A 43,695-nucleotide genomic window follows, 5' to 3' on the forward strand; every position below is an offset into this window, starting at 1 on the left:
AACCCGGACAGCTTTGAATACTGTGTCATCGAGGTAAACCCGCGTGTGAGCCGTTCCTCCGCGCTGGCTTCCAAGGCCACCGGATATCCCATTGCCAAGGTTGCAGCCAAGATCGCGCTTGGTTATACCCTGGACGAGATTAAGAACGCGGTTACGAAGAAGACGTACGCCAGCTTCGAGCCGATGCTGGATTACTGCGTGGTCAAGATGCCGCGTCTCCCGTTTGACAAGTTCATCAGCGCAAAGAGAACGCTGGGAACCCAGATGAAGGCGACCGGAGAGGTCATGAGCATCTGTACGAACTTTGAAGGCGGCTTAATGAAGGCGATCCGTTCCTTAGAGCAGCATGTGGACAGCCTGATGTCCTATGATTTCACGGAGCTTTCCGACGAGGAATTAAAGGACACGCTGGCCCTCGTGGACGACAGGAGAATCTGGGTGATCGCGGAGGCATTAAGACGCGGCTTCACCTATGAGACGATCCATGGGATCACGAAGATCGACGTCTGGTTTATCGATAAGCTGGCGATCATTGTGGAGATGGAAGAGGCGCTTAAGAAGGGACCGCTGACGGTGGATCTGCTGAGAGAAGCCAAGAGAATCGAGTTCCCGGACAACGTCATCGCCAGACTGACAGGAAGCTCCGAACAGGAGATTCATCAGATTCGTAAGGACAACAACATTGTGGCCGCGTTTAAGATGGTGGATACGTGCGCGGCTGAATTTGCGGCGGAGACGCCTTACTACTATTCCTGCTTTGGCAGCGAGAATGAAGCCGCATATACCAGCGGGCGGAAGAAGGTGCTTGTCCTCGGTTCCGGCCCGATCCGTATCGGCCAGGGGATCGAGTTTGACTTCTGTTCGGTTCACAGCACCTGGGCGTTCAGCAAAGAGGGCTATGAGACGATTATTGTAAATAATAACCCGGAGACGGTAAGTACCGACTTCGATATTGCGGATAAGCTGTATTTCGAGCCGCTGACACCGGAGGATGTGGAGAGCATCGTGGACATCGAAAAGCCGGATGGGGCAGTGGTTCAGTTTGGCGGCCAGACGGCCATCAAGCTGACGGAAAGTCTGATGAAGATGGGTGTGACCATTCTCGGTACGGCCGCAGAAGATGTGGATGCGGCGGAGGACCGGGAGCTGTTCGACAAGATTCTGGAGGAATGCAGTATTCCGAGACCTGCGGGCCATACGGTTTACACTGCCGAAGAGGCTAAAGAAGCGGCCCATAAGCTGGGATATCCGGTGCTGGTCCGTCCATCCTATGTTTTGGGCGGCCAGGGCATGCAGATCGCCATCAGCGACCAGGATGTGGACGAATTTATCGGAATCATCAACCAGATTGCCCAGGAGCATCCGATACTCGTAGATAAGTATATCATGGGAAAAGAGATCGAGGTTGATGCCATCTGTGACGGCACCGACATTCTGATCCCGGGAATCATGCAGCATATCGAGAGGACCGGTATTCATTCCGGCGACAGTATTTCCGTCTATCCGGCTCAGGATCTGACAGAGAAGAACATCGAGACTTTAGTAGACTATACGGAGAAGCTGGCGAGAGCCCTTCACGTGAAAGGCATGATCAACATTCAGTTTATTGTGGACGGAGACGACGTGTACATCATCGAGGTGAATCCGCGTTCTTCCCGTACCGTGCCGTATATCAGCAAAGTTACCGGAATCCCCATCGTGCCGCTGGCGACGCAGATCATCTGCGGACGGACCATCCGGGAGCTGGGCTATACGCCGGGACTTCAGCCTTCCGCGGACTATATCGCCATCAAGATGCCGGTATTCTCCTTTGAAAAAATCCGCGGCGCCGATATCAGCCTCGGGCCGGAGATGAAGTCTACCGGAGAGTGTCTGGGAATTGCGAAGACCTTCAATGAGGCGCTTTATAAGGCATTTGAGGGAGCAGGCGTGCGTCTTCCGAAGTATAAAAATATGATTATCACGGTCCGCGATTCCGAGAAGGAAGAGGCCGTGGACATAGCAAGAAGATTCCAGGCACAGGGATACCGGATTTTCTCCACCGCGGGAACTGCGAAGTTCTTAAACAGCCATGGAGTAAAGGCGCTGGCAGTAAGAAAGCTGGAACAGGAGTCCCCGAACCTGCTGGATCTGATTCTGGGACATGAGATCGATCTGGTTATCGATATCCCGCCGCAGGGGGCGGATAAGAGCCGTGACGGTTTCATAATCAGAAGAAATGCCATCGAGACAGGCGTAAACGTGCTGACCTCACTCGATACGGCGGCGGCCCTTGTGACCAGTATGGAAAACAGGGCGAATGAATTGACGTTGATTGATATTGCAACGGTTTAAAGGGCAGACGGGCGGCAGTTACAGGTTTAAATATCTGTGGCTGCCGTTTTTAGATCTCTGATTTGTGGTATTTAAAAAAGTCCAGTGTCTCGGCAATGTCGGCCTCGTCTGAAAACAGGCCGATGGCCTTTCCCACTTCAACCGCAAAATCCACATATCCCTCTGGTCTGGCTGTGATGAGACGTCCGTCGCTCACAGCCAGATTTTTGCTTGTCCGAATGGAGTTCTTTCCTTCCAGAAAACCGTATTCTTCCAGAAGATCGACGCCGGCGCAGATGGCGCAGATACAGGATTTGTCCCGGCCCAGGCTGTGAAGGAAGGCACTCAGTTCGTCTCCTCTGACATGGGCGATATCGCCGCCCGGAATGATGAAGGAGGTGACTTCGTCCGGATCGATATCCTTTAAAAATGTGTCTGCCTGAACGCAGAAGCCTTCCGATGTGCGGATCGTTCCGCTGCCTGTGTCGTCAGCGGAGCCAGCCATGCAGTAAGCACAGGGCTGTTCACCAAGAGAGGAGTATTTCATGAAATATCCCAGCAGGACGATCTCAAAGAAACAGCAGTCTTCATAAATAAGAAAGTAGTTACGCATAGTTCTGCCTCCGTAATAAAATTGATACCTTTATTATAGGTGACGCCACGTTATTTGTATAGATAAATTGACATTCTATTTATTTGATGGTAAGATTACCCTAGCTTTATAAAGAAAGGGTGAGAACGATGTAATGGTTTGTTTATAAGTAAATCAATGGAACCTGGGATGGAACGCAGCGTGCGGGCCGTCTTGTTTTGATACCCTTATAAACGATACTATTACACCGTACACACGCCCGAAAAAGAATTTCTTTTTCGTCTGTTTTCGTGAGCGGCTGGTCGGGAGGATACGTATGGATCTTTCGGAAGCTGCCGCGGGACTTAATTTGTGTTGTGGTGATGTATGGGCCACAGCTTTTTTATTTCACAGAAAAGTTCGTCCTATGAAATAAAAGCCCTCCGGGGGATGCACACTCCGCGCTAAAGAAATATGGCCGCTGAAGCGACCGCGCTCCGGCGCGAGAGTCCGGCTTGCCGGACTCTTTATTTGTAATGGGAAAGGACTCCTGCTGCGTAAAATGGAAACGTGCGCTTTGGTGGATGGCTGAAAGGTCTGTGGCATATAACGGGAACATGAAGAGAGAAAGAAGTGAAATGAATATGGAAATGATTTATAAATATCCGAGAACCCGCCATATCGAAGGCTCCAGAATCCAGGCGGGCGACGAGGATTTGAAAAATGTGAGATTCGAGGAGATCAGGGGAAAATTCGTGGTTCTGGAGGAAAAGGTGGATGGCGCCAACTGCGGCGTCAGCTTTGGGGAGAACGGCAAACTGATGCTCCAGAGCAGGGGCCATTTCTTAAACGGCGGCTATGGAGAGCGCCAGTTTGATCTGTTTAAGACGTGGGCCAGCTGCCATCAGGCGAATTTATATGAGATGCTGGGGACGCGCTATGTGATGTATGGAGAATGGCTGTATGCCAAACACACGGTGTACTATGACAGGCTTACCCATTATTTTATGGAATTTGACATTTTTGATAAGGAAACGAAATGCTTTTTAAGTACGGCTGCGCGAAGGAAGCTGCTCTTACAGTGCCCGTTTATTGTGTCGGTCCTCGTTCTGTTTGAGGGCAGGCTGGATTCTCTGGAAGAGCTGGTTTCCTGGCTTGGCAGGTCACATTTTAAGTCGGAGCGGTATGAGCAGTCCCTGCGGGAGCAGTGTGAAGGACAGGGGCTTTATTGGGAACTGGTAAAAAGGCAGACAGATATGTCCGATCTGATGGAGGGGCTCTACATCAAGGCAGAGGAGGACGGTCTGGTGAAGGACCGGTTTAAATATGTGAGAAGCACATTTTTAAACACAATTCTCGATTCGGAGACGCATTGGCTCAACCGGCCCGTCATTCCGAACCAGCTGGCGCCGGGGACGGATTTATTCTCGGATATTCCTATTCGGGAGGAGGTGTGAGTATGGCAGATCAGCAGAGACTTGAAGATTTCTTAGAGCAGAAGGGATACTGCTTTGACGCACTCCTCGCGGAATTTCGATGGCTGGAGGAGCTGGAAGACGTCATGCAGGACAGCACATGGCACCGTGAGGGAAATGTGCTGGAGCATACGAGGCGCGTCTGCCGTGCGGTCGTGTCAGGTGAAGCGTGGAAGGATTTAAACAGAGAGGAACGGGCGGTCCTTTATATGGCCGCCATGTTCCACGATATTGGAAAGAAGAGCTGTACAATGCCCTCGGCCGAAGAAGAGGGCAGAATCATTTCACCCGGGCACAGCATTGCGGGGATGAAGCGGTTTCGGGAACTGTGCTATAAGGAATTAGAGGAATGTTTTTCGATTCCGTTTACGGTCAGGGAGGAGATAGCCTGGCTGATCCGTTACCATGGGCTGCCGCTTTTGTTTATGGAGAAGGAGTCGCCTTCCATTAGCCTTGTGAGAGCAAGGGAGAGCGTCAGGCTGAAGCTGCTCTATCTTCTTGGGCGGGCAGATGTGCTGGGACGGGAGTGCAGCGACAAGACGGCGGCTCTGGAGACGGTGGAATATTTCAGGGCTTATGCCGGGGAAACAGGCTGTTATGATGAGCGGATTCATTTTGCCAATGAGTATACGCGTTTCTGTTACTTTGAGAAACAGAACATATGGCCGGAGGAATGCCTCTACGATACGACGAAGTTTGATGTCTATGTGATGGCGGGGCTTCCTCTGGCAGGTAAGGATACGTATATTCAGGAGAATTTTTCACATCTCCCGGTGATATCCCTGGATGACATCCGGGAGGAGATGGGAGTGCGGCCGAGTGAGCCTTCCGGGCCTGTTGCGGCCGTTGCGAGAGAGCGGGCAAAGGGATTTCTGCGCACGCAGACCCCATTTGTGTGGAATGCAACCAATCTGGTGCTGGACAACAGACAGAAGATATGCCGGCTGTGCAGCAATTATGGTGCAAGAGTGAATATCAGATATTTGGAGGTGCCTTACCGGGAAGTGCTGCGGCGCAATACGATTCGGGAGCGGAGTGTACCGGTGGATGTGATTAACCGGATGATCCGCCGCCTGGATATGGTAGAGCGTACCGAGGGCTTCCGGGTAAGCTTCCAGCAAAATGACGGCCGCCTGATAAAATAGAGCCGGCCGGCCGATCTGAGAAAAAGGAGTGGAGAGAGATGGTGTTTTACATTAACAAACAGGCAGTAGAGATCAAGACGAGATTCGAAAACGCACCTTTGACCTCGCCGAATGAAGCGTGTGCGGCGATCGGCATGCTGTGCAAGATATACGGGCTTCCCATACCGGAAAAGCGGGAGATGGTCAGCGAGATGAAGCAGGATCTCCACACAGCCATCGATGGGAAGCCGATCCCGTCGGAATTCGCGGAGAAAGTCTTAAGCCTTTTAGAAGGATATTTTAAAGATGATCCGGTGACAGATGAGATTTATGAGCTGCTGAAGTACAGTTATGATGAGCAGAAATAGGGTGAATGGAGCAGGATATTATTCTCATGCGATTAGAAGTTGACTGATTAACCGGGGGAAGGAAATCGTAATTCCCCTAATAAGGCAATGTTGCTTCTGCAGAGAAAGCTTTTATAACAAAAAAATGCTGACCTCCCATTCAGGAAATCAGCAATTTCTTCTAATGGAGATGACAGGGCTCGAACCTGCGACTTCTTGCGTGTGATGCAAGCGCTCTCCCAGCTGAGCTACACCTCCATAGCAACTATTTTACCACGTTGACGGGAAAATGCAAGAAAAAAATGGAAAATTAATCATAATTTATCCTGTAAAAACACAATTGAGCGGCGGAATCGTTCCCGCCGCTCTGTGCTATTGCGCAGTCTTTATTTCTTTACAAACTGCTTATCAAATTCCGGATTGAAGTAGTAGAAATTCTTGGAATCCAGATTGGACTTAATCTTTTCCAGTGCTTCGCCGAATCTCTGGAAATGAACCACTTCACGTTCACGCAGGAATTTGAGCGGTTCTCTGACTTCCGGATTGTCGATGATACGGATCAGGTTATCGTAGGTGGTTCTGGCCTTCTGCTCGGCTGCCAGGTCTTCCGTTAAATCGGTGATGGCGTCGCCTTTGGACTGGAACTCACAGGCATTAAACGGGACGCCTGCTGCGGCGGTCGGCCACAGAGCTGTGGTGTGATCGACGTAGTAGGCGTCAAAGCCTGCAGTCTTTGCCTGCTCCGGCGTTAAATTTTTCGTCAGCTGGTAAACGATGGCGCAGATCATCTCCAGATGGGCCAGCTCTTCCGTGCCGATATCCGTTAAAAGTCCGCCAACTTCCTTGCATGGCATGGAGTAACGTTGGGAAAGATATCTCATGGAAGCAGCCAGCTCTCCATCAGGACCACCAAACTGGGTGATGATGAGAGATGCCGTCTTCGGGCATGGCGTCGAAATTTTTACTGGAAACTGAAGCCGTTTTTCATAATTCCACATTAGACAGTACCTCCTTCCCACGGAAGCGGACCGTCAGACCAGGTAAAATGCTTCTGTCCCGGATACTTCGTATGGGTTTCTGATTTGTTGTTGGTATCGGGGCAGACACAGTCAACCGTCAGCGGTTCAAAATTCTCTGCGTACGTCTGCATCAGCTGTTTTCTCTGCTTCATGGCGTCGCTGAATGCCTTTAAAGCGTTGTCGTCAAGAGGATGGGTGTCAAGGAACAGGGTCAGATCATTGACTGTGAAGCTGATTTCATTAATCTGTTTTAACATTGTTTCGCGGTCTGCCATTATTTACCACCTCCAGTCACATAAAACGGTAAGTCGAGACAAGGGAAGATCGTTCCGTGCTGTAAAGCGGCAGCAGGCTCATATGGCTGTTCCCAGGGCTGCATCGGTACTGTCGCGATAGCCAGTGTTAAAGCGGCGGCAGGTGTACTCTTGTCACTGTCGGATTTTCCGCAGCCACATGAACTGTTTGAATTCAAATTCATAAGAACACTCCTTTCATGTTGCGTTGTAAAGTATCTTCTTTTCTAGTATCTGCACGGAAGATAAAAATACGATGCAAAAAATATGCCAGAATAACCATTTGCCTTATTGTATAATGGACCAGAATAAAATATAATGGTAGATATCACTAGGATAACAGGAGATCAGAACATTGAATGACAAGAAATTTGCAGTATTAATCGATTCGGATAACATTTCAGCAAAGTACATCAGCTATATTCTGGCTGAGATGACAAAGTATGGTGTCATTACATACAAAAGGATATATGGAGACTGGACAAGCTCTCAGATGGGAAAGTGGAAACAGGAACTCCTGGAAAATTCAATTACACCGATTCAGCAGTTTTCCAATACCGTGGGAAAGAATGCCACCGACTCTGCGCTGATTATCGATGCCATGGATTTGCTGTATACCGATAACGTGGATGGATTCTGTATTGTTTCGAGTGACAGCGATTTTACGAAGCTGGCCAGCCGGCTGAGGGAATCGGGAAAGGAAGTCATCGGCATGGGTGAGGAGAAGACTCCGAAATCATTCCGCGCCGCATGTACTGTGTTTACCAATTTAGAGATCCTGCTTGACCAGGATGAGGAGAGCGTCAGCGGAGTAACGGTAGGACGGGAAGTCATCGAACAGGATATCGCTTCTATTATACTGGAGAACGACGATATGAATAAGGCTACTGGTCTGGGAGAAATTGGGAATCGTCTTGTAAAAAAATATTCTGATTTCGACGTCAGAAGCTATGGTTACAGCTCTCTTTCGAAATTTCTGGAGGAAATGGATAGTTTTGAACTGAAGAAATCAAATAATGTAGTAACGGTTCGCATAAAGGACAACCGAACCAGGAAACAGGAGCTGGATGATTACGCCATAAAGCTGGTGAGAAACAGCGGAAGGAACGGCCTGGAGCTGGCCGCTCTGGGCAACGGCATGCACAGGAAGTATGGGGATTTCAAGGTCAAGGATTATGGCTACTCCACATTTTCCAAGTTTGTGCAGAGTATCAGCCAGTTAGAGGTCCGGGAGAATAAGACAAACAACAAAGTCGTCTTCATCAGACAGGAGTAATACGGAAGGAAAGAGGGAATAACGATGGTAAGTTACAGCTTTGGTACAAGGCTGACCAGACTTTCCGATGGAGAGAGACGAGAGGGTGATGACGCCTGTATTACAGTCATGACGCTGGAGGAGTTCCGGGAGGCGAAGGAGACGTACCTTCACCGGAAGGTACTGCTGCATTCCATGGAGAATATCCATTACTGCAAGGCGGAGGCGTACGGCGGCTGCACGATGGGGACTTTTATGATTCCCAATAAAAATGATCTTTTGGGCGAGAAGTTCTCCTTTGGCTTCTATGTGACGGACAGTGAACTGATTCTGATCGACGAAGGAGATATGCTGACTGAGATCATCAAACGGATGGAGGACATTGCGTCGAAAGAAGGGACTGCCCATTCCCATGCTGGAGAGGAGAGGGCGAAGGAAAAAGGGACGCCTGCCGCTCCCGCGGAGTTTCTGATCCTCTTAATGGATTATCTGATCCGCAACGATGTGCTTTTCCTGCAGAAGTATGAGGCGAAGCTGGAGGACATGGAGGACGAGCTGCTGGATCATCAGCCGAAGAATTTTTATGAGACGGTGATTGTGAGCAGAAAGGAACTGCTTGCACTGCACACCTACTATGAACAGCTGATCTCTCTGGGAGAGGAACTGGAGTCCAATGACAACCACCTGTTTTCCGAAGGGGAATGCGCCGGTTTCGGCATGTTCGCCAGCCGGGCCAGCCGCCTTCACGATCATGTGGAGATGCTGCGGGAGTATGTATTTCAGATTCGGGAGATGTACCAGTCTCAGATTGCCTCCAATCAGAACCAGATCATGAGCTGGCTGACCGTGGTGACGACGATCTTTCTGCCCCTCAGCCTGTTGGTAGGCTGGTACGGAATGAATTTTGCCAATATGCCGGAGCTTCGATGGAAATACGGCTACGCAGGGATGATTCTCCTGAGCGTCGTAATTGTAGCGGTCGAGATTTGGTTTTTTAAGAAAAAGAAGATACTATAGGAGAACGCGATGGAAAACAAGGAAAAAGGCTCGTTTGTCGGCAGTGTGCTTCTGTCTTCCCCGGTGTGGGATGCAGAAAAGTTAAAAAAGGATTTGCTGGATGAGTGGAATATCAGCGTACCGGATGAGGAGGAGGCGGATAACGACACCATCGTATTCGAGGCAGATAATTATATGGTAGCCATCAGTCTGATGCCGGCACCTGTGCCTGCGGGAGAGGCGGAGTATTACGCTAAGTCCAATTATTTCTGGAAAGGCGCTGTGGACGCGGCCAGTGAGCACCAGGCCCATATTCTGGCTGCCGTGGTCGGAGGAAGGGAAAATGATCCGTTTGAAGCCGGTAAGCTTTACGTAAAGATTTCTTCGGCCTGCTTAAAGCAGGAGAATGCGCTGGGAATTTATACCAGCGGAACCGTGTTTGCGCCGGAGATGTACTGCGCCGTGGCGGAAGATATGAAGGAGGAAGAAGAGACGTATCCGATTTTAGACTGGATTTATTTTGGCCTGTATCAGACGGAAAAAGGGATGAACGGGTATACATACGGCATGACTGCTTTTGGGAAGGATGAGATCGAGGTGTTGGAAAGCGCGGCTGCGCCAGCCGAGCTTCACGAATTCCTCTTTGATATTGCGAGCTATGTGCTCCGTGATGATGTGCTTTTAAAGGATGGGGAGACCATCGGCTTCACGGAAGACGAGAAGCTTCCGATTACCAGGTCGAAAGGTGAGGCGGTGGAAGGCGACAGTATAAAGATCGCCTTCATGCCTGCTTAAGAAATCAGGAACCGCTTACCAGATGCCCAGAAAATTCTGCATGGACAGGCTGACCAGGGAAATTCCGATCCAGCAGCACAGGCCCAGAAGAATCGGTTTCATTCCTGTTTTTACGAGGGTGACCAGGTTGGTATTGGTCCCGATGGCGGCCATGGCCATGATGATGAAGAACTTGCTTAAATCTTTCAACGGTCCCGTAACCGTGGCGGGAAGATGAAATACGGTGGTCAGTACGGATGCGAGAAGGAAGAACAGAACGAAAAACGGAAATATTTTTGCGATTTGAAAGGTATTTCCGGAGCCGCTCTGTTCTTTTTTTGTGCGGTAAAATGCCAGAAACAGGGTGATGGGTATAATCGCCAGGGTTCTGGTTAGTTTAACAATGGCGGCGGCCTCCAGCGTATTGCTTCCGTAGATTCCGTCCCATGCAGCAGCGGCGGCCGTGACGGAGGAGGTATCATTGATGGCGGTGCCGGCAAACAGCCCGAATCCCTCGTTGGAAAGCCCTAAAGCGGCGCCGAGCGCGGGGAAAATTAATGCGGCGGCAATGTTGAACAGGAAGATAACGGAGATAGACTGTGCGATCTCCTCGTCGTCCGCCTCGATGACCGGCGCAGTTGCCGCTATGGCAGAACCGCCGCAGATGGAAGAACCGACGCCGATTAAGATGGCGCTCTTCGTCGGGATCTTCAAGAGCCGGAAGAGCAGAACCGCTATGAGAATCGATGTGGTGATGGTGGCCAGGATGATGGGGAGAGACTGCCTTCCCTTTTCCAGAACCACGGATAAGTTCATGCCGAAGCCGAGTAAAACGACGGCGTACTGGAGAATCTTCTTAGATGTAAATGCGATCCCGGGGCGGAAAAGCTCCTTTCCCTTTATAAACGGGGCAATAGCCATTCCGATTAAGATGGCACAGACGGGGCCGCCCACTACTGGAAAGAGTCTGCCTAAAAACCAGGCCGGTATGGAGATGGCGAGACAGATCAGAAGCCCTGCGGTATATTTTTTCATAGTTAAAAATTCCTTTCTTGTTCGATATTATTATGAGATCATGGGGATAAATTTATTCCAGCGGGCAACGGGTCAAGTGTATGCCTGCTTGAAAATTTGACTGACCATGGAAACTGTTACCATTATACAGAAGGATAACCATAAAATAAAATTCTAAATATTTATTTATTGATAAATATATGTTATGATATAGAGAAAGGAACGTATTTTACAAAAGGAGGAAAGTTCAGATGCTGGATTTTCGGATGGATACATTTCTCGCCGTATGCAGATGCATGAATTTTACAAAGGCGGCGGAGGAATTGAACATTACACAGCCTGCTGTGTCGCACCATATTCACTATCTGGAGGAACACTATCAGGTAAAGCTGTTTGAGTACAGCGGTAAAAAGATCGGACTTACGGAGGCGGGGAAGATGCTTTTGTCGGCGGCAACGACGATGCAGCACGATGAGCTTCATTTAAAGCAGGCGCTCAAGATGTCGGATGGCGGCGGGCGGCGTCTCGTGTTCGGGGCGACTATGACTGTGGGAGAGTACGTTCTCCCGGAAGCGCTGATGCGGCTTATGGACGCCCAGCCGGATATTTCTGTGAAAATGGTGGTGGCCGACACCCAGGATCTGCTGCGGAGCCTTGACGAGGGGGAGATCGAATTTGCAGTGGTAGAGGGCTTTTTTCAAAAAAAGGAATACGATTTTCTCGTCTACGACAGAGGGAAATTTGTGATCGTGGCTTCGCCGGAATATCAGTTTCACAGCGAGGGTAAGGTGATCGAGGATCTGACGCAGGAAAGGTTCTTTATCCGGGAGCCGGGATCCGGTACAAGATATGTGTTCGAGCGGTATCTGGAAGGCAAGAACCTTCTGATTCACGATTTTGAGGACCTGATGGAGATCAGCAACATTGGCGCTATCAAGAGCCTGGTGGCAGATGGACGGGGAATCACATTTTTATATGAGGCCGCTGTGAAGAAGGAACTGGAAGATGGCCGGTTGAGACGCGTGGTGCTGGAAGACTTTGAGCTCAGCCACGATTTTACTTTTATATGGAGAAAAGACAGCATTTACTCCGAATATTACCGTGAACTGTACCGTCTGCTCCGGGGAGAATGACGGATAGAATGACGGAGGGAATGACGGAGGGAATGACGGAGGGAATAACAGCGGGAATAACGAGGATATGGAAGAACGGCGTGGAGCTGGGCCGGTTTGTCTCTGCTTTATCGAAAACACTCTTGACAGAATTAACTGTATCTGTTATTGTTACAGTGTAAACTGAAATGATAAAAGTTACAGTTTGCTGCGAAATGCAGTAAAGTGTGTGAAATGGAGTGATAAAGATGAAGAGGGGAAGATCGAGGAGACGCCGCCGTCAGGCCAGGCTGGTGATGTACGGTGGAACGGTCATTTTACTGGCTGCGGTTCTTGGAACGGCAGGTCTGGCTTTTGGACGGAGATCCGGCGGCAGAAGGCCGGAATCCGCAGTGGAAGAGAGCAGCACGGCCTCTGTGGCGGAACATCTGGCAGGGACGGTAACGGCTTACGAAGGCACAGTCGTCGAAGGGATTGATATTACCGGAAAGAGCCGGAGCGACACCGAGAAGCTTCTTTTGGAGAAGACGAAGGGGCTGTCTGTGGTCTGGCAGGATGAGACCGTGACGGCGGAGGAGGAAACCGGAGGAGCAGTCAGGAGAATTCTGGATGAGATTTACGGAAACGGGCAGATGAAAACTGGAACATTCGGTTTCGATATGGATGCTCTGGAGGAGTCCTTCCGTGCGCTGGCTAAGGAGCTTGCCGGTAAATGGAACCGCGCGGCGGCCGATTCCCAGCTTGTCTCCTTTGATAAGGAAACAGGCGTCTATACCTATTCGGAGGCGAAAGCTGGAAGAACGCTGAATGAAGATGCGCTGGTACAGGGCCTGATGGAGGCGGTAAAAGCTGGAAATTATGCTGCGGTGGAACCGGAATTTTCGGAGAGCTCCCCGAAACGCAGCGCGGCGCAGGCAAAGGAACAGTATCAGGTTATCGGAAGTTTTACGACGAAGACGACAAGCAACAAAAACCGGAATGAGAATATTCGTCTGGCGGTGGAAGCGATCGACGGCAGGATTCTGAAGCCGGGTGAGGAATTTTCCTTTAATCTCGCCACTGGAAACAGGACGAAGGAGAAGGGATACCAGCCTGCCGGAGCATACCGGAACGGCGTGCTGATTGAAGAACCGGGCGGCGGTGTGTGCCAGGTATCTACCACGCTTTATAATGCCATTGTGAGTTCGGGGCTTTCGGCGACGGAACGCCATTCCCACAGCTTTACTCCGAGTTACATACAGCCGGGAGAGGATGCCATGGTAAGCTTTGACGGCTATGCCGGGCCGGACCTTAAGTTTGTAAATTCAGAGCCGACAACGGTGGCAGTCCGTGCCTCTCTGAAGGATAACACACTGAAGATATCCATAGTGGGCCTTCCGATTCTGGAAGATGGCGTGAAGGTGACCATGCGTTCCGAAAAGGTAAGGGACGTAGAACCACCGGCTCCGGTGTACGAGGCCAATGACGGGCTTCCGGCAGGTACGGAGAAGATTGTGGATCAGGGGCAGAAAGGCGGAGTCTGGAAGACCTTCCGCGTAGTGACCAAAGACGGCAATGTCTTGGAAGAGACTCCGCTTCACAATACGACATACCGTGGTAAGGCATCGGTAATTCAAAAGAACGAGAACGCAGCAGAAACCGGTGAGTCTTCGGCGGAGGCGGGAGCAAACGAGAGTGCGGCCGACGGACAGACGCAGGAGAGTGCAGGGCAGGAGAGTGCTGGACAGGGAAATGCAGGGGAGGAAAGTGCCGGGCAGGGAAAAGCTGGACAGGAAAATGCCGGGCAGGGAAACGCAGGCCGGACGAGTGGCGCCGGAGATGCAGCAGGTGGAAACGCAGGACAGCAGGAAACGGCGCAGCAGCAGGCAGTTCCCCAGCAGGAACCGGCGGCGGGCGCAGATGCAGACGCAGTCGTGGTACCGGCTTTTCCGGGACGTAGCGAATAGAGGAAGATTAGTAGGCTGGATAGGTGAGATAGGATATATGAAATTAAAAGCAATAAGAGCCAAAGTGAATTTATAAGAAAGTAGACTGAGTTTGACAAATTTCTGAGCAACAATTAGACTATAAGGAGAGTTTCCATTAGGCACATAAGGCATGCTGGAGATTATTTATACTGGAGGTATTTATGAACAATAAAATAATTATTGTCGAGGGTTATCTTGCTTCTGGAAAATCCACATTCGCATTAAAATTATCAGAATCATTGAAAATACCGTATTTTATTAAAGATACATTTAAAATTGCACTGTGTGAAAATATATCAGTGAATGATAGGAATGAAAGTAGTCGTTTTTCTACAGTTACTTTTGATGCAATGATGTATGCAATAGAAAGATTATTTGAAGTTGGATATCCAGTTATTATTGAGGGGAATTTTGTACCTGAAGGCGTAAAAAGAATAGACGAGTCCAAGATTATAAGAGGAATAATAAACAAATACTCCTGCAAATCGCTTGTTTTCAAATTTTCTGGTGATACAAAAATCTTACATAGACGTTTTATTGAACGTGAAAGACTACCTGAGCGTGGACAGGTAAATAAAATGGGGTTTGAACCATCCTATACTGAGTTCGATGCGTGGTGCCATAATCTCGATAAATTTGATGTTGGTGGAAAAGTCATAAAAATTGATACAACTGATTTTAGTAAGGTCAATTTTGAAAGATACATTGAAGTTGCACGATTATTTATTGATTCAAAAAGTGGCACAACATAAAGCTGGTGAGCATAAGGCACAGATACAAATATGGATGATTCAATAGTGGCAAGCAGTGTATGAGTGTACGCACTCATACGGTTTGACTAATCTGATGGGGCGGCTATGCGTCCATTGGACGCTGGTCTATGAACGGATATTTAGACTGCCGGAGATGGAGCATACATCCCTGTTACAGTGGTCAGTAGATAGGAAGTAAGGTAACAATACCTGTACTTCTCTAAACTTTCCCTTTGTATATACACATGGAGTAGAAAGTCCGATTTATCGAACTTTCCCGAATATAATATACCTGTAATTTCGTGGTTTTTATATCGTCATTTTCTCGTAATCCTGCTACCAAGAGATTTTGACAAGTTATGAGGCGATTTGGCAAGAAAATAGGCGTAATTGAAAATTGGAGGTGGTTGAAAATGTATGATGTAATGTACGATACACGAAAAGATTTGCCATGTAAAGCGTTACACGATTTGTTTTTTGCAGTAGGTTGGTCTGATGGAGAAATAACGCCTGTTATGCTGGAAAATTTTAATATAGGTTTTATTAATTCAACGCTTGTTTTTTCGGCATGGGTAAATGGAAAATTGGTAGGTTGTATAAGAGTGCTTAGTGACCAAATGTTTCATTCCGTTATATATGATTTAGCGGTACACCCTGAGTTTCAAAATCAAGGAATTGGAACAGAGTTGGTCTATAAATGCAGAGAAAAATTTCCGGATTCGGAATGGTTGGTGCAAACAGAATCAGCAGAGGCTTTCTATGAAAAAATTGGGTTCAACGTGAATAAAGATATTTTTTTGAGCATTCCATGCAAGTGGTTCTAGTGTTCCGTTAAAGAGGAGTAACACGATTTTAAGAGATATTTGCAGATCTTTATTTCATGTGGATTTGTGAGGGGCTTTATAAAACAAGGTAAATAGTTTTAAAACACCTTTTTGAGTATTGGGTAATTAGAAATAACGTATGAAATGCCATTCAAGATAAGAAGAGCCTTTTAAAGCCTGATCTTGTCCTGAATGGCTTTATTTATGGCATTAAATCCTCAGTGGCGAGACACGGTTATATCCGTGACGTGAGGGTGGACGGCTTTTCCATGATTAATGTGAAATATCCGTTCCATTTCTTCTTAAACTGGAATCCGGCATACAGCTACTGCGAGCTTCCATTGGGCTATGAGGGAGAGATGCCGGTCCACTGGGAAAAGCTTCTGGAAGCTATTCCAGCTTCCGTTCCGAAGACAAAGGTCAGTGATCTTACAATTGAGAATGTAACGGCATGGAATGAACCGGAGTATGACGGCATCAGCCGGGCGTTCCACATGGAAGGCTTTGAGGATCAGCCCATTGAGCATGTAGTATTTAAGAATGTATCGCTGGCGTGCCGGGAGTTTGGAGTGATCAATCACACGAAGGATATCGAGTTCCAGAATGCTACAGTGTCCGTATCCGGGGCTCGTGATGAGAAAAATGACAGCTACGATAACCGGTAATTTGATACGGCCTTAGATATTGCTGATCGGTGTGTGCTAACTGATAAAGCTGGCCGAAACTCTGTTTTGGAACATACCAGTCTCCTTGTCCATATATTGTAGTATATTAGGAAAGGAGAAGTTTAAAATGAATGAAAATAATTCCTGCAATTGCAGATTAGAGCATGTACACGAGATCGTAGGGAGTACGTTTATCGCAGAGTACTGCAAGGATCCTCATAACCATCGATTTGCAACGGTTTCTGATGAGGCGATTCCTTACATGGGCAGCCATGTTCACAATATAAAGTTCCGTACAGATTCTTATGACGGCCATTACCACGAGTTCTGCGGGACGTCTTCTGCCGCGATACCGGTTGGAGGCGGCAAGCATATTCATTTTGCCAAGGCGTATACGACTTCCGCAGATGGACATGTTCATGAGTTTCAGGTGGCATCTTTGATTGATAATCCAATCGAATAGTATGGAAAGCTGGCATAGGAGGAAAATCCTGTGCCAGTTTTTGGGGTTAGTGGGACTGGCAGTGAGTAGAAAAGTCTTATTTTCCTAACTTAACCACTTAAAACAGTAATTGACAAGCGTATAGGAATGTAGTAAAATAAAAATGACTACAAAAAAGTAGTCAAAAATGACGTGGCCATGTCATACTGCATTTAGAAGTATTATATTATCTATGGGAAGAGAGGTTTATACCATGAAAAAAGTAATCGGCAGTTCATTGGCACTAATATTAAGTCTCACCTGTTCCTTTTACGCATTTGCAAATGGAGCCCCAAGTGAAGCTGAAATTCAAAAATGGGTATATGAGTCAAATCTTAGATCTAACCCGATAGCTGAACTTGAGGGGCTTGCCCCTCGTACTGCGGCGCTTGTGGCAAGTGATGTTGGAATTGAATATTCCGGATTTGGAGATTACGGGTACGCATGGGGGTATACTGATGTGAAAGATGGTGATACAGACGTTTATCACTACACAAGAACCGAGTTGAGAATAAAATCTAGCAGTACACCGCTTGCAACTGCAAAAGAATATGGTTATGGTGAGGTTCATGCAGAAACAGAAGATGTAGCAGGTGCAATACACCACACAGACGCTTATGGTAAGGTTGCTTGGGGATTAAAATAAAAAAGAACATATAAACACTGATTAATAGTTTAAAAACAACTATTCCAGAGAAAAAATATTCTCTCTGGAATAGTTGCTATAATGTGGAGAGAAGGTAGTATGGCAAAGAGCAGTCATTCAAAATTAATTGTTATAAAACTGGTGCTTATGGCAATCCTTTTTGTTATTATCATTTCAGGCATTTCACTATATGTGTACCCGAAGAGTCAAAGAGGTTCTTTTTATTCTCCAAATGTAGAAAATAATATAACTTCTAATGCAAAGGAACATTATATCCGTTTGGCTGATAATTATCTGGACGATGATGACTTAAGCAAACTATATAAAATAGATAATGCTGAGGATTTATTAAAAAAATTTAATGAAGAATTGAATGAGCAGTACGATTTTTATGAGATAACATTTCAAGCATTTCAGTCCTTAAACGCTCTGGAAATCGATGATAAATTTTTTAAGAAATACGGAAAGAAGAAAGAAACTATTAAGAACCAGAAAATCAAAATTAATGGAACGTTACGTTACGTTTCCTCCTTAAATACAATTCAGGTTAACCAAAGGGCATATGATAAATTTTTAAATAATATTTCCGAGGGAAGGGGATTCCAGGATCAAGATTTTTTATTTGATGAAAAATCAATTCCTGTTATACTGGGCCATGATTATAAGGAATACTATCATATTGGAGATATTTTTGAACTTAATTATCTGGAGACAGATAGAAAAATGGAGGTAATTGGTTTTTTTAAAGAAGATATTGCTTTGCGTATTGACGATATCGAATATATGTTAAATACTTACATATGCAGTCCGTATTTTCAGATAAAAAAGTCTCCGTCCACTAATGCTGAAAGGATATTTCAACTACGTTATTATCTCGAGAAAAATCAAGGATTCATCCAATATACAATTCAGAACACTGATGATTATATGACAGATGAAACCATGATTTTAAAAGATCGAGAAGAGGCAGTTAAAAAAAGGGCTGCGCAATTTGGCCTTGATTACACAATTCTTATGTATCCCAGTGAAATAATTTTAATTGACAATAACAAAAACTGATGATATTCTATTCATGTGACTACTATTATATAGTCAATAGTAAAACGTGGAGAAATCACTATGTACAATAATCTCACAACTTCCGAACAGGCTATCATGAATGTGTTATGGGAGAGTAAGCAGTGGATGACAATCAATGAATTAATAGAATATTTTGAAAAATCAGGCAAAATCTGGAAACGTCAAACTGTCAATACATTTCTGACTAGACTGATCGGAAAGAATCTTGTAGTTAAAAATGGGCGAAAATATATTTATGCTTACACAAGAGCGGAATTCGAGGCCCGTAAAGCTACTGAAATGCTCGACTCTTTTTATGGTAGCTCTTTAAAGAATTTTATAGTTGCCTTATCCGGCGGTCATTCTATAAGTCAGGAAGAAGTGGAAGAATTAAAAGCATATCTTGACAAGTTACAGCCATACGAGGAGATATAAAGTGAATATTGTCTTCACCATGTGCTTTACCGGAAGTTTTTTGTTCGCTCTGTACTTGGCGATCTTATATCTTTTCGGAGAATTTTTAAACAGTAATTGGAAATATCATATACTAAGACTGGTACTGTTTTTTTTCCTGGCTCCGCTGGGGCTTTTTAAATTACTTATTCGTCAGTCATTGCCATCTGTTAATTTTCGGTTAAATAACGATCTTCCTATTTTAATAACAAGCCCCGACAGTGTGTATGCCAATATTGTGCTTCGGACCAATGCAATAATTGTGTTCGTTTGGCTGAGTATAACTTCAGGTATATTTATCTGGCAGCAACTAAAATATATTCGTTTAAAAAAAAAGATTATGGTGTCAATGACGGAAATCACTGATTCAACGCTTTTAAATTATCTGAATATATGTCGAAAAAATATAGGAATTAAAAGAAAGGTAAAAGTATTTCAATCAGAGTTTTTAAGCCCTTTTACAACCGGGGTATGTGTTCCTGTGATTGTTATGCCTGCATATCTGCCTTTTGAAAAACAAAAATTAATTATAAAACATGAATTGATCCATATCAAACGCTATGATTTTCTAATCCAATTTCTTCGACGCCTGGTTACATGTTTTTACTGGTTTAATCCGCTGGTTTATATTCTGGATGTTCAGTTGGAAAAAATTGTGGAAATCTCCTGTGACAGATCTGTTATTTTGGATATGGGGCAGAAGGAGAAAAAGGATTATGCAATGCTTATTATCGATATGGCTTCTTATGACATACAATATCGAAGTGTCTTTATATCTTCATTCAGTCGAAATGTGAGATATCTTAAAGAAAGGATGAATCTGATTATGAGACCAGAAAAAAAATATGGAAAAGGATTACCTGCGGTAATTCAGACTGTAGACAACTAGCCTCCTAATAGGAGGCGGTTGTCTTTTTTCTTTCACTCAGGATTTCGATGTAGTATAATAGTACTATACGAAAGTGAGGTTTTTTCTTATGATGGGGAAAAAAGATTATTCAGAACGTTCTCAGGTACAGATTGCAAGCCTGGATGACCTCGTCCCTTCCGGTCATCTGGTTCGAAAGCTGGAGGAAGCCATTGATTTAAGCTTTATTTATGACGAGGTTAAAGATCTCTACAAACCTTATGGCAGGGAAAGCATTGATCCCGTTGTATTAATGAAAATCGTGATCCTCCAATACGTGTTTGGCATCCCTTCCATGCGCAAAACAATCAAAGAGATTGAAGTGAATCTTGCTTACCGCTGGTATCTGGGATACGGCCTGTATGAGGATATCCCTCATTTCTCTACCTTTGGGAAGAACTATACCAGACGCTTTAAGGATACGGATCTTTTTCAAAAGATATTCTCCCGGATTCTAATGGAGGTGGATGCCTGTGGTTTCCTGGATACGGAAAGTCTTTTTATTGATGGTACCCACATCAAAGCCAGTGCAAACCCTCATAAATATCAGAATGAAACCATGGAAAAAGAAGCCCGATGTTACGAAAAGGAGCTGCAGGAGGAAATAGAGAAGGACAGGCTGGAACACGGGAAAAAGCCATTGAAAGAAAAAGAGTCCACGCCAGAGACCATAAACAAAAAGGTCAGCACTACCGATCCCGACAGTGGCTGGTTCCACAAAGGGGAACACAAGCAGGTGTTTGCTTATGCAGCCAATACCTGCTGTGATAAAAATAATTATGTCATAGATTTTGAAGTGACAGCAGGGAATGTCCACGACAGCGTATCCTTTTGGGAACTGTACCGGAAAGTAAGCGAACGGGTAAAATATCCTAAATACTATGTAATGGATGCAGGCTATAAGATACCAGCAATCGCAAGAACGCTAATCGAGGAAGGAAAGGTTCCGGTTATGCCCTATAAACGTCCAATGACAAAGAAAGGGTATTTTCGAAAAAGCGATTATGTATATGATGAATACTTTGACTGTTATTTATGCCCGAATAATCAGATCCTAAAATACAGCACAACAAACCGTGATGGATACCGAGAATACAAAAGCGATGGAAAAAAGTGTAAGGATTGTCCGTACCAAAACCAATGTACAGGAAGCAAAGACCATGTAAAGGTGGTAAGCCGCCATGTATGGGAGGGGTACATGGAAAAGGTGGAGGAAATCCGTCATCAGACAGGGATGAAAGAAATCTATCAGAAACGGAAAGAAACCATCGAACGAGTCTTTGCAGACGGAAAAGAAAAACATGGAATGAGATATACACAGTACAGAGGATTGGCAAAAGTGACAATGGAGCTGACCCTTTTATTTGCATGTATGAATCTAAAGAAACTGGCAATCTGGAAATGGAGAAAGGGCGGGCTAAGGAAACCCTGTTCTTTTGTCTGTATATTCGAACCAATATATCTCTATATAAAATTCAAAATGGTTCCGGGTGCATCGCACCAGGAACCATTTTGTCTACAGTCTGGATTACCTGCGGTAATTATTGTATTCATGGTTTTATGTAGCAGTTTTACTGCATTTGCATACCAGCCCCCAACAAAACTTAGTATGAACTGGAATTCTTCTGTTACTTCATTGCCTGACTTTAATTCTGCTGATCGCATAGTTTTTGAAAGCGGTAACTATTTTGCTGGGCAGGCATTTCCTTCAATCCGGTATGATACTCAATTTACCGACATCAATGGGAATGTTTACAAAATAGAAGATTTTCCTGATTCTCATTATGCTGCATGTGAACACGATTTTGTTGAGGGAACATATTCTATGCATTCAAAAAAAGCAGATGGCAGTTGTATCACAAAATACTACGAAGCTCAGCGCTGCAGCAAATGTGGTCATTTAGAAATAGGCTCATTAATAGATACGGAAACGCATGATGTCTGTCCGCATAAATAAATTTAACAGCGCTAAACTACCATAACAGTCCTTTCGAGGGCTGTTTTTTTGCTTCATGGTTACTCCAAATCATACAAAATGCAAAAAAACAAAGAAGGGTATTGACAATAAATTGTGCAAGGAATATAATGATCGACATAGAGTACACGTGTACGCAAATAAAAAGTGCATATACAAAAAACCCGATTACAAATAGCAGAAATAAATTTAATGAAATATAACCAAATAAATGAATGCGTATTTGGGAAAATTAACGAATGCCGGTGAAGGGAGAGAAAGGAGAGGGCAAAAAAATACCCTGAGAGTTTATCGGTCTGCCGCGAAACATACGGATAAACAGTCAGGATACCTTATTCAGTACCATTCTAAATGATTTAAGTAAAAAAGTAAAGGTTTCTTTTCATTAAAATTTATATATTACAGTTGTTAAACAACCATATTTCAGGAGGTTCTATATGAAAAGAAGATTTGTTGCTGCGATACTGGCCGGAGTCATGGCGTGTTCACTGGCAGGATGCAATACGAAGTCACCGATGGCAGGAAAAGAAGAGACGACAACGGCCGCCGGTACCCAGGCAGGCTCGGATACCCAGGCTGCCTTAGCAGAGGGAGAGACAGATAAGCAGGCGGAAGCCGCAGGCCCGATCACCATTCAGTTCTGGAATGCATTTACAGGAACGGACGGCGATGTGCTGAGGGAGATTGTGGACCGCTATAATAAAGAGAATACCAGAGGAATTACGATTGAGATGGATATCATGCCGGCCAGCAGCTTAGAGGAAAAACTCCCGGCAGCCATCGCTTCCAAGACAGCGCCCGCTCTTATTATCAGAGGTAATTTTGATACGGCAACTTATACGGATAATGGAATTTTGACGCCGCTTGATGATTTCTTCGAGCAGACCGGAGCGGATGCCTCGAATTTCAGTGATGCATCTCTTCAGGCGCTTCAGTACCAGAAGGTACAGATGATGATTCCGATGCAGGTTCATTCCACGTTCCTTTACTGGAATAAAGACCTGTTTGAAGCGGCGGGACTTGATCCTGAGACACCGCCGGCAACATGGGAAGAGGCGGCCGAGTATGCGCTGAAGATCTCTGATCCGTCCAGAAAGCTTTATGGAATCGGTTTCCCGATCAGCGGCGCGCCCTGCTATTTTGATGCAATGTTCAAGTCCAACGGCGGTGACGTCTTCTCTGCAGACGGTAAAAGTTCTGTTCTGGACAGTCCTGAGAACTTAAAGACCCTTCAGTATATTCAGAATCTTGTCAATCAGGGGGCTGCGCCGGTTGGATCTACAGGAGCCGATACGGATAACTTAATGCTTGCCGGACAGATGGGAATCTATTGCGGCGGTCCATGGCTGATCAGCGGACTGAAGGAAGCGGAGATCAATTTTGGTGTTACGGGAATGCCTGCAGGGGACAAGGAAGCTGCCGGTGTTATCGAGGTCCAGGGCTTTGGAGTCACCTCCACGGCCAGTGAAGAAGAAAAGGCGGCGGCTTACGACTTTATCGCCTACTGGAATTCAGACACGACTTGTAAAGAATGGTCCCTGCGCAACGGATATCCGCCATATTTAAAGTCTCTGGCAGAGGATGCAGACATCAAAGCGGATGCCACAGTCAATGCGCTGTCTTCTATCTCTGAGTTTGGATTTTCCTTTGCACCGGGAATTAAATCTGTAAAACAGGTCAATAACGACATTTTATTCCCCATGATCGAAAATGTAGTGGCCGGCAACGACCCGCAGGAGGAACTGAGCAAGGCGTCGGAGAGCATCAACAAGCTGCTTTCTGAGTAGACAGCAGTACATAGAGGTGATTTCATTGAATAATATAAAAACCAGAAAGTCCCCTTCACGTTCATTCGGCAGAAAGAGAGGAAAGTCCCCCTCACCTTCGTTCGGCGGAAAGTACTGGAATAAACCGGATCGGGTAGCATATTTATTTATGCTGCCCTCCATCCTGGTACTGTTCGTATTTGCGATTATTCCGCTGATGGCATGTCTCGTAATCAGTCTGTTTGATATGAACATCTTCTTTACGGATACCAGTTTTACAGGGGCCCACAACTTTGTCACGGCATTTCAGGATACACGGTTCTGGAACGCACTGCTGAACACGGTTATATTCGTCCTGTTTGAAGTGCCTCTTCAGATTGTGATCGGACTTTTGACGGCCAATGCGCTGGTAAAGACCAGCCTCTTTAACAAGGCAGCCAGATCCATCTTCTTCCTGCCGGTAGTCTGTTCCATGGCGGCGGTAGGCATTATCTGGTCCATACTTTTAGATACCAATATCGGATTCATACCGTACTTACTGGAGCAGATCGGTATTCATAACGCCACCTTTTTTCGAAATGCGAAGACGGCCATGCCGACCGTGATCGCCATGACGGTGTGGAAAAATTTCGGCTACACCATGTCCATTCTGGTAGTGGGAATCCAGGGGATATCCCAGAGCTACTATGAGGCGTCGGAGATCGATGGGGCAGGGAAGACAGCACAGTTCTTTAAGATTACACTGCCGCTTTTGAAGCCCACGCTGGGGTTCTGCCTTATTACCAATACCATCGGCTCTCTTCAGGTGTTTGACCAGGTGTACGTCACGACACAGGGCGGTCCGCAGTTTAAGACCGAGACGCTGGTACAGTATATTTATAAAACCGGTTTTAATCAGCCCTACAATTTGGGATACGCCTGCGCCCTTTCTGTGCTTCTGCTGGTGGTGATACTGGCTGTCTCCCTTCCGATGTACAAGAACATGTTTATTAACCAGAATTAGGAGGCCGGGGATGAACGAAAAGAAGAAAAGACGTGTGACACTTTTACGTGTGGTTAAGATCGTATTGACGGTATTCCTGATTGTGATTGTCCTGTTTCCGCTTATCTGGATGGCGGTTGGGTCCTTTAAACTGGAAAAGGAGATCCTGGGATATCCGCCGACTGTATTTGGAACGAAATATACACTGAAGTCCTTCCAGAGGATTTTTAAGACAATCCCTATGGCATCATATATTAAAAATACCGTGATATTTGCAGGCGGTTCAACGATTCTGGCAGTGCTGTTTGACTCATTAACGGGCTATGCGTTTGCGCGGCTGGATTTTAAGGGGAAAGATCTCCTGTTCATGCTGGTGCTGCTTACCATGATGGTACCGTTCCAGGTTATGATGATTCCGCTGTTTCTGGAATCGAACCTGCTGGGGCTTTTGGATACCTACGGCGGACTGATTCTGCCGAAGGCCACCTCGGCATTCGGCATCTTTATGATGCGGTCCTACTTCGCGGCTCTTCCGAAGGATCTGGAGGAAGCGGCAAGAGTGGACGGCATGAGCGAATTCGGTATATTCGCAAAGATTATGTTCCCGCTGGTAATACCGGGTGTACTGACTCTGGCTATTTTCCATCTGATGCAGAACTGGAATGATTTGCTGTATCCGTTAATGATGACCAGCAGCACGAGGATGAGGACGCTCTCCGCAGGACTTGCCCTTTTCGTGGGAGAACACGCGACCACTTATTACGGGCCGCAGCTGGCTGGTGCACTTCTGTCGGTGCTGCCGCTGCTCGTCATTTATATCTTTTTCCAGAAATATTTTATCGCCAGCGTCGCGACCAGCGGAATGAAGGACTAATATTGCCAAGCTGCTGAAACAGAGGAGAGAAAAAACAATGCAGAAAGCCAGAATTACGATCAATCGAGAGTTTAAAAAGGGTTCCGTTGACGACCGGATCTATGGAAGCTTTGTGGAACATATGGGCCGGGTGGTCTATTCCGGAATCTATGAGCCGGATCATCCGCTGGCTGATGAGGATGGATTCCGAAAGGATGTGCTGGAGGCGGTCCGAAACGCCGGCATTACCACCATCCGGTATCCGGGCGGTAATTTCGTCTCCTGCTATAACTGGGAAGACGGAATAGGTCCGAAGGAGGAGCGTCCGCGCAGGCCGGAGCTGGCCTGGAAGGCGGTCGAGACAAATGAGTTCGGAACCGATGAATTTATGAAATGGTGTGAAAAGGCCGGGGTGTCACCAATGCTGGCGGTCAATCTGGGAACCGGCAGTATCCGGGAAGCGTTGCATTACCTGGAATACTGTAATTTTAAGGAGGGCACCACATACAGCGAAAAGCGGAAAAGGAACGGTCGGGAAGAACCGTACCGGGTCCGCACCTGGTGTCTCGGCAACGAGATGGACGGGGAATGGCAGCTGGGCCACAAGGGTGCTTCTGAATATGGAAGGCTGGTGAGAGAGACCGCCAAGGCCATGAAGATCCTGGATCCCGGTGTGGAACTGGTTTCCTGCGGAAGTTCCTTAAATACCATGGCCACATTCCCGGAATGGGAGGCGCAGTCTCTGGATGAGACGTATGAGTATGTGGATTACATATCCCTGCATCAGTATTTTGACGGCCATGAAAAGCCTGTGGAAAGCTTCCTGGCACAGGCGGATGAGATGAGTGATTACATCCGGACAGTGACATCAGTCTGTGACTATATCAAAGCGAAAAAACGCTCTTCCAGACAGCTTTCTATCAGTTTTGATGAATGGGGTGTGTGGACCAGGGCGTCAAAGGAGACGGTAAGAGAGTGCGACGAGAGCCCCTGGCAGAAGGCGATGCCGATCAGCGAGATGGTTTACAGCTTTCAGGACGCGCTGCTCTTCGGAGGAATGCTTCTGGCAATCCTGAAACATGCGGACCGCGTCAAGATCGCGTGCCAGTCCCTTTTGACCAATGTCAGCGCGATGATTATGACGGAAAAGGGCGGCGGGGTGTGGCTGCAGCCGATCTATTATCCATTTGCGGATACTGCCGCCTACGGTCACGGCCACGTCATGGACTGCCGTGTAACCTCAGACTCGGTTTTATATGAGAAGAAAGAGATCCCGCTTCTGGATATGGCCGCGGTGGAGAACGGAGAGGAGATGGTTGTATTTATGATCAACCGTTCTCCTTCGGAGGAGATGGAGGTGTCACTGGATTTACAGGGATATGAGGCGGAAGCTGTGCTGGAGCACCGCGTTCTTACATCGGACGATCCGGAAGCCGTGAATTCACCGGGACATCAGCCGGTGAGACCGGAACAAAAGGATGACGCTGCCATAAAAGAAGGAAAAGTTACGGTTATGCTTGACAGGCTGTCATGGAATGTGTTACGAATAAAAGTTAAGTGACAGCTGCCGGAACAGGAAGAGAGAATTCCGGCGCAAATAATGAAGAAACCGGAGGCATGGTGCAAAATGGGTGTTACGACGAATGATATAGCGAGAATCTGTCAGGTTTCGAGAACGACCGTGATCCGGGCCCTGAACAATCAGGGAAGGATCAGCAAAGAGACGAAAGACAGGATCGTGAAGACAGCGGAAGAACTGGGATATCGGCCGGATCTTCTGGCAAGAGGACTGGTAAAGGGAAAGACGATGTATATCGGCGTCGTGGTATTTGATGTTAAGAACCAGTATTTTGCCCAGATGTTAAGTGCAATCGAGACGGAGGCCCAGACAAGAGGCTACTGTGTAAACATCACGCTTCATGGAAAGAACAGGGAAAAAGAGGTGGATTTAATTCGAAAGCTGGTGGATTACCACGTGGATGGCCTGATTCTTTCCCCGGTAAATAAAGGAGAACATTTTAATAAGTTTCTGAAGAGTCTGGACACACCGCTCATCGTCATTGGAAACAAGGTTTCGGATGAGATTCCGTTTGTGGGAATTGATGAGCGGAGGGCGGCAAGGGAAGCGACGGATAAGATTCTGGATTCCGGCTATGAGCGGGTGGTGTTTGTCTGCCCGCCTCTGGGCGAGTCTAAGGAAGGGAACAACTATACTCATGAGCAGCGTCTGGAGGGCTTTCGGGATGCGATGGGGAGCCGGTTTACGGGGACGCAGATCATAAGCTCGGAATCGTACGAGGAGGAAGCGGCTTCCATTCTGGAAGAGGGGGGCGGCAGGACTGCATTTTTCTGTTCCGGCGATATCTATGCGATGGATATTATGAAGTATTTGAAGGCCCGCGGTAAACGGGCGCCGAAGGACTATGGAATCATGGGTTTTGATGATATTGAGCTTCTGGAATACTTATCTCCGCGCCTGTCCACCATCTATAATTCGGTGGAGGAAGTGGCGAAAAGGGCAGTGGAGCTTCTGTTCGACGAGATGGAAGGCCGGGAAATTGCCATGGAAACCTATGAGCGCTACCGCCTTGTCCAGGGAGAGACTCTGTAGACAGAGAGGACAGACATGGACAGAGATCATTATGCATTAACGGAATACAACGTTCCGCTGATTGAAAACAGGGCCGATCCGTACATCTGTAAGCATGAGGATGGTACGTATTACTTTACCGCGTCGGTCCCTGAATATGACAGGATTATACTGAGAAGAGCCGCGACCATATCGGGTTTAAAATACGCGGAGGAAAAGACACTTTGGGTCAGACACGACAGCGGACCGATGAGCTGTCACATATGGGCGCCTGAGATTCATTATATATCCGGCGCCTGGTACATTTATTTTGCAGCCGGAGAGAAGGACGATATCTGGAAAATCCGCCCTTATGTGCTGGTAAACAGGGGAGACCCGATGGAAGATGAGTGGGAGGAACTGGGACAGATGAAGGCGGCGGAAACCCCGGAGCCTGACAAATTCTCATTTCAGGATTTTTCCCTTGATATGACGGTGTTCTCGTACCGGGAAAAATGGTACTGCGTCTGGGCGGAGAAGGTGAATATCGGCAAAAAGATATCCAATTTATACATCGCTGAGATGGAGGCGCCGGACCGGCTTTTGACGGCGCAGGTGCTCTTAAGCGCCCCCGATTACGACTGGGAGCGCCGCGGATTCTGGGTGAATGAAGGAGCGGCTGTCTTAGAGAGAGACGGCAGGCTGTTTCTGACGTATTCGGCCAGTTCGACGGGAGCCGATTACTGCATGGGAATGCTGCGCTTACGGAGAGGAGGAGACCCCCTCGATCCGGCAGACTGGTCAAAATCCAGAGAACCGGTGGTGAAGACCGATGTGGAAAAGGGGATATTCGGCCCCGGCCACAATTCCTTCGTGAAATCTGAGGACGGACTCACGGATATTATGGTATTCCATGCCAGGCAGTATGACGAGATTCTGGGCGATCCTCTGTATGATGAGAATCGGCATGCCTATACACTTCCCGTGGCGTGGGATGAAAATGAGGAGCCGGTGTTTCATTTTCGGAAGAACAGGCGCCCCAATATTTTGATGATGGTAGTGGACCATCAGGCATTTTACGGTCATTCCAGGGTGAAGACGCCGTATTTTGACCGGCTGAAGGCGGAGGGAGTATTCTTTGAACGCGCCTACTGCTCCTCGCCTCTCAGTATGCCTTCCAGAAAAACGATGATGACGGGGCTGTATCCCCATCATCACGGCCAGACGGACAATTCCTTTGAAACGCCCTGGGACAGCCATGAAACGTATGTGGATGTCCTTAAGGAAGCCGGATACCAGAATTATTACTTTGGAAAATGGCACGCCTGCGCCGGAAAACCGTCGGATCTGGGCTGCCTTGGAGTGTCCTACCCGGATTATTCTAATCCATACCATCAGCCGGAGTACGAAGAGTACCGGAAGCGGAAAGAACTTCCGCCGGCCAGAATGCGCGTGGAAATGAATATGTGTGAGAAGGGCTGGATCGACGATGTGAAGGAGGGGGATCTCTATGATTTCCCGCGGAATCTCACGAATGAGGCGCTCTCCGGCATCCTGGAGGGACCGAAAGAGTGCCATGAGGCGTACTATGTCGCGGATATGGCCTGCCGGCAGCTGGAGGAGCTGAAACGGGAGGAGGCTCCGTTCATGATGCGGGTGGATTTCTGGGGACCGCACCAGCCGTACTGCCCGACAGAAGAATTTGCGGCGCTCTATCCGCCGGAATCCATAGAAGAATACCCAAGTTTTTCCGATGATCTGGCCGGAAAGCCGAGATCCTACCTGTTCGATACGGGAAGGGAAACGAGCCGTGACAGAGAGCTGATCCGGCCGAATCCCATGGAATGGTCCCGATGGCAGATGCTCCTTTCCAGATGCTACGGCCAGATCACTATGGTGGACGAGGCTGTGGGAAGCGTAATTGAGAAGCTGCGGGAGCTTCAGATGGATGAGAATGCGCTGATTATCTGGACCGCGGATCACGGTGATGCCCTGGCCTGCCACGGCGGCCATTTTGACAAAGCCTTTTATTTGCCGGAGGAGGTGCTGCGGATTCCGCTTGCGATAGCCTGCCCCGGCGTGCTCCCGAAGAACCGGATCTGCAGGGAGCTGGTCACCAACTGTGATTTGGCTCCTACTATCGTGAGCGCTGCGGGAAGCGCCTTCCGCTCACCCGTGGATGGAGAGGATATATTCCGGCTGTTCACGGAGCAGAGGCCGGGCTGGAGGACGGCGCTCCTGGCCGAGACCTACGGGCACCTCGCGCCGTGGAGAGCGGAAGCAGTCGTATGGCAGCAGTATAAATATGTGGATAATCATGGGGATGTGGAGGAGCTTTACGATCTGGAGGCCGACCCATATGAGCTTCATAACCTGGCTAAGGAGAAAGAATATCAGGCCTTGCTTACGAAGATGCGCATGAAGCGGATGGAACTGAAGCCGCACATCTATAAGATATAGTCGCACTCTGTGAAATGATCGAGCGTGGATTGAAACAAAGTTGAAATGCCGGAAATGGCCGAGAGGCTGACTTTCCGGCATTTTTCTTTGCCGGGGGAGAGAAGAGAGGGATCTTAAGGTACTGTGAGCCCCGGATTTTCCGGTTCATTCTAAAATTTACGAAGTCTGTTTACACACCGGATAATCCAGTGTATAATTAAAAAATGCTCTTACGAATGTAATAACAGGGCGTGTATACATAATTGAGGGGAACAAAGCATGAAACGTTTTTTGAAGAAATTACTCTGCTGGACACTGATCAGCAACTGTTTTCTCATGACTGCCTACGCTGCTCCGGCATGGCCGGCCGGACCAGATATACAGGCGGAGGCAGGAGTCGTCATCGACATGGATTCCGGCGCCATTTTAGGCGGAAAAGCGTATGATACGCCGTACCCGCCGGCCAGTATTACGAAGCTTCTTACGGCTCTTCTGGTGATGGAGCACAGCAAACTCGACGATGTGGTGACATTTTCAAGCAGCGCGGTCAATAACGTGGAGTCCGACAGCGGTAATAAACTGAATGTGGCAGAAGGAGACAAGCTGTCCGTGGAGGACTGTCTCTATTCCTTGCTGGTTCATTCCTGTAATCAGGCGGCTAACGCGCTGGCAGAGCATGTGGCCGGGTCTCAGGAAGCGTTCGTGAAGATGATGAACGACAAGGCCGCGGCGCTGGGATGCAAGGACAGCCATTTCGATAATCCCTCCGGCCTCAACGGAGATACACAGTACGTGACGGCCAGAGACATGGCCGCGATCTCCAGAGCGGCATTTGCAGAGCCGGATATTATCAGAATCAGCGCGGCGCTGACACATACGTTTCCGCCTACGATCAACAATCCGGATGGCCTGACGATTTATGCGGAGAATAAGCTGATCCTGAATACGAATGACTCTTCAAGCCAGTACTATTATCCGCCGGTGAAGGGCGGCAAGACGGGATACCTCTTAAAAGCCGGCAACACGCTGGTTACCTATGCGGAGAAGGACGGAAAGCGTATGATTTCCGTAATTCTGAAGGGGAGTCCCGGACAGTATTATCTGGACAGCAAGGCGCTTTTGGAATATGGATTTGCGCATTTTACCAATTTTAATGTAGCGGAAAACGAAACTGCCTATACCGAAGGCGAGTCAGCCGTGGAGGTGGCTGGAAAAAGCTATCTGCCGGCGGATCTTAAGATCGATCCGTCCGGAGCGGTGACACTCCCGGAGGGCGCGGTATTTGCAGATACGGAGCACACGCTGACAACCGATTTTCCGGACGAGCATCCGGAGAGAAGCGTGGCGTTTATCCAGTATACATACGACGGACGGAAGGTGGGCGGCGCCTATTTGACGCAGAAAGAAGTGCAGGAACCGGTCACGGAGCCGGCAACTCAGGAAGAGACAAAGCCGGAAGCGGATGACAAGAAAGAGGATGTGAAGAAGTTTTCCATCAATCCCTTTCTGATTATCGCACTGGTGGTGATTGCCGCCGCTGCCGGCGGTGGAGCGTATCTGTCATACTCCCGGAAGAAGGAGGAACAGCAGCGCGCGCTCCGCAGGGAGCAGAGGCGCAGGCGGCTTCGGGAAGAAGGCGTGACGGAAGAGGAATTCGACCGTTTGCTGAAAGAGCGTCTGGGAGACCGTAGTAAAGGGAATAATCGAAAGAAGAGATAGAAAGAAAGGCTGTACCGCTCACCCGGGAATCGGGAGACGGTACAGCCTTTTTATGCTTAATTCCAGCGGCTGCCGCGGGAATTTGTTCAGTGGCTAACGATTCCTGGCCGCCTGTGTGATATAGTTGCCGGTAAATGCGAGGCCCGCCAGAACAAGCGCGGTTCCCAGCCCTGAGTAAAAGACTGCGATAAAGATATCAGGGCAGAGGCCGGAGGTGCGCAGGCCGATCCCAAAGGTCATCATAAAAGCCATGATGCAGAAGGACTTGCGGTCAAAGAACTTCAGAATGAACTGCATCTCTTCCTCATAGCGTACAATCCGGTCGGTGTGCCTGCGTACCAGTTTGCCAAACACCATGAACCAGAAAAGGAAAAATACTGCTGCGGAAAGGGCCAGATTGATCAGTGTCACATAGCTTTTATAGGAAATGATCCCGATACGCAGAATATTAAAGCCGGCTGCGAGCCAGACAATGCCTGCAAGCAGCAGTAAATAATTTTTTTTGATTTTCATGTGAATACCTCCTTAAATGAACAACGTTCATTATATTCCGGTTTTGGAGATATGTCAAGTGATGGAGGCGCAGTTTTTTTGAATTTTTTGTGCGGACGGGAGCGCGGGCTTATTGGCAGATCTCCAAATGATTGAATACCCCGCTTACCGGACATAATACAGGAAAAGAGATGTTACATTTTTCTTAACAATAGAAATGATATATTGACTTTAAATCTTACATATGTAATAATTTATAAAAACTCGGTGCAGAATGCGAAGTCTGCGGGAGCAGGTATGAGAACGAAGCTGTAAAGAGAGGAACCATATTATGAGACGTAGAAAAAGCAAACGTGGACTGATGATCGGTGGTATAGCTGCAGGGATCCTGATTGCTGCGGTGATTGTGGCAGGGATTTTCTGGTTTCGGAGAGGAGGGGAGACGGAGAGGGAGAAGACCCCGGAAGAGCTCCTGATGGAGTACACGGATTATATCAGGACCGGTAACTACGAGGCGATGTATGGAATGCTGAACGAACAGAGCCGGAAGAATATCGGTCTGGAGGACTTTACAGCGAGAAATAAAAACATCTATGAGGGAATCGGCGCCGCCGATATTCGCGTGGAGATCCAGAGTGTGGAGGAACGGACGGAAGGTTTGAAGACGGTCAGCTACCAGACTTCGCTCAACAGCTCCGCCGGCGAGATCAATTTCCTGAACCAGGTTGATTTTATCTGGGAGCAGGCGGCTGAGGACCAGGGAACGAAGAAGAAAAAGGCGGCGGGCGGCTATCGGATGATCTGGAATGATCAGGTTATTTTCCCGAATCTGGGCCGCACCGATAAAGTGCGTGTCTCCACCGACCGGTCTGTGAGAGGGGAGGTTCTGGACCGGGACGGCGGCCTGCTTGCCGGAAAAGGGAACGCTTCTCTGGTGGGCCTTGTGCCCGGGAAAATGGCCGGTTATACCGCGGGAACGGAGGGAGAGACTTCCGGCACGAGCCCTGATCTGGAGCGGCTTTCTGAGCTTCTCGGTGTCTCCGTGGAGAGTATAGAGAAGAAGCTGGCGGCAAAATGGGTGAAGGAAGACTCCCTGGTTCCGGTTAAGACGCTGAAAAAGGTAGATGAGTTTGATCTCCAGTCAGCGAGTCCAAGAGAGGATAATGTGGAGAATAAGGCGCTCCAGGACGCGCTTCTGGCCATACCGGGCGTGATGATTACCGATACACCGGTGAGATCCTATCCGCTGGGAGAGGCGGCGGCCCATCTGGTGGGATATGTCCAGAATGTGACGGCTGAGGATTTGGAGAAGCATCCGGGCGAGGGATACTTATCGGACAGCGTCATAGGGAGAAGCGGAATCGAAACTCTGTATGAAAAAGAGCTGAAGGGACAGAACGGAGAAAAGATTTCGATCGTCACCTCCGAGGGCGCGGAAAAGCTGGTTCTGGCCGCCATACCGCGGGTAGACGGCAGCAATATCACGCTGACCATAGACAGCAGCCTTCAGAGGACCATCTACGAGAAGTTCAAAGACGTCAAGAGCTGCACGGTTGCCATGAATCCCTACACGGGGGAGGTCCTGGCACTGGTGAATACGCCGTCGTATGACGACAATGATTTCATACTCGGCATGTCAGAGGAGAAATGGGCCTCGCTAAATGAAGACGAGAGAAAGCCGATGTTTAACCGTTTCCGTCAGCGCTTTGCGCCCGGCTCCTCGTTTAAGCCGATAACGGGAGTCATCGGGCTTTCCACGGGAGCGCTGACGCCGGGCGAAAGCTTTGGCACGGACCGCGCGGGACTTAGCTGGCAGAAGGATGCCAGCTGGGGAAAGTATCAGGTGACGACGCTCCACGACTACAGCCCGGTCAACCTGGAAAATGCCTATATTTACTCTGATAATATATACTTTGCAAAGGCCGCGCTGAAGATCGGGTATGACGACTTTATGGCCGGGCTCGACCGCCTGGGCTTTAATCAGGACCTGCCCTTCGAGATTTCCGTATCCCAGTCCCAATATTCCAACACGGAACGGATCGAGACGGAAATCCAGCTGGCGGACAGCGGATACGGTCAGGGACAGGTGCTGATGAATCCGATTCACCTGGCGGCCCTTTATACCATGTTCCCCAACCGGGGCGATGTCATAAAGCCATACATTACGTACAGGAAGGAGCCGGCATCGGAAGTATGGCTGAAGGGTGCCTGTACTCCTGAGATTGCGGAAACAATTGATACCGCGCTGAAAAAGGTAATCAGCTCGGAACACGGAACCGGCCACGCCGCGATGCGGGGGGATATTACGCTGGCAGGCAAGACGGGAACGGCCGAGATAAAAGCATCGAAAGGAGACACCTCCGGAACGGAGCTGGGCTGGTTTGCAGTCTATACAGCCGACGGCCCGGACCGCACGCCGATACTCATGGTCAGTATGGTGGAGGATGTCAAGAATGCCGGAGGAAGCGGGCTGGTAGTGAGAAAGGCGAAGGCCGTGCTGGATTCTTATATTCCGCCGGTGCAGTAGTGAACTTACCGGATCCATGGTAGAAATTTCCTTGTAATGATGTACCACTGAATTTGACAGATACACACGGATATAGTAGAATTGTGAAGGCATAGCGCGTATTTATCTGTAGTGGATATATGCATTTTACAAATTCGATTTGAGGAGAGAATCATGGATTACAGGACAAAAGCAATAAAATGTGTAAAGGATACCGTATTACCTGTTCAGATGCAGTGGTTTCAGGACTGCGGCTTCAATATGGATACATATTGTCAGAAATATGGAGATACAGAGCATTCCTTTGCAAAAGAAATCGAAAAGGGCCATATTTATGAAATGGGTTATCCCAAATGCGTATGTGAGGAAGCACTGGCGGGAGGAAAAGACGCTTCCTTCTGCGAATGTTCCAGACAGAGTATGATATACGTTTTGGAAAATATGATGCCGGAAAAGCACATAGAGGTGGAGATAATCGAAACGGTTTTGAGCGGAGCTGAAAAGTGTCGGTTTAAGGTTACGATCGAATAAGCGGTTTTAAGCCGTTTTTAAGCAATAAAAATGTCATCTGACGGGAACGCAGTGGTTTCGTCTGATGACATTTTTATTACCCATAAAGCTGCTTCTCTTTCAGGATACGCAGTGCGATCTCTCCCGCCTTTGTACCGGTTGCCCCGTCGTCTCCGTTAATATGGACCGCAAAGGAACAGGAGCCGTTTTCAGATTCTATGAAGCCGATAAACCAGCCGTTGGTATTTTTTCCATCGACTGTGCCGGTGCCGGTTTTTCCGTACAGTGACGATGTGCCGTCGGAGGAGAGGAAAAGCGCGTCCTTAACGGTCTCCATGTCACGCTCCGAGTATGGCAGCGTGTGGCCGGATAATGCAGCCAGCAGCTTCACCTGTTCCAGAGGAGATATTTTCAAGGAGGATTCCAGCCAGAACCGGGAGAGGCCTCCTGAAAAGTCCAGATTTCCATAGGAGAGGGCGGTAAGCTCCCGCTTGATCGAGTCCAGGCCGCTCTGGCGGTCCAGATTCATAAAATACCAGTTGACGGAGTTCGTCATGGCGGTGTTCAGGTTCTGGTCCCTGTTCCAGGAATCGAAGGGACAGGCTTCTCCGTTCCAGGCCATGGCAGAATCCTTCGCAGTGATGATACCCGCGTCGAGGGCTATCAGGGCGCTGTAAATCTTGTAGGTGGAGTTTGGCGAAATCCTTGTGCGGGCGTCGTCCTCATTGGATATCAGATAACGGTTTTCGGAACTGTCATACAGGACGAAGCTGCCGTCAAAGTCTTCGAAATAGCTGCTCAAATCTTCTAAAGACGCTTGGGGCAGAGCCGCACGATAGCGGTCTGAGGAAAAGGCGAGAGCGGAGGCGGACGGCGTGGTACAGATCACCAGCGCTGCGGTCAAAAGATACAGCAGCCGGCTCTTTAACCGTCTGTTGCCGGTTTCCCGGCGGTAGGAGGCAATGTACAGAATCCGCTTCCGGATCTCTTTGCGGCTTCCGCCGATGCCGGCTGTCTGCCCAAAGGTCAGATGGGAGAGACTGGCTGCAAAATGAAGCAGGGCATTTCCATAATCACAGGACGCTTTTTCACCAAGAAGGGCCAATACCGCTGTATCGCAGGCAATTTCCCGGTCGCTGTCCATCTCCTTTAAGGCCAGCCAGACCAGAGGATGGAACCAGTAAAAAATCAGGAGGAGGCGGAAAAGAACGCCGCTTATGATATCCTTATGCTTGTAATGCAAAAGCTCGTGCAGCAGAATGCAGCGGATCTCGCCTTCCGATAGTCCGGAGAGCCGGGACGCCGGAAGCAGCACACAAGGCGCGGCGATTCCCGCCGTAACCGGGGAGCGCAGCCGGGAGGAGAAACGAAGGGGAATGTCCCTCCGGATTCCAAGCTGCCTCTTACAGTCCTCAAATATGTCCCGCAGGATTGCATCCCGGACGGGAAGGGCAGTCTTCTTTAAAAAATTGACCCGGACCGCGGAAATAAGGGTGAGAACTGCAAGTAAGACCGCTCCTCCAATCCAGAGGGAGAGAAGGGCGAATGCCAGATAACCAGGCATTTCCCGGCTCACCGAAACGGAAAAATCATGGAGCAGTCCCGTGGCTGTAAAAATATTACCGGCAGCCTCCGGACCCCCGCCCAGCCACGAATCCCCGGCCGGGGCCGTCCGCAGATCGGCAAGGCGGGAAGTCAGCCTGCCCAGCCATGGAAATGCTTCAGCCAGGAACGGCGCGGCCGCAAGGATCAGGAGAAGAAACCACAGGCGGTAACGGGTTTCCGCTGTCAAGTACCGGTCAAACGCTTTTCGTATGAACATAATGATGCCGCCGGAAACTGCAATGGCGGCACTGCTTTGCAGCAGATAAAGAAGCAGAGATTCTGCCATCTGCTATTCTCCTTCCCCGCCATGCGATAGGAGGCCGCGAAGCTCTTCCAGTTCCTCCTGGGAGATCCGTTCGTCCTTCATATAATTTGCCACCAGTGAGGTCAGATTTCCATTGTAGAACCGATTAAGAAAATGCTCACTCTCCTGGCTTAAATAGTCTTCCTTTGCTACCAGCGGGGTATATACAAAGACCCTGCTTTTCTTTTCGTATGTAATGGCCCCCTTCTGCACGAGGCGCTTAAGAAGCGTCTGGATCGTCTTGGGGCTCCACTCCGTAGCCTCTGAAAGGCAGTCGGTCACCTCGTTGGTGCTTATGGGGGCTTTGCTCCAGATGACTTTCATAACTTCATATTCGGCTTCTGATATCTGCGGCAGCCTGCTCATGATAACCTCCCTGTTCTTACGAATGTAATAGACATATTATACGCGAGCGGAACGCCGCTGTAAAGGGGGCGGGATCAAATATTTGAGCGGGTTTTCTTATCGTTTCCTCAAAGTTTTCTCATTTGACGGATCCGGCAGGACCATGATATACTAGTGCTGGTACTATGGACAGTTAGCAGCAAAACTGGCCCCGGCCGGAGACTGTCCGGCCAATCATACAAGAGGTGCGAGGTAAGACAACATGGTCCAAAACAGGGGAATTAACCAGGACGTGACACAGGAGATGAACCGTTCTCTCCTTTTAAAAAATCTAAGAAGAGAAGGCATGTGTTCCAGGGCATATCTGGCTTCCCTGACAGGGCTGAAGCAGGCGACCGTGACCAATATTATGAAGGATTTCTTAAACTGGGGAATCGTCACGGAGGTGGGCTTTCTGAATGGAAGCAAGGGCCGCCGTTCCATCGGCGTATCCATTAACCCGGACCGTTACCGTGTCATCGGTGTGCGCCTTGCGAGAAAGCATTACAGCGTCGGCCTGTTTGATTTGACAGGGACGCAGATAACGAAGAAACGAGTGGATTTTAAACCGGAAGAGCAGCCGGATGCGGAAGATATTCTGAACCAGATCGCAGCCGAGATGCGCATTCTGATGAAAAAATACGGAAAAGATACCATACTGGCGGCAGGCATGGCGGTGCCAGGCCCGTTTATAGCGAAGAAAAACCGAATTGCTCTGATCACGGGAGCCGATATCTGGAAGGATGTTGATTTAAAGAAATTCTTTGACAGAGAACTGGACATCCCCGTGTTTTTAGAGCACAATGCCAACGCCGGCGCCTATGCCCATATGTGGGACTTAAAGGATGCCTACCGCGATGATATTCTGGTCTATATCGCGGCCGGTCAGGGAATCGGCGCGGGAATTGTGATGGACGGAAAGATTTATAAGGGTGCTCTGGGAACCTCGGGGGAGATTGGTCACATGACCATCGACCGGAACGGAAAGCCGTGCGCCTGCGGCAATAAGGGCTGTCTGGAGCGGTATGCCTCTTCCCTGGAATTAGTGAAGGCGGTATACGGCGATCAGGCGGGCCGGGCAGGATGTAATTTTGAAGATGTGGAACGGCGGATCCGCGAAGGCGACCAGTTCTGTATGGACTGCTACCAGCGCGCCTGCGAGAGCCTTGGAATCGGAATTATCAATATTGTCAATGTCATCAATCCGGATATCATCATCATCGGGGACGATATGGCGAGACCGGATCCGGAGCGAATGGAAGCCGTGATCCGTGAAACCGTGCGGGAAGGCATTCTGGCCGACGTGTGGGAGGGGCTGACACTGTCGATCAGCACCTATCAGGGCGATCCGATCCTGACGGGAGCGGCAATCGTCGCCATCGACCGGATTTTCGACAGTCCGGGCCAGTTTATCCCAGCAACGAATCAGGTGGGTGCCTGCGAGCCCGTCTGACGAATGGCGCAAAGTCTACGGAGCGTAGATTGTCCCCGCAGGCTTTATGGGGTACAATGGAATACGAGGTGATAAACATGAATACAGAACGCAAAAAACAGCTTATTATGGAATACAAAAACCGCCATCCGGAGATGGGCGTGATCTCTTTGAAATGCAGGGCTACCGGCGAAGCATTTCTGGGAATATCGGGAGATACGAGAACCGCCTTCAACAGCGTCTGCGCCAGATTATCGGGCTTTTCCCATCCGAACCGGCATCTGCAGGAGCTGTGGAAGGAGTATGGGGAGGAAGGCTTTGAGCAGTCAGTGATTAAGGTGCTGAAGTATGAAGACCCATGCGAGGACCATACGGAGGAACTGGAGCTGCTCCGGGAGGAATGCTTAGAGGCGGATGAGAAGGCTGTCAAGATCTGGAAATAAAAGAACTGGTATAAGAGCCGGTTGTTGTTTGGAAGAGACCCTAAACTGCGGGGTCTCTTTTGTTTTGCCCGGAATCTCCGGCCCGGGAGTTTGAGGTTGAGAATTTTCTGAGAAACGTTTATGATGGTGTAGTAGGGGGAAACAGAAAAAATTGGAGGAGGTATGATATCAAATGTATCGTTTATTAATCGTAGATGATGAACGGGCAACCCTGAATGGACTTTGCAATTATATTCCATGGGATCAAATGGGGTTCATCGTGGAGGGAAGCGCAGCCAATGGAAAGGCTGCTCTTGCATATCTGGAGAATCATACGGTGGACGTGCTTTTATCCGATATCCGTATGCCGGTGATGGATGGCATAGAGCTGGTCGCAAGGGTCCGGGAGCTGGGGTATGACATGGAATGTGTATTTTTAAGCGCACACAGAGATTTTGAGTATGCGAAGAAGGGGCTGCAGTACGGGGTCCTGGATTATATTTTAAAACCAACCAAATTTGGTGATATCAGGGAAGTGTTCGGGCATGTCAGGGAAAAGCTGGATGAAAAGCGGAATCGTGAAGAGATCCGGGAAGAGAATATGGGAAAGGACGTGATCTCCCTGGTAAAGAAGTATGTGGAGTCCCATGTCCGCACTGCCAGCTTAGAGGATGCCGCGGATTACGTCAATATGAATGCCCAATATTTAAGCAGGCTGTATAAGAAAAAAAGCGGACAGAACTTCTCCGATTACGTCATGGAGGTGAAGATGAAGGAATCCCAGCGGCTTCTCAAGGACTCCCGTTATCGGATCAGAGAGGTCAGCGAGATGGTCGGATATACCAATGAAAAAAACTTTGCCCGCGCGTTCCATCTGTTCTGTCAAATGAGTCCCAGAGAGTACCGCGACAGTCAGACCGGCAGTCAGGCGAATGGAGGAAAAAATCATGAGGCAGAGATTTTATAAGCATAAATACTTTTACAATATGCTGATCAAATTCCTTCTCCCGGTTCTCCTTTCCATCACGGTGGTCGGCGGAGTGGGAACGGCTGTGGGATATTCTTATTTAAAAGCCGAGCTGGATCAGACGAACCAGAAGCTTCTGCAGTCTACCCTGTACAGTACGGAGCTAATGTTAAGTGAACTGGATTCCCTGATGCTGGCCTTTGATATTAACCCGGGGATTATCAATAAATGCTATCACGTATTGAATACAGAGTCCCTCGGCTATCGGGAGCATCAGGATTTAACTACCATAGAAACGTTTATCAATGCTCCGGTCAATGCCAGGCAGTATATAGACAGTATTTATATCTATTATCCCAACCCCTATAACCGGTTTATCCGGTCTAACAACAGAGGGGGAATGCTGGGAATCGGGATAGACGAGGGATGGCTTGAAAGCTATCAGGTGCATAAGGATAAAGATAAGACCTGGAGTGAACGCCGCAGGTTGGGAACCACAGGCCGGGATTTAATTACCGTGTACCAGATGATGGATTACGATGGCGTGGTCATTCTCAATCTGGATGCACGGTATATGAAAGAACTGCTGGATTCCGCAAAGGTATTTTCCAACCAGTCTGTCTTTATCTGCAGCCAGAACGGAGATGTCCTCCTTCAGACAGGCCCCGTCAGTCTGGAGGAAGCGCATGGAAAGGATTCTGTTGTCTATAGCATGGATTCAGAACGGTATCAGTGGTCTTACCAGTCGGCCATTCCCAAGATTGAATTTTACAGGCTTCCGCTTCTGATTGTCAGATACACCTTTGTATGTATTTTGCTGGTTACATTTTTAGGCATTCTTCTGGCTTATGCGGCCACCCGCCTCAGTTATCGTAATTTTGAGACGCTTCAGGAACTGATGGAGGCGGCCAGAGAAGGCAAGGATATTCACGAATATGAAGTAAAAGAGTCCTCTGACTATTTCGCATATATCACCAGACAGATGATACAGAATTTTATCGAGCAGGATTTCTTAAAGGTCCAGTTATCGGAACGGAAATATAAGCTCCGCGCTACGGAGCTGCTGGCGATGCAGTCACAGATGAATCCTCATTTTCTGTATAATACGCTGGAAACCGTCAACTGGAAGATCATGGAACAGACGGGGAAGCGCACGGCGGCCAATGATATGCTGGAAGATCTGTCCGAGATTCTGGTTTATTCGCTGGATGAAAGAGAGCAGGCCACCATGGAGCAGGAGATTCACGTAACGGAATGCTATATCAAGATCTTAAAGGAGCGGTATGGCGAATTATTTCTGGTGGAATGGAGCTATGAAGAGGAGGTGCTTGCAATTCCTGTCGTTAAGTTTGTCCTTCAGCCGCTTTTAGAGAATGCGGTGAATCATGGGATCCGGGAAAAAGAAGGCGGAACAGGCAGAATACGGATAAAGATATTTGTAAAGGAGGAAAAACTGCATATTCATGTGGTGGACAATGGAGCCGGTATAGAGAAAGAAAAACTTACCCGTCTGCGAAACGGGCTGGAAGAGGGCCGGCTGGGTGACAGCCATATCGGAATATTCAATACGAATAAAAGGCTGCAGCTTGCATATGGAGAAAGCTGTCAGATGAAGATTACCAGCAGAAAGGGCGAAGGAACTGTGGTTATGCTGGTGATACCAATGTCAAAAAATGAGGTAGAAACAGCAAAGAATGATACGTTCTCTTTAAATTAGTCAATCGATGATGTAGTTATCTCGAATTGGATAGGTTGCATAAAAAAAGAGATTTATCTATACTTTTCTTATGAACATTTCCAAGAAGAAACACTAATGAAAAGGAGGAAAAGGAATGAAACGATGGGGGAAAAGGGTTACGGCGTTATGTCTGACAGCAGGAATGGTGATGCTTACCGGATGCAGCGCGGCACAGCCGGAAAAGGCCGCAGATACGACGACGGCGGCGACAACGGGGGATACGGCAGCGCCAGCCACAGAGAAGGGGGCGGCTGAAACCACGGACGCAGCAGGGCAGGAGGTGTCTTTCCGGTATGAGTGGTGGGGAGGCAGCGCTACCCATGAGGCCTATACGAATCTTCAGGCAGCTTATAAGGAGCTCCATCCGGAGGTTACGATCGAGCCGGAGTATTCCGCCTTTGACGGATACCAGGAGAAGGTAGTTACCCAGTTAGCCGGCGGCACGGTGGCGGATTTATTCCATATCGATGCGCCCTGGATGATGGAGTGGGTTGGAAGAGGAGATTACTTTACAGACCTTTACCAGCAGGATATTCTGGATTACAGCAGCATCGGAAAAGAACTCCTGGACCAGTACTGTGTTTTTGACGGCAAGCTGCTGGCTGTTCCCATGGGGGTTCAGTGTTCCGGTATGCTGCTGAATACGGTGGCTGCTGAAAAATACGGATTAAAGATCGATCATCAGCTGACATGGGAAGAGATCATTGAACTGGGAAAAGAGCTTCATGAGAAGGATCCTGACGCCTATTTCTTTTCCGCAGACCATGGACATGTGCTGAATGCTTTGCTGGCGATGATAAAGCAGCGGACCGGCGGTCAGGTGATCAATGATGACTTTACGATTGCATTTACCAAAGAAGATTTACTGTATGTGTATAATCTTATCAAACAGGCCTATGAATCGGGTGTTTTCGAGCCTATGGGGGAGGCGGATCTCTATTACGGTTCTTCCACACCTAACCCCAAGTGGATCAATGGGGAGGAG

At 48.2% G+C, this 43,695-nt stretch carries 40 protein-coding genes, 1 tRNA gene and 1 pseudogene; 33 read left to right on the forward strand and 9 right to left on the reverse strand.

Annotation, left to right across the window (positions count from 1 at the left end; all coding sequences use genetic code 11):
- On the forward strand, positions 1-2,334 hold a 2,334-nt coding region (gene carB, locus ACLTD4_RS16465), incomplete at its 5' end, for a carbamoyl-phosphate synthase large subunit (protein WP_412331426.1).
- Positions 2,335-2,383: 49 nt separating this feature from the next.
- On the opposite strand, the gene ACLTD4_RS16470 is transcribed toward carB, so the two are convergent.
- A complete protein-coding gene (locus ACLTD4_RS16470) occupies positions 2,384-2,926 on the reverse strand; it encodes a DJ-1/PfpI family protein (RefSeq protein WP_117623611.1) in 543 nt (180 codons plus the stop codon).
- A gap of 602 nt (positions 2,927-3,528) precedes the next feature.
- Here ACLTD4_RS16470 and ACLTD4_RS16475 point away from each other — a divergent pair.
- The 3 genes from ACLTD4_RS16475 to ACLTD4_RS16485 are packed head-to-tail and all read left to right on the forward strand — an operon-like array spanning position 3,529 to position 5,851.
- Positions 3,529-4,341, forward strand: a complete 813-nt coding sequence (locus ACLTD4_RS16475; protein ID WP_117623622.1) for an RNA ligase family protein — start codon at positions 3,529-3,531, stop codon at positions 4,339-4,341.
- A gap of 2 nt (positions 4,342-4,343) precedes the next feature.
- On the forward strand, positions 4,344-5,504 hold the full coding sequence (locus ACLTD4_RS16480) for an AAA family ATPase (RefSeq protein ID WP_117623612.1): 1,161 nt from the start codon (positions 4,344-4,346) through the stop codon (positions 5,502-5,504).
- 38 nt (positions 5,505-5,542) lie between these two features.
- Positions 5,543-5,851, forward strand: coding sequence for a DUF3837 family protein (locus tag ACLTD4_RS16485; RefSeq protein WP_055658733.1), 309 nt, complete (start codon positions 5,543-5,545; stop codon positions 5,849-5,851).
- 164 nt (positions 5,852-6,015) lie between these two features.
- Here the strand turns inward: ACLTD4_RS16485 and ACLTD4_RS16490 are convergent.
- The 4 genes from ACLTD4_RS16490 to ACLTD4_RS16505 all read right to left on the reverse strand — a co-directional run bounded on the left by ACLTD4_RS16490 (position 6,016) and on the right by ACLTD4_RS16505 (position 7,327).
- A tRNA-Val gene (locus ACLTD4_RS16490) sits at positions 6,016-6,088 on the reverse strand.
- Between the two features lie 128 nt (positions 6,089-6,216).
- Complete coding sequence (locus tag ACLTD4_RS16495; RefSeq protein WP_055658735.1) at positions 6,217-6,828, reverse strand: manganese catalase family protein; 612 nt, start codon at positions 6,826-6,828, stop codon at positions 6,217-6,219.
- Positions 6,828-7,124 carry a spore coat protein CotJB gene (locus tag ACLTD4_RS16500; RefSeq protein WP_002603201.1) on the reverse strand — a complete coding sequence of 99 codons (297 nt, stop codon included), beginning with the start codon at positions 7,122-7,124 and terminating at the stop codon, positions 6,828-6,830. The genes ACLTD4_RS16495 and ACLTD4_RS16500 overlap by 1 nt, the downstream gene beginning before the upstream one ends.
- Positions 7,124-7,327 (reverse strand): spore coat associated protein CotJA, encoded by a 204-nt coding sequence (locus ACLTD4_RS16505; RefSeq protein WP_055658737.1) that lies wholly within the window; start codon positions 7,325-7,327, stop codon positions 7,124-7,126. The genes ACLTD4_RS16500 and ACLTD4_RS16505 overlap by 1 nt, the downstream gene beginning before the upstream one ends.
- Positions 7,328-7,497: 170 nt before the next feature.
- Between ACLTD4_RS16505 and ACLTD4_RS16510 the strand changes: the two genes are divergently transcribed.
- From ACLTD4_RS16510 to ACLTD4_RS16520, 3 genes are read left to right on the forward strand one after another with little or no spacing between them, the layout of a single operon-like run.
- Positions 7,498-8,418 carry an NYN domain-containing protein gene (locus ACLTD4_RS16510; RefSeq protein ID WP_055658740.1) on the forward strand — a complete coding sequence of 307 codons (921 nt, stop codon included), beginning with the start codon at positions 7,498-7,500 and terminating at the stop codon, positions 8,416-8,418.
- A 24-nt stretch (positions 8,419-8,442) separates the two neighbouring features.
- The gene (locus ACLTD4_RS16515; protein WP_117623613.1) at positions 8,443-9,414 is read left to right on the forward strand and encodes a CorA family divalent cation transporter; all 972 of its coding nucleotides are present in this window, start codon (positions 8,443-8,445) and stop codon (positions 9,412-9,414) included.
- Positions 9,415-9,423: 9 nt separating this feature from the next.
- Positions 9,424-10,188 (forward strand): DUF4261 domain-containing protein, encoded by a 765-nt coding sequence (locus ACLTD4_RS16520; RefSeq protein ID WP_117623614.1) that lies wholly within the window; start codon positions 9,424-9,426, stop codon positions 10,186-10,188.
- Positions 10,189-10,203: 15 nt separating this feature from the next.
- Here the strand turns inward: ACLTD4_RS16520 and ACLTD4_RS16525 are convergent, their stop codons facing one another.
- Positions 10,204-11,202, reverse strand: a complete 999-nt coding sequence (locus ACLTD4_RS16525; RefSeq protein WP_055658744.1) for a YeiH family protein — start codon at positions 11,200-11,202, stop codon at positions 10,204-10,206.
- A 230-nt stretch (positions 11,203-11,432) separates the two neighbouring features.
- On the opposite strand from ACLTD4_RS16525, the gene ACLTD4_RS16530 reads away from it, so the two are divergent.
- The 19 genes and pseudogenes from ACLTD4_RS16530 to ACLTD4_RS16620 all read left to right on the forward strand — a co-directional run bounded on the left by ACLTD4_RS16530 (position 11,433) and on the right by ACLTD4_RS16620 (position 32,350).
- Positions 11,433-12,314 carry a LysR family transcriptional regulator gene (locus tag ACLTD4_RS16530; protein ID WP_055658746.1) on the forward strand — a complete coding sequence of 294 codons (882 nt, stop codon included), beginning with the start codon at positions 11,433-11,435 and terminating at the stop codon, positions 12,312-12,314.
- Entirely contained in the window at positions 12,311-12,475 is a 165-nt protein-coding gene (locus tag ACLTD4_RS16535; protein WP_181991312.1) for a hypothetical protein, read from the forward strand. The genes ACLTD4_RS16530 and ACLTD4_RS16535 overlap by 4 nt, the downstream gene beginning before the upstream one ends.
- 66 nt (positions 12,476-12,541) lie before the next feature.
- Complete coding sequence (locus ACLTD4_RS16540) at positions 12,542-14,239, forward strand: VanW family protein (RefSeq protein ID WP_117623615.1); 1,698 nt, start codon at positions 12,542-12,544, stop codon at positions 14,237-14,239.
- 182 nt (positions 14,240-14,421) lie between these two features.
- Entirely contained in the window at positions 14,422-15,012 is a 591-nt protein-coding gene (locus ACLTD4_RS16545; protein WP_117623616.1) for a hypothetical protein, read from the forward strand.
- 413 nt (positions 15,013-15,425) lie between these two features.
- Positions 15,426-15,836 (forward strand): GNAT family N-acetyltransferase, encoded by a 411-nt coding sequence (locus ACLTD4_RS16550; RefSeq protein ID WP_181991313.1) that lies wholly within the window; start codon positions 15,426-15,428, stop codon positions 15,834-15,836.
- Between the two features lie 269 nt (positions 15,837-16,105).
- On the forward strand, positions 16,106-16,501 hold the full coding sequence (locus tag ACLTD4_RS16555) for a hypothetical protein (protein WP_243009759.1): 396 nt from the start codon (positions 16,106-16,108) through the stop codon (positions 16,499-16,501).
- Between the two features lie 127 nt (positions 16,502-16,628).
- On the forward strand, positions 16,629-16,964 hold the full coding sequence (locus tag ACLTD4_RS16560) for a YmaF family protein (protein WP_117623618.1): 336 nt from the start codon (positions 16,629-16,631) through the stop codon (positions 16,962-16,964).
- A 232-nt stretch (positions 16,965-17,196) separates the two neighbouring features.
- Positions 17,197-17,628, forward strand: a complete 432-nt coding sequence (locus tag ACLTD4_RS16565; protein ID WP_055660761.1) for a hypothetical protein — start codon at positions 17,197-17,199, stop codon at positions 17,626-17,628.
- Positions 17,629-17,727: 99 nt separating this feature from the next.
- Positions 17,728-18,687 carry a hypothetical protein gene (locus tag ACLTD4_RS16570; RefSeq protein WP_117623619.1) on the forward strand — a complete coding sequence of 320 codons (960 nt, stop codon included), beginning with the start codon at positions 17,728-17,730 and terminating at the stop codon, positions 18,685-18,687.
- Positions 18,688-18,747: 60 nt separating this feature from the next.
- Positions 18,748-19,122, forward strand: a complete 375-nt coding sequence (locus ACLTD4_RS16575) for a BlaI/MecI/CopY family transcriptional regulator (RefSeq protein WP_055660757.1) — start codon at positions 18,748-18,750, stop codon at positions 19,120-19,122.
- A gap of 1 nt (position 19,123) precedes the next feature.
- Entirely contained in the window at positions 19,124-20,029 is a 906-nt protein-coding gene (locus ACLTD4_RS16580; RefSeq protein ID WP_117623620.1) for a M56 family metallopeptidase, read from the forward strand.
- 88 nt (positions 20,030-20,117) lie between these two features.
- Positions 20,118-21,455: pseudogene (locus tag ACLTD4_RS16585) on the forward strand (IS1182 family transposase); the annotation flags it as partial.
- 1,004 nt (positions 21,456-22,459) lie between these two features.
- The gene (locus ACLTD4_RS16590) at positions 22,460-23,809 is read left to right on the forward strand and encodes an ABC transporter substrate-binding protein (RefSeq protein ID WP_117623563.1); all 1,350 of its coding nucleotides are present in this window, start codon (positions 22,460-22,462) and stop codon (positions 23,807-23,809) included.
- A gap of 16 nt (positions 23,810-23,825) precedes the next feature.
- Complete coding sequence (locus ACLTD4_RS16595) at positions 23,826-24,791, forward strand: carbohydrate ABC transporter permease (protein WP_243009754.1); 966 nt, start codon at positions 23,826-23,828, stop codon at positions 24,789-24,791.
- Positions 24,792-24,801: 10 nt separating this feature from the next.
- Positions 24,802-25,644: a carbohydrate ABC transporter permease gene (locus ACLTD4_RS16600; protein WP_055660750.1), complete on the forward strand. Its 843-nt coding sequence runs from the start codon at positions 24,802-24,804 to the stop codon at positions 25,642-25,644.
- 37 nt (positions 25,645-25,681) lie between these two features.
- Positions 25,682-27,184: an alpha-N-arabinofuranosidase gene (locus ACLTD4_RS16605; RefSeq protein WP_055660748.1), complete on the forward strand. Its 1,503-nt coding sequence runs from the start codon at positions 25,682-25,684 to the stop codon at positions 27,182-27,184.
- A gap of 66 nt (positions 27,185-27,250) precedes the next feature.
- A complete protein-coding gene (locus ACLTD4_RS16610) occupies positions 27,251-28,234 on the forward strand; it encodes a LacI family DNA-binding transcriptional regulator (protein WP_117623587.1) in 984 nt (327 codons plus the stop codon).
- A gap of 15 nt (positions 28,235-28,249) precedes the next feature.
- Entirely contained in the window at positions 28,250-30,652 is a 2,403-nt protein-coding gene (locus ACLTD4_RS16615) for a family 43 glycosylhydrolase (protein WP_117623565.1), read from the forward strand.
- Positions 30,653-30,910: 258 nt separating this feature from the next.
- Positions 30,911-32,350 (forward strand): D-alanyl-D-alanine carboxypeptidase family protein, encoded by a 1,440-nt coding sequence (locus ACLTD4_RS16620; protein WP_055660746.1) that lies wholly within the window; start codon positions 30,911-30,913, stop codon positions 32,348-32,350.
- Positions 32,351-32,443: 93 nt separating this feature from the next.
- On the opposite strand, the gene ACLTD4_RS16625 is transcribed toward ACLTD4_RS16620, so the two are convergent.
- Complete coding sequence (locus ACLTD4_RS16625) at positions 32,444-32,863, reverse strand: hypothetical protein (protein WP_002603225.1); 420 nt, start codon at positions 32,861-32,863, stop codon at positions 32,444-32,446.
- Between the two features lie 310 nt (positions 32,864-33,173).
- Here ACLTD4_RS16625 and ACLTD4_RS16630 point away from each other — a divergent pair, with 310 nt between their 5' ends.
- Together ACLTD4_RS16630 and ACLTD4_RS16635 are read left to right on the forward strand one after the other, a co-directional pair.
- Positions 33,174-35,369, forward strand: a complete 2,196-nt coding sequence (locus ACLTD4_RS16630; protein ID WP_181991307.1) for a penicillin-binding transpeptidase domain-containing protein — start codon at positions 33,174-33,176, stop codon at positions 35,367-35,369.
- A gap of 153 nt (positions 35,370-35,522) precedes the next feature.
- Positions 35,523-35,879: a hypothetical protein gene (locus ACLTD4_RS16635; RefSeq protein ID WP_055660741.1), complete on the forward strand. Its 357-nt coding sequence runs from the start codon at positions 35,523-35,525 to the stop codon at positions 35,877-35,879.
- A gap of 76 nt (positions 35,880-35,955) precedes the next feature.
- Here ACLTD4_RS16635 and ACLTD4_RS16640 read toward each other — a convergent pair whose 3' ends face one another.
- Complete coding sequence (locus tag ACLTD4_RS16640) at positions 35,956-37,749, reverse strand: BlaR1 family beta-lactam sensor/signal transducer (RefSeq protein ID WP_117623566.1); 1,794 nt, start codon at positions 37,747-37,749, stop codon at positions 35,956-35,958.
- A gap of 3 nt (positions 37,750-37,752) precedes the next feature.
- The gene (locus ACLTD4_RS16645) at positions 37,753-38,133 is read right to left on the reverse strand and encodes a BlaI/MecI/CopY family transcriptional regulator (protein ID WP_002603229.1); all 381 of its coding nucleotides are present in this window, start codon (positions 38,131-38,133) and stop codon (positions 37,753-37,755) included.
- Between the two features lie 241 nt (positions 38,134-38,374).
- On the opposite strand from ACLTD4_RS16645, the gene ACLTD4_RS16650 reads away from it, so the two are divergent.
- From ACLTD4_RS16650 to ACLTD4_RS16670, 5 genes are all read left to right on the forward strand, one after another.
- Positions 38,375-39,604: an ROK family protein gene (locus ACLTD4_RS16650; protein WP_029466572.1), complete on the forward strand. Its 1,230-nt coding sequence runs from the start codon at positions 38,375-38,377 to the stop codon at positions 39,602-39,604.
- A 77-nt stretch (positions 39,605-39,681) separates the two neighbouring features.
- Positions 39,682-40,026 (forward strand): GIY-YIG nuclease family protein, encoded by a 345-nt coding sequence (locus ACLTD4_RS16655; RefSeq protein WP_117623589.1) that lies wholly within the window; start codon positions 39,682-39,684, stop codon positions 40,024-40,026.
- Between the two features lie 172 nt (positions 40,027-40,198).
- Complete coding sequence (locus tag ACLTD4_RS16660; RefSeq protein WP_055660736.1) at positions 40,199-40,972, forward strand: response regulator; 774 nt, start codon at positions 40,199-40,201, stop codon at positions 40,970-40,972.
- On the forward strand, positions 40,953-42,689 hold the full coding sequence (locus tag ACLTD4_RS16665) for a sensor histidine kinase (protein ID WP_181991308.1): 1,737 nt from the start codon (positions 40,953-40,955) through the stop codon (positions 42,687-42,689). The genes ACLTD4_RS16660 and ACLTD4_RS16665 overlap by 20 nt, the downstream gene beginning before the upstream one ends.
- A gap of 115 nt (positions 42,690-42,804) precedes the next feature.
- Positions 42,805-43,695, forward strand: an 891-nt coding sequence (locus ACLTD4_RS16670; RefSeq protein ID WP_412331427.1) for an ABC transporter substrate-binding protein, incomplete at its 3' end; no start/stop codon positions are given.

Source organism: Hungatella sp., from assembly GCF_046966825.1.

What these genes read in the sequence shown, in the direction of transcription:
- ACLTD4_RS16630 (WP_181991307.1), top strand. Translation starts at nt 33,174, where the DNA reads ATGAGACGTAGAAAAAGCAAACGTGGACTGATGATCGGTGGTATAGCT.
- ACLTD4_RS16470 (WP_117623611.1), bottom strand. Translation starts at nt 2,926, where the DNA reads ATGCGTAACTACTTTCTTATTTATGAAGACTGCTGTTTCTTTGAGATC.
- ACLTD4_RS16645 (WP_002603229.1), bottom strand. Translation starts at nt 38,133, where the DNA reads ATGAGCAGGCTGCCGCAGATATCAGAAGCCGAATATGAAGTTATGAAA.
- ACLTD4_RS16525 (WP_055658744.1), bottom strand. Translation starts at nt 11,202, where the DNA reads ATGAAAAAATATACCGCAGGGCTTCTGATCTGTCTCGCCATCTCCATA.
- ACLTD4_RS16610 (WP_117623587.1), top strand. Translation starts at nt 27,251, where the DNA reads ATGGGTGTTACGACGAATGATATAGCGAGAATCTGTCAGGTTTCGAGA.
- ACLTD4_RS16600 (WP_055660750.1), top strand. Translation starts at nt 24,802, where the DNA reads ATGAACGAAAAGAAGAAAAGACGTGTGACACTTTTACGTGTGGTTAAG.
- ACLTD4_RS16640 (WP_117623566.1), bottom strand. Translation starts at nt 37,749, where the DNA reads ATGGCAGAATCTCTGCTTCTTTATCTGCTGCAAAGCAGTGCCGCCATT.
- ACLTD4_RS16535 (WP_181991312.1), top strand. Translation starts at nt 12,311, where the DNA reads ATGACGGATAGAATGACGGAGGGAATGACGGAGGGAATGACGGAGGGA.
- ACLTD4_RS16500 (WP_002603201.1), bottom strand. Translation starts at nt 7,124, where the DNA reads ATGGCAGACCGCGAAACAATGTTAAAACAGATTAATGAAATCAGCTTC.
- ACLTD4_RS16495 (WP_055658735.1), bottom strand. Translation starts at nt 6,828, where the DNA reads ATGTGGAATTATGAAAAACGGCTTCAGTTTCCAGTAAAAATTTCGACG.
- ACLTD4_RS16550 (WP_181991313.1), top strand. Translation starts at nt 15,426, where the DNA reads ATGTATGATGTAATGTACGATACACGAAAAGATTTGCCATGTAAAGCG.
- ACLTD4_RS16605 (WP_055660748.1), top strand. Translation starts at nt 25,682, where the DNA reads ATGCAGAAAGCCAGAATTACGATCAATCGAGAGTTTAAAAAGGGTTCC.
- ACLTD4_RS16620 (WP_055660746.1), top strand. Translation starts at nt 30,911, where the DNA reads ATGAAACGTTTTTTGAAGAAATTACTCTGCTGGACACTGATCAGCAAC.
- ACLTD4_RS16565 (WP_055660761.1), top strand. Translation starts at nt 17,197, where the DNA reads ATGAAAAAAGTAATCGGCAGTTCATTGGCACTAATATTAAGTCTCACC.
- ACLTD4_RS16505 (WP_055658737.1), bottom strand. Translation starts at nt 7,327, where the DNA reads ATGAATTTGAATTCAAACAGTTCATGTGGCTGCGGAAAATCCGACAGT.
- ACLTD4_RS16485 (WP_055658733.1), top strand. Translation starts at nt 5,543, where the DNA reads ATGGTGTTTTACATTAACAAACAGGCAGTAGAGATCAAGACGAGATTC.
- ACLTD4_RS16660 (WP_055660736.1), top strand. Translation starts at nt 40,199, where the DNA reads ATGTATCGTTTATTAATCGTAGATGATGAACGGGCAACCCTGAATGGA.
- ACLTD4_RS16560 (WP_117623618.1), top strand. Translation starts at nt 16,629, where the DNA reads ATGAATGAAAATAATTCCTGCAATTGCAGATTAGAGCATGTACACGAG.
- ACLTD4_RS16520 (WP_117623614.1), top strand. Translation starts at nt 9,424, where the DNA reads ATGGAAAACAAGGAAAAAGGCTCGTTTGTCGGCAGTGTGCTTCTGTCT.
- ACLTD4_RS16555 (WP_243009759.1), top strand. Translation starts at nt 16,106, where the DNA reads ATGATTAATGTGAAATATCCGTTCCATTTCTTCTTAAACTGGAATCCG.
- ACLTD4_RS16575 (WP_055660757.1), top strand. Translation starts at nt 18,748, where the DNA reads ATGTACAATAATCTCACAACTTCCGAACAGGCTATCATGAATGTGTTA.
- ACLTD4_RS16665 (WP_181991308.1), top strand. Translation starts at nt 40,953, where the DNA reads ATGAGGCAGAGATTTTATAAGCATAAATACTTTTACAATATGCTGATC.
- ACLTD4_RS16475 (WP_117623622.1), top strand. Translation starts at nt 3,529, where the DNA reads ATGGAAATGATTTATAAATATCCGAGAACCCGCCATATCGAAGGCTCC.
- ACLTD4_RS16655 (WP_117623589.1), top strand. Translation starts at nt 39,682, where the DNA reads ATGAATACAGAACGCAAAAAACAGCTTATTATGGAATACAAAAACCGC.
- ACLTD4_RS16540 (WP_117623615.1), top strand. Translation starts at nt 12,542, where the DNA reads ATGAAGAGGGGAAGATCGAGGAGACGCCGCCGTCAGGCCAGGCTGGTG.
- ACLTD4_RS16570 (WP_117623619.1), top strand. Translation starts at nt 17,728, where the DNA reads ATGGCAAAGAGCAGTCATTCAAAATTAATTGTTATAAAACTGGTGCTT.
- ACLTD4_RS16650 (WP_029466572.1), top strand. Translation starts at nt 38,375, where the DNA reads ATGGTCCAAAACAGGGGAATTAACCAGGACGTGACACAGGAGATGAAC.
- ACLTD4_RS16515 (WP_117623613.1), top strand. Translation starts at nt 8,443, where the DNA reads ATGGTAAGTTACAGCTTTGGTACAAGGCTGACCAGACTTTCCGATGGA.
- ACLTD4_RS16480 (WP_117623612.1), top strand. Translation starts at nt 4,344, where the DNA reads ATGGCAGATCAGCAGAGACTTGAAGATTTCTTAGAGCAGAAGGGATAC.
- ACLTD4_RS16545 (WP_117623616.1), top strand. Translation starts at nt 14,422, where the DNA reads ATGAACAATAAAATAATTATTGTCGAGGGTTATCTTGCTTCTGGAAAA.
- ACLTD4_RS16590 (WP_117623563.1), top strand. Translation starts at nt 22,460, where the DNA reads ATGAAAAGAAGATTTGTTGCTGCGATACTGGCCGGAGTCATGGCGTGT.
- ACLTD4_RS16530 (WP_055658746.1), top strand. Translation starts at nt 11,433, where the DNA reads ATGCTGGATTTTCGGATGGATACATTTCTCGCCGTATGCAGATGCATG.
- ACLTD4_RS16635 (WP_055660741.1), top strand. Translation starts at nt 35,523, where the DNA reads ATGGATTACAGGACAAAAGCAATAAAATGTGTAAAGGATACCGTATTA.
- ACLTD4_RS16625 (WP_002603225.1), bottom strand. Translation starts at nt 32,863, where the DNA reads ATGAAAATCAAAAAAAATTATTTACTGCTGCTTGCAGGCATTGTCTGG.
- ACLTD4_RS16615 (WP_117623565.1), top strand. Translation starts at nt 28,250, where the DNA reads ATGGACAGAGATCATTATGCATTAACGGAATACAACGTTCCGCTGATT.